Source organism: Streptomyces sp. GbtcB7, from assembly GCF_019091445.1.
GTDB lineage: Bacteria > Actinomycetota > Actinomycetes > Streptomycetales > Streptomycetaceae > Streptomyces > Streptomyces mirabilis.
This window is the reverse complement of sequence record NZ_JAGXJM010000050.1, coordinates 1-57,074: the sequence shown is the minus strand read 5'-3', so window position 1 is coordinate 57,074 and position 57,074 is coordinate 1. Positions and strand designations below refer to the sequence as shown.

At 68.5% G+C, this 57,074-nt stretch carries 48 protein-coding genes and 10 pseudogenes (1 of these 58 running past the window's edge); 27 read left to right on the top strand and 31 right to left on the bottom strand.

What is annotated here, in order from left to right; genetic code table 11:
* Together KVT44_RS48375 and KVT44_RS59160 are read right to left on the bottom strand one after the other, a co-directional pair.
* Positions 1-197, bottom strand: the 5' end (the start) of a protein-coding gene (locus tag KVT44_RS48375) for an SDR family oxidoreductase (protein ID WP_217574767.1). The gene continues 628 nt to the left of window position 1, outside the view; only the first 197 of its 825 coding nucleotides appear in the window; it begins with the start codon at positions 195-197; its stop codon lies off the left edge, out of view.
* Between the two features lie 46 nt (positions 198-243).
* A pseudogene (locus KVT44_RS59160) lies at positions 244-393 on the bottom strand (LysR family transcriptional regulator); the annotation flags it as partial.
* Positions 394-875: 482 nt separating this feature from the next.
* On the opposite strand from KVT44_RS59160, the gene KVT44_RS48365 reads away from it, so the two are divergent.
* Both KVT44_RS48365 and KVT44_RS48360 read left to right on the top strand, forming a co-directional pair.
* The gene (locus KVT44_RS48365; protein ID WP_217574742.1) at positions 876-1,265 is read left to right on the top strand and encodes a hypothetical protein; all 390 of its coding nucleotides are present in this window, start codon (positions 876-878) and stop codon (positions 1,263-1,265) included.
* Between the two features lie 298 nt (positions 1,266-1,563).
* Positions 1,564-1,968: an SsgA family sporulation/cell division regulator gene (locus KVT44_RS48360; protein ID WP_308314327.1), complete on the top strand. Its 405-nt coding sequence runs from the start codon at positions 1,564-1,566 to the stop codon at positions 1,966-1,968.
* Between the two features lie 141 nt (positions 1,969-2,109).
* On the opposite strand, the gene KVT44_RS48355 is transcribed toward KVT44_RS48360, so the two are convergent.
* Positions 2,110-2,814 carry a TetR/AcrR family transcriptional regulator gene (locus KVT44_RS48355; protein ID WP_217574738.1) on the bottom strand — a complete coding sequence of 235 codons (705 nt, stop codon included), beginning with the start codon at positions 2,812-2,814 and terminating at the stop codon, positions 2,110-2,112.
* Positions 2,815-3,019: 205 nt separating this feature from the next.
* Between KVT44_RS48355 and KVT44_RS48350 the strand changes: the two genes are divergently transcribed.
* Positions 3,020-3,625 (top strand): dihydrofolate reductase family protein, encoded by a 606-nt coding sequence (locus tag KVT44_RS48350; protein ID WP_190174568.1) that lies wholly within the window; start codon positions 3,020-3,022, stop codon positions 3,623-3,625.
* Positions 3,626-3,812: 187 nt separating this feature from the next.
* Here the strand turns inward: KVT44_RS48350 and KVT44_RS48345 are convergent, their stop codons facing one another.
* Both KVT44_RS48345 and KVT44_RS48340 read right to left on the bottom strand, forming a co-directional pair.
* On the bottom strand, positions 3,813-4,661 hold the full coding sequence (locus tag KVT44_RS48345; protein ID WP_217574736.1) for a GNAT family N-acetyltransferase: 849 nt from the start codon (positions 4,659-4,661) through the stop codon (positions 3,813-3,815).
* Between the two features lie 410 nt (positions 4,662-5,071).
* Positions 5,072-5,743 (bottom strand): type III effector protein, encoded by a 672-nt coding sequence (locus KVT44_RS48340; RefSeq protein ID WP_217574734.1) that lies wholly within the window; start codon positions 5,741-5,743, stop codon positions 5,072-5,074.
* Between the two features lie 125 nt (positions 5,744-5,868).
* Between KVT44_RS48340 and KVT44_RS48335 the strand changes: the two genes are divergently transcribed.
* Together KVT44_RS48335 and KVT44_RS48330 are read left to right on the top strand one after the other, a co-directional pair.
* Complete coding sequence (locus KVT44_RS48335) at positions 5,869-6,303, top strand: Hsp20/alpha crystallin family protein (protein WP_190174564.1); 435 nt, start codon at positions 5,869-5,871, stop codon at positions 6,301-6,303.
* A 92-nt stretch (positions 6,304-6,395) separates the two neighbouring features.
* Positions 6,396-6,791 (top strand): DUF2267 domain-containing protein, encoded by a 396-nt coding sequence (locus KVT44_RS48330; RefSeq protein WP_217574733.1) that lies wholly within the window; start codon positions 6,396-6,398, stop codon positions 6,789-6,791.
* A gap of 465 nt (positions 6,792-7,256) precedes the next feature.
* Here KVT44_RS48330 and KVT44_RS48325 read toward each other — a convergent pair whose 3' ends face one another.
* Positions 7,257-7,916, bottom strand: coding sequence for a response regulator transcription factor (locus tag KVT44_RS48325; protein WP_217574732.1), 660 nt, complete (start codon positions 7,914-7,916; stop codon positions 7,257-7,259).
* Positions 7,916-9,115: a histidine kinase gene (locus KVT44_RS48320; RefSeq protein ID WP_308314326.1), complete on the bottom strand. Its 1,200-nt coding sequence runs from the start codon at positions 9,113-9,115 to the stop codon at positions 7,916-7,918. The genes KVT44_RS48325 and KVT44_RS48320 overlap by 1 nt, the downstream gene beginning before the upstream one ends.
* A 194-nt stretch (positions 9,116-9,309) precedes the next feature.
* Between KVT44_RS48320 and KVT44_RS48315 the strand changes: the two genes are divergently transcribed.
* The gene (locus KVT44_RS48315; RefSeq protein ID WP_217574731.1) at positions 9,310-9,906 is read left to right on the top strand and encodes a DUF308 domain-containing protein; all 597 of its coding nucleotides are present in this window, start codon (positions 9,310-9,312) and stop codon (positions 9,904-9,906) included.
* Here the strand turns inward: KVT44_RS48315 and KVT44_RS48310 are convergent.
* Complete coding sequence (locus KVT44_RS48310; protein WP_254650893.1) at positions 9,832-10,500, bottom strand: hypothetical protein; 669 nt, start codon at positions 10,498-10,500, stop codon at positions 9,832-9,834. The two genes, KVT44_RS48315 and KVT44_RS48310, sit on opposite strands and share 75 nt — an antisense overlap.
* Here KVT44_RS48310 and KVT44_RS48305 point away from each other — a divergent pair.
* The 3 genes and pseudogenes from KVT44_RS48305 (at position 10,490) to KVT44_RS48295 (ending at position 12,696) form a co-directional block, all read left to right on the top strand.
* Positions 10,490-10,783 carry a cupin domain-containing protein gene (locus KVT44_RS48305; RefSeq protein WP_254650892.1) on the top strand — a complete coding sequence of 98 codons (294 nt, stop codon included), beginning with the start codon at positions 10,490-10,492 and terminating at the stop codon, positions 10,781-10,783. The two genes, KVT44_RS48310 and KVT44_RS48305, sit on opposite strands and share 11 nt — an antisense overlap.
* A 437-nt stretch (positions 10,784-11,220) precedes the next feature.
* Positions 11,221-11,366: pseudogene (locus KVT44_RS48300) on the top strand (transposase); the annotation flags it as partial.
* Positions 11,367-11,457: 91 nt separating this feature from the next.
* Positions 11,458-12,696 (top strand): SpoIIE family protein phosphatase, encoded by a 1,239-nt coding sequence (locus tag KVT44_RS48295; RefSeq protein ID WP_190174558.1) that lies wholly within the window; start codon positions 11,458-11,460, stop codon positions 12,694-12,696.
* Positions 12,697-13,606: 910 nt separating this feature from the next.
* Here KVT44_RS48295 and KVT44_RS48285 read toward each other — a convergent pair.
* Positions 13,607-14,548 (bottom strand): phosphotransferase family protein, encoded by a 942-nt coding sequence (locus KVT44_RS48285; protein ID WP_217574728.1) that lies wholly within the window; start codon positions 14,546-14,548, stop codon positions 13,607-13,609.
* A gap of 855 nt (positions 14,549-15,403) precedes the next feature.
* Here KVT44_RS48285 and KVT44_RS59155 point away from each other — a divergent pair.
* Both KVT44_RS59155 and KVT44_RS48270 read left to right on the top strand, forming a co-directional pair.
* A pseudogene (locus tag KVT44_RS59155) lies at positions 15,404-15,487 on the top strand (IS5/IS1182 family transposase); the annotation flags it as partial.
* Positions 15,488-16,155: 668 nt separating this feature from the next.
* On the top strand, positions 16,156-16,779 hold the full coding sequence (locus tag KVT44_RS48270; protein WP_217574727.1) for a HEAT repeat domain-containing protein: 624 nt from the start codon (positions 16,156-16,158) through the stop codon (positions 16,777-16,779).
* 165 nt (positions 16,780-16,944) lie between these two features.
* Here KVT44_RS48270 and KVT44_RS48265 read toward each other — a convergent pair whose 3' ends face one another.
* Positions 16,945-17,298, bottom strand: coding sequence for a helix-turn-helix domain-containing protein (locus tag KVT44_RS48265; RefSeq protein ID WP_217574725.1), 354 nt, complete (start codon positions 17,296-17,298; stop codon positions 16,945-16,947).
* Between the two features lie 827 nt (positions 17,299-18,125).
* Positions 18,126-19,475 (bottom strand): hypothetical protein, encoded by a 1,350-nt coding sequence (locus KVT44_RS59150; RefSeq protein WP_254650891.1) that lies wholly within the window; start codon positions 19,473-19,475, stop codon positions 18,126-18,128.
* 351 nt (positions 19,476-19,826) lie between these two features.
* Between KVT44_RS59150 and KVT44_RS48255 the strand changes: the two genes are divergently transcribed.
* From KVT44_RS48255 to KVT44_RS48235, 5 genes and pseudogenes are all read left to right on the top strand, one after another.
* A complete protein-coding gene (locus tag KVT44_RS48255; protein WP_217574761.1) occupies positions 19,827-21,563 on the top strand; it encodes an immunity 49 family protein in 1,737 nt (578 codons plus the stop codon).
* Between the two features lie 233 nt (positions 21,564-21,796).
* A pseudogene (locus KVT44_RS48250) lies at positions 21,797-21,940 on the top strand (IS5/IS1182 family transposase); the annotation flags it as partial.
* Positions 21,941-22,095: 155 nt separating this feature from the next.
* Positions 22,096-22,620, top strand: coding sequence for a PadR family transcriptional regulator (locus KVT44_RS48245; protein ID WP_217574723.1), 525 nt, complete (start codon positions 22,096-22,098; stop codon positions 22,618-22,620).
* Positions 22,617-23,309, top strand: coding sequence for an ABC transporter ATP-binding protein (locus tag KVT44_RS48240; protein WP_217574721.1), 693 nt, complete (start codon positions 22,617-22,619; stop codon positions 23,307-23,309). Before KVT44_RS48245 ends, KVT44_RS48240 begins: the two co-directional genes overlap by 4 nt.
* The gene (locus KVT44_RS48235; RefSeq protein ID WP_217574719.1) at positions 23,306-25,651 is read left to right on the top strand and encodes an ABC transporter permease; all 2,346 of its coding nucleotides are present in this window, start codon (positions 23,306-23,308) and stop codon (positions 25,649-25,651) included. Before KVT44_RS48240 ends, KVT44_RS48235 begins: the two co-directional genes overlap by 4 nt.
* A gap of 698 nt (positions 25,652-26,349) precedes the next feature.
* On the opposite strand, the gene KVT44_RS48230 is transcribed toward KVT44_RS48235, so the two are convergent.
* The gene (locus KVT44_RS48230) at positions 26,350-27,219 is read right to left on the bottom strand and encodes a MerR family transcriptional regulator (protein ID WP_217574759.1); all 870 of its coding nucleotides are present in this window, start codon (positions 27,217-27,219) and stop codon (positions 26,350-26,352) included.
* A gap of 130 nt (positions 27,220-27,349) precedes the next feature.
* Here KVT44_RS48230 and KVT44_RS48225 point away from each other — a divergent pair, with 130 nt between their 5' ends.
* From KVT44_RS48225 to KVT44_RS48210, 4 genes and pseudogenes are all read left to right on the top strand, one after another.
* The gene (locus tag KVT44_RS48225; protein ID WP_217574718.1) at positions 27,350-27,721 is read left to right on the top strand and encodes a nuclear transport factor 2 family protein; all 372 of its coding nucleotides are present in this window, start codon (positions 27,350-27,352) and stop codon (positions 27,719-27,721) included.
* A 124-nt stretch (positions 27,722-27,845) separates the two neighbouring features.
* Positions 27,846-28,796 carry an alpha/beta hydrolase fold domain-containing protein gene (locus KVT44_RS48220; RefSeq protein WP_217574717.1) on the top strand — a complete coding sequence of 317 codons (951 nt, stop codon included), beginning with the start codon at positions 27,846-27,848 and terminating at the stop codon, positions 28,794-28,796.
* A gap of 177 nt (positions 28,797-28,973) precedes the next feature.
* Positions 28,974-29,390, top strand: coding sequence for a nuclear transport factor 2 family protein (locus KVT44_RS48215; protein WP_217574716.1), 417 nt, complete (start codon positions 28,974-28,976; stop codon positions 29,388-29,390).
* Between the two features lie 95 nt (positions 29,391-29,485).
* A pseudogene (locus KVT44_RS48210) lies at positions 29,486-29,878 on the top strand (inositol monophosphatase family protein); the annotation flags it as partial.
* 26 nt (positions 29,879-29,904) lie between these two features.
* Here the strand turns inward: KVT44_RS48210 and KVT44_RS48205 are convergent.
* Complete coding sequence (locus KVT44_RS48205; RefSeq protein ID WP_217574715.1) at positions 29,905-31,026, bottom strand: IS630 family transposase; 1,122 nt, start codon at positions 31,024-31,026, stop codon at positions 29,905-29,907.
* Between the two features lie 88 nt (positions 31,027-31,114).
* Positions 31,115-31,987, bottom strand: a pseudogene (locus tag KVT44_RS48200) (DUF1152 domain-containing protein); the annotation flags it as partial.
* A gap of 4 nt (positions 31,988-31,991) precedes the next feature.
* Between KVT44_RS48200 and KVT44_RS48195 the strand changes: the two are divergent.
* Positions 31,992-32,360, top strand: a complete 369-nt coding sequence (locus KVT44_RS48195; RefSeq protein WP_308314331.1) for a DUF5959 family protein — start codon at positions 31,992-31,994, stop codon at positions 32,358-32,360.
* 13 nt (positions 32,361-32,373) lie between these two features.
* Here KVT44_RS48195 and KVT44_RS48190 read toward each other — a convergent pair.
* The 6 genes and pseudogenes from KVT44_RS48190 to KVT44_RS48165 all read right to left on the bottom strand — a co-directional run.
* Positions 32,374-32,796, bottom strand: a pseudogene (locus KVT44_RS48190) (transposase); the annotation flags it as partial.
* Between the two features lie 21 nt (positions 32,797-32,817).
* Positions 32,818-34,057: pseudogene (locus KVT44_RS48185) on the bottom strand (IS110 family transposase).
* A 327-nt stretch (positions 34,058-34,384) separates the two neighbouring features.
* Positions 34,385-34,797: pseudogene (locus KVT44_RS48180) on the bottom strand (transposase); the annotation flags it as partial.
* A 1,232-nt stretch (positions 34,798-36,029) separates the two neighbouring features.
* Entirely contained in the window at positions 36,030-37,736 is a 1,707-nt protein-coding gene (locus KVT44_RS48175) for an MFS transporter (protein ID WP_217574712.1), read from the bottom strand.
* 457 nt (positions 37,737-38,193) lie between these two features.
* Positions 38,194-38,397: a hypothetical protein gene (locus KVT44_RS48170; RefSeq protein ID WP_217574710.1), complete on the bottom strand. Its 204-nt coding sequence runs from the start codon at positions 38,395-38,397 to the stop codon at positions 38,194-38,196.
* Between the two features lie 203 nt (positions 38,398-38,600).
* A complete protein-coding gene (locus KVT44_RS48165) occupies positions 38,601-38,783 on the bottom strand; it encodes a hypothetical protein (protein ID WP_217574708.1) in 183 nt (60 codons plus the stop codon).
* A gap of 103 nt (positions 38,784-38,886) precedes the next feature.
* Here KVT44_RS48165 and KVT44_RS48160 point away from each other — a divergent pair.
* A pseudogene (locus KVT44_RS48160) lies at positions 38,887-39,980 on the top strand (IS3 family transposase); the annotation flags it as partial.
* Between the two features lie 189 nt (positions 39,981-40,169).
* Positions 40,170-40,634 carry a DUF6234 family protein gene (locus KVT44_RS48155; protein WP_308314330.1) on the top strand — a complete coding sequence of 155 codons (465 nt, stop codon included), beginning with the start codon at positions 40,170-40,172 and terminating at the stop codon, positions 40,632-40,634.
* Positions 40,635-40,723: 89 nt separating this feature from the next.
* Here the strand turns inward: KVT44_RS48155 and KVT44_RS48150 are convergent, their stop codons facing one another.
* From KVT44_RS48150 to KVT44_RS48130, 6 genes are all read right to left on the bottom strand, one after another.
* Complete coding sequence (locus KVT44_RS48150) at positions 40,724-41,281, bottom strand: XRE family transcriptional regulator (RefSeq protein ID WP_190174699.1); 558 nt, start codon at positions 41,279-41,281, stop codon at positions 40,724-40,726.
* Between the two features lie 6 nt (positions 41,282-41,287).
* Positions 41,288-43,546, bottom strand: coding sequence for a helix-turn-helix transcriptional regulator (locus KVT44_RS48145; protein WP_217574705.1), 2,259 nt, complete (start codon positions 43,544-43,546; stop codon positions 41,288-41,290).
* A 571-nt stretch (positions 43,547-44,117) separates the two neighbouring features.
* Complete coding sequence (locus KVT44_RS48140; RefSeq protein ID WP_190174701.1) at positions 44,118-44,660, bottom strand: GNAT family N-acetyltransferase; 543 nt, start codon at positions 44,658-44,660, stop codon at positions 44,118-44,120.
* A 48-nt stretch (positions 44,661-44,708) separates the two neighbouring features.
* Entirely contained in the window at positions 44,709-44,888 is a 180-nt protein-coding gene (locus tag KVT44_RS59145; RefSeq protein WP_254650889.1) for a hypothetical protein, read from the bottom strand.
* 42 nt (positions 44,889-44,930) lie between these two features.
* Entirely contained in the window at positions 44,931-45,146 is a 216-nt protein-coding gene (locus KVT44_RS59140) for a hypothetical protein (RefSeq protein WP_254650888.1), read from the bottom strand.
* Between the two features lie 925 nt (positions 45,147-46,071).
* The gene (locus tag KVT44_RS48130) at positions 46,072-46,449 is read right to left on the bottom strand and encodes a MerR family transcriptional regulator (RefSeq protein ID WP_217574703.1); all 378 of its coding nucleotides are present in this window, start codon (positions 46,447-46,449) and stop codon (positions 46,072-46,074) included.
* A gap of 117 nt (positions 46,450-46,566) precedes the next feature.
* On the opposite strand from KVT44_RS48130, the gene KVT44_RS48125 reads away from it, so the two are divergent.
* Positions 46,567-47,640, top strand: a complete 1,074-nt coding sequence (locus KVT44_RS48125) for an alkene reductase (protein WP_217574701.1) — start codon at positions 46,567-46,569, stop codon at positions 47,638-47,640.
* A 1,066-nt stretch (positions 47,641-48,706) separates the two neighbouring features.
* Here KVT44_RS48125 and KVT44_RS48120 read toward each other — a convergent pair.
* Genes KVT44_RS48120 through KVT44_RS48110 form a run of 3 tightly spaced genes read right to left on the bottom strand, consistent with a single transcriptional unit; the run spans position 48,707 to position 52,673 of the window.
* Positions 48,707-50,569, bottom strand: coding sequence for a GMC family oxidoreductase (locus KVT44_RS48120; protein ID WP_217574699.1), 1,863 nt, complete (start codon positions 50,567-50,569; stop codon positions 48,707-48,709).
* The gene (locus tag KVT44_RS48115; protein ID WP_308314325.1) at positions 50,566-51,960 is read right to left on the bottom strand and encodes a hypothetical protein; all 1,395 of its coding nucleotides are present in this window, start codon (positions 51,958-51,960) and stop codon (positions 50,566-50,568) included. Before KVT44_RS48115 ends, KVT44_RS48120 begins: the two co-directional genes overlap by 4 nt.
* Entirely contained in the window at positions 51,957-52,673 is a 717-nt protein-coding gene (locus KVT44_RS48110) for a FadR/GntR family transcriptional regulator (protein WP_217574697.1), read from the bottom strand. The genes KVT44_RS48115 and KVT44_RS48110 overlap by 4 nt, the downstream gene beginning before the upstream one ends.
* A gap of 103 nt (positions 52,674-52,776) precedes the next feature.
* Between KVT44_RS48110 and KVT44_RS48105 the strand changes: the two genes are divergently transcribed.
* On the top strand, positions 52,777-52,971 hold the full coding sequence (locus KVT44_RS48105; RefSeq protein ID WP_217574695.1) for a hypothetical protein: 195 nt from the start codon (positions 52,777-52,779) through the stop codon (positions 52,969-52,971).
* 423 nt (positions 52,972-53,394) lie between these two features.
* On the opposite strand, the gene KVT44_RS48100 is transcribed toward KVT44_RS48105, so the two are convergent.
* Positions 53,395-54,285: a transposase gene (locus KVT44_RS48100; protein WP_308314324.1), complete on the bottom strand. Its 891-nt coding sequence runs from the start codon at positions 54,283-54,285 to the stop codon at positions 53,395-53,397.
* 387 nt (positions 54,286-54,672) lie between these two features.
* Here KVT44_RS48100 and tnpA point away from each other — a divergent pair, with 387 nt between their 5' ends.
* Both tnpA and KVT44_RS48090 read left to right on the top strand, forming a co-directional pair.
* Positions 54,673-55,101 carry an IS200/IS605 family transposase gene (gene tnpA / locus KVT44_RS48095; protein ID WP_217574692.1) on the top strand — a complete coding sequence of 143 codons (429 nt, stop codon included), beginning with the start codon at positions 54,673-54,675 and terminating at the stop codon, positions 55,099-55,101.
* 508 nt (positions 55,102-55,609) lie between these two features.
* Positions 55,610-56,815 carry an epoxide hydrolase gene (locus KVT44_RS48090; protein WP_308314323.1) on the top strand — a complete coding sequence of 402 codons (1,206 nt, stop codon included), beginning with the start codon at positions 55,610-55,612 and terminating at the stop codon, positions 56,813-56,815.
* Positions 56,816-56,921: 106 nt separating this feature from the next.
* Here the strand turns inward: KVT44_RS48090 and KVT44_RS48085 are convergent.
* On the bottom strand, positions 56,922-57,074 hold a 153-nt coding region (locus tag KVT44_RS48085; RefSeq protein WP_302832205.1), incomplete at its 5' end, for a VOC family protein.

Here is a 57,074-nt window from a genome sequence, read left to right as displayed (position 1 = left end):
CCGAGCGTCTCAATCGCGGTCCGGTCGCGCCTCATCATGTCGTCGAGGTCGGAGAAGTCGCCGCCGTAGGCCATGTGCAGGACGCCGTCGGCGGCTGCGGCGCCGCTGTACAGACTGTCGAGGTCGTCCAGGGAGCCGCGGTGTGGTGTGGCCCCCAGTGACTCCAGCCGGGCAGCGGCGGCATCCGAGCGCGCCAGACCGGTGACCGAGTGGCCGGCCGAGACGAGCTCAGCGACGGTCCGGGTCGTAGGGTGCGAACATGAGCGCGGCGTCGGCCTCGCCGGTGCGCAGCAGCCGTGTGTGCTCGCGCCAGCCGCACAGGCGCACCGCGACGGGTTCGGCGTCGGGTTCGGTGGCCGCCGCGGTGAGCAGGTCCTCCAGCAGGCCCCCGTCGGCACTGCGGCAACAGCGGCGGGAGAGCGGGCGGTTACCGGTCGACCGGTGAGCGGCTGGGTCTGGGCTTCGCTCCGTCACGAGCACCGCACCAATCGCCGTAGTGTCGGGCCCTGGCGCACCGCGTGGTTCACGCCGAGCGCCGCTCATGCCTCGGCGGATACGCCCGTCGCCGCCGCGATCAGAGCGGTCGCCGCCGCGCGGGCGCCCCGGGTCCCGGATGCCCGTTCCTGCAGGTCAGGCCAGGCGCCCGCCGCCTCGCCCGCCGTCGCCCTGCTCGTGCCAGTCGCCCCCTCCGACGCGCTGTGATGAGCCTCACCGCAAACATGAGGGCCCCCTCGAGTACGCTGGGCAACGCCGAACATGAGGGACCCCTCCGGATGATCCTCACAGTTCGACACCCGGCCGATCCGGATTCCCCGGATCACGGACAGGACGGCCGCCCGGTCAACGGAATCGCGGCACATCACAAGGAGATGACCATGAACAAGTGGATCAAGCGCGTCTCGACCGCCGTCGCTTCTACGGCGCTGGCAGGCGGAGCCCTTCTCGGAGTCAGCGGCACGGCGTCAGCGGCGACGACCTCGACGCCCGGGGAGCACACGCAGTCCGCGATCACCGCCTTCGCCACCAGCGGCAACCACACGGACGAATACCAGAGCGCTCACCACGCGGCACAGGACGACAGCTGGGGCACACCCCGCGGCTGGTACACGAACGACGACCGCCAGGGCCACTACGGGGAAGAGCGCTGGAACGGCAGCCACGTGTACGTCTGGGACGGGTACCGCTGGGACGAGGCGACGACGTACCGCGTCAGCGCCGAGCGCTGGTACCTCGACCAGGTCGCGTGGTACGCGGACCAGCGCTGATGCGGCCGCAGGCCAGCACGGTCGGTTTGACCGGCCGCAACGACGCGGCTTTGGGGTGCGCCGTTGCGACTCGTCAAACCGACCGCTCGCCGAGCCGACATCGAGCGCGAGCCGGTGAAATCGCCCCCCGGGCGAACAAGGACAACACGCGGGAACCGCGTGGGCTGCTCCCGTCCACCGGCGCTTCCGGTCGCGCCGGCGGTACCGCCACCCCCGCGCCTCGAAGCACACGGGGAGCCATCGCAGTGCCGGGCGGGCGGGGACGTGGAAGTGAGGGACAGTGAGATCGGTCAGAACCGTGGCACACGAGCTGCCCGTGCGGCTCGTCTTGTCGCACGACCTGTCGGTGTCGATACCTGCAGCACTGCAGTATGACGCGGATGATCCCTATGCCGTGCGTGCCGTCTTCCACCCCCTGGACCAGAGCGGAACGGTCGAGTGGTTCCTCAGTCGCGACATGCTCGCTCAGGCTCTGAGCGAGCACACCGGGCACGGGGACGTGCGCATGTGGCCGACCAGTGACTCGGGACGCGATGCGGTGCGCATGGTTCTCAGTTCACCTGCGGGATCGGCCCTGCTCGAGTTCCCCGCGCAGGGCATGGAATCCTTCCTGCGCGAAACGTGGTCCACGGTGCCGCCGGGAACCGAATCCAGCCGGTTCGACCTGGACGCCGAACTGGCACAGCTGCTGACGGAAAACTGAACGCCATCCCCCTGGATGGTGACGCCCCCGTGGGACTGAGGGCCCGGATGCCGACGGCGGCACCAGGCCCGCCACATGTCCCGCTGTATGCCGCGTTGCACGACGTCGTAGGCCCTGTTGCCCGACGTCGTCAGCCGCGGCTCATGCCTCCTCGCGGCACTCGCGGCACTCCTCTTCGGGGCACTCGAGAGTGGTGAGGGTCTGCGCGAACTGCTGAGGGGTCAGCGGGGGTTCGGGCAGCTCGTGGGCGCACTCGGCGCGGAAGGCGTCGAGCAGCAGGTGCAGGTGGCGGCGCCAGGCGTTGGGAGCGACGGCACGGGTGGCCTGGATGATCCCGACCTGGGACCAGATCACAAAAGCGATGTCCTCCGGAGTGACGTCGTCACGCAAGACGCCCTGCTCCTGGGCGTTCCGGAAGATCTGAGCGACCCGTTCCTCCGTGCGCTCGAACATTCCCCTGCCGAGCGCGTGGACGGGCAGGCGGGCCGAGACCAGGTCGTTGAAGGCCCGGTCACAGGCCTGCAGTTCACAGAGCTTTTCCAGGTAGGAGCAGAACCCCTCCCAGGCGTCGTCCATGGCCGCGGCCTCTTCGGCCGCAGCGAGCAGATCCGTGAACTTCGCGGTGAAGAGCTCCTCGACAAGGTCGAGCCGGCGCGGGAAGTGCCGGTAGACCGTGCCGATCGCGACACCCGCCTCGCGGGCAACACCCTCCAGAGAAGCGTCCAGCCCCTGCTCGGCGAAAGCCGTGCGGGCAGCGGCCACGATCGCGTCCCTGTTGCGCTGCGCGTCGCGGCGCAGCGGTTTGGCCGGCGCCTGGGGCGCGGACAGGACGTGCTGGTGACTCATACATCAAGACTAACATGAGGGGCCCCTCGAATTAGGCTGTGATCGTGCTCACGGTGCGGACGGAACGTGGTCCAGAAGCACGCACGCAGGGCGCGCCGAAGACGACGCGACTCCGGCACAGGCCGCTAGTGTCCTGCGCCGCGGAAGTTCCGCCGATGAGTTTTCGGCGGTTGTGCCGTCTACCCGTCGACGAAGGGAGCGCACCATGCGCGAGATCATCGTTTGCACGTTCCTGACGCTGGACGGCGTCATGCAGGCGCCGGGCGGTCCGGACGAGGACGCTGAGAGCGGCTTCGAGCACGGCGGCTGGCAGAAACCGGTGGCCGACGACGAGGTCGGCACGGCCATCGCCGGTTGGTACGAGCACTCCGACGCGATGCTGCTCGGCCGCAAGACGTACGAGATCTTCGCGTCGTACTGGCCGACCGCCGATCCCGACAACCCGTTCACCCATCGGATGAACAGCATGCACAAGTACGTGGCGTCCCGGACCCTGACGTCCGTCGAGTGGCAGAACTCCACGCTGCTGGAGGGCGGCATCGTCGATGCCGTACGCAAGCTGAAGGCGTCCGACGGCGGCAACATCAACGTCGTCGGCAGCGGCGACCTCGCCCAGACCCTCATGCAGCACGGCCTCGTCGACGAGTACCGGCTGACCATCCATCCGGTGATCATCGGCACCGGCAAGCGGCTGTTCGCCGACGGAGCGATCCCCACTGCGCTGGAGCCCGTCAGCGTCTCAACGACGAAGGGCGGCACCATCGTCGGCGTCTACCGGCCGAACGGTAAGCCCAGCTACGACAGCTACTAGCGGTCAACGCTCCCGGGTTTCTGAACCTCGAATCCACAGTTCATGCGGATTGTCCCGCCTCATCCGATCTTGCCGCCGAGCGGTGCCCTGACCTGCGAAGGAAGAGCGTCCAGAGTTGCAGCCGGTGCGGCAGCCCGCTGCCCCAGCAGCCAACGGGCCTGTGCCTGAAGCGGAGACTGTCCCGAGCCTACGACCGTGCGGGTTGGTTGGCGATCAGAAGGGTGATATCGGCAGTGCGGAAGCCCAGACGGGCGTAGATACGGGCGATGACGTCCTCCGCGTAGGCGAGGAAGACGGTATGCACCCCGTGGTCGCGGGCGTGGGTGGCCAGGGCCGCCGTGACAGCGGCGGCAAGACCCTGGCGGCGAGCGGTGGGCAGGGTGCCGACACCGCCGATCTCGGTCGTGCCGTTCGCCGGGTGGTAGTGGCCGGCGGCGAGCGGGGTGCCGTCCGGGGCGAGGGCAGCGATGAGTGTCTTGTGCCCGGCGCGGATGGCGGGGCGGATCGTTGCGACCGTGCCGTCCGCGGTCAGTTCCTCGGCCGCCGCCGACAGTTCCGCGCGGCCCGCCGAGCCCACCGCGGTGCCCGCCTCGGCGAAAGCCAGGCGGGGAAGGGCGAGGGCTGCGGGCAGCGCCGGGTCCTCGGCCGACAGCGCGCGGATCGTGACGCCGTCCGGCAGAGGCTGCGGGAGCACCGGGCGGTGCGGGTCGAGGGCCATCAGCGGGCGCTCTTCCACCGGGAGCCCGACGGCCTCGATACGGGCGCGCAGCATCGGCGCTGCCTCAGCGAGCCACTCGAAGGCTTCCGGCACGCCGAGTTCGCGCTGCCGGGCACGCACCCGGGCGATGTCGGCGGCGGTGACGACCGCGGAGCCCTCTGCCGTGGGCTGAGCGTGACTCGGACCGCCGTAGTACGGGGTTCCTGGCTCCTTTCGTACAAACAGCCGCAACGGACCGAACGTTTCGGCGTCGGCGAACAGCAGCGGCACAGTGGCGTAGTACTGCTCGATACGGGCACGCAGCGATAGGTCCCTCATGCGGCGCATCCCACCACGGAGCGGCGGCGTGCCGCATCCGAAAATTGCCGTCCGGAACCGACACAACCTCCCCCAACGCGTCCGCATAGAGATACGGCAGCAGTGCCAGAGAAACGAGGTGCCGCACCCGGGCCTATCGCCAGAGGCAATCGCGCTCAGAAAGCGTCACGCCGTGACGCCTTCATGTGACGCTATGGGGCTCAGAAACCGGCACTGCCCATCCCCCGTTGTGGTCCGGACCGCTCCACCGCCAGGTCGGTTCGGGGCGGCCTGCATCTCCACCAGGCTGTCACTGATCGAGTCCAGCTCCTCGTTCTCACCGCGTGACAACGCCGACGTACGACAGCCGCGCAATGCTCAGGGTCTGCCGCAGACCGAGTGGGAAGATCCCGACGTCGCGGCGATCACATTCAGTTCCGGCGCTGGTCGCCGCTGAGTCGGCGGAGCCGGTCGGTGTGGCGGGCGATGCCATCGACGCGCGCCGCGAGGTCGGGGTGGTCCGCCAGATATGAGTGCGTGACCGTCAGGGGGCCGACGAGGGCGGCCGCGTCGTTGTCGGCGAGGGCGGCGGTGAGCTCGACGAGAGGGGTACGGGCGGCGGCTGGGAGGTCGGTGAGCGCGGTGATCTGGCCGGCGAGCCGGCGAAGGTCCGCGGCGTTGGCCCGGGCCCAGGCGGTGACGGTGCGGTCGGCGGCGCGGCGGTCGCGGGTGGCCCGTACCCGCTGCTCGCCCGTGGACCCGGGGTTTCCGGGGCGTACGCGCAGGTAGCGGCGTTCGGCGGCCTGGCGGCTGGAGACGCCGAGAGGGTGGGCGAGGTCGGCCCAGCTGGCGCCCGCCTCCCGGGCCTCTTCGATCAGGCCCGGTTCCCACTCGGCGAGCTGATCGCGCGCTTCGCGGAGCAGCAGGAGCGCGGCGAGTGCCTGCTCCGAGCCGGTCTGGACGGGTCCGGGGCGCTCCCCGTCCCGCGATGTCCGGGCGGTGCGCAGGGCCTCGTGGATCGTGTTCAGCGCCGTGGCGGCGGCGAGGAAGGACGTGGGGGTGAGACCGAGGGCGCGGGGGCTTGCCTGATCGTCAACGGTCATGGAGTCTCCAACACGCAGCGTCGTCATCTCGACGACTAACTCTGCTTGTCATCCTTTGGATGACATGTTACAACGAGGGCAAATGAACGCATTGGCGACAACCTGGACACTGGAGGTGTTTCACGATGTTGATGCGCACCGACCCGTTCCGTGAGCTTGACCGGCTCACCCAGCAGCTCCTGAACACGACCGGCACCTGGTCGCGGCCGTCGGCGATGCCGATGGACGCCTACCGTGAGGGCGAGGAGTATGTGATCGCCCTCGACCTGCCCGGCGTCTCCGCGGACGCGATCGACATCGACGTCGAGCGGAACATGCTGACCGTCAGAGCCGAGCGGCGGCCCGTCACCAAGGCAGACGACGTGCAGATGGAGCTCTCCGAGCGGCCTCTGGGCGTCTTCTCCCGCCAGCTCATGCTGGCCGACACCCTGGACACCGAGCACATCAAGGCGGACTACGACGCGGGTGTGCTGACCCTGCGTATCCCGATCGCCGAGCGCGCCAAGCCCCGCAAGATCGCCATCGGCGGCGGCTCCGCGCACAAGGAGATCAGCGGCTGAGTCCCCTCCCAGCCGCGCCGGAGACGGGGAGACGGCCTCCCTTCCGGCCGCCCCCGTCCTCCGCTCGCCGCCGCACACGCAAGGGAGCAGCGATGGCCATGCGATGGGAGGCGTTCCTGGACCAGGTCAAGGAACGCGGCAAATACGAGAGCACCGAGGAAGCCGAGCGGGCGGCCCGCACGGTGCTGGCACTGCTGGGCGCGCACCTGGTGGGCGAGGTACGGGCGGAACTGGCGGCCCGGCTGCCGGAGGAAATGGCACTGATCCTGCTCAATCCGCTCCAGGCCCACGAGCCGCTCTCGCCCGAGCGGTTCGTACGGGCTACCGCGGCATGGATCGAGGGAGCCGCTGAACAGACCGCGACGTGGGACGTGGGCGCTGTGCTCAGCGTGGCTGCGGACGCCGCGGGCGAAGAGCTCACCGGCCGCGTCCTGCTCCAGCTCCCGGCGGGCTACGACCTGCTGTTCGGCCACCCCCAGCGCGTCTAGCTGAGCCGGATGAGGATGTCGTCAACCGTTTCGCTCGGCCGCCCTGTTGCGTATGGCGCTGCTGGCATCTCCCCGAACGAGTGAGTTCGGCGGTTCGCAAGCGCTTGGTGGGGCGTCTTGCCTAGACGAATGAGTCCGATGTCGGGGCCGGTGCGCGAGAGAAGAGAGGACGCTCAAGATCATGTTGTGACGCAAGACCTGGGCACCCTCTTGACCGCGCTGTACGTGAAGATCGACGACGAGACCGGAGGGACCCGGTGGATGGGACGGCCGCCGCTGCTGACCGACTCCGAGCTCGTCTGGCTTGCCCTGGCGGCAAGCCCTGCTCCGCAGGTACAGGTCCGGGCACGCCGCTCGCGCAGCGCGACGGCGAGGTCTTCCAGGTACGTGCCCACGCCGTCCCGCCCGCCGGACTGCTCGGCATCGCCACGGCGGCCACCTGTTTCGGGGTTCTGCTCGGCAGGCTCAGGGGTAGAGGCCGGCCCGGAAGGCGAACGAGACGAGTTGCGCTCGATCACGTGCGCCGACCTTCGTCATGGCCCGCACCGCATGCGTCTTCACGGTGAACGGCGACACGGACATCTGGGCCGCGATCTCGTCGTTGCCGAGACCGCTCGCGACGAGAACGACCACGTCCCGCTCCCTGGGTGTCAGAGCGTCGAAGCGTCGCAGCAGTTCCTGGTCGATCACCGGGGGCGGACTGTCGGTCATGTGACCGATGAGCGCGGCCGTCGCGGCGGCCGACAGCGCACCGCCACCGCCAACGACCTCGGTGATTCCGGCGACGAGTTCAGCGGGGCTCACGGTCTTGCTCAGGAATCCGTTGGCGCCCGCGCGAAGGGCGGCGAGAACGATGTCGTCCTGGTCAAAAGTGGTCAGCACGATCACCCGCATCTTTTCGGGTGGGTGCTGTTTGCGGATCCGGCGGGTGGCTTCGACACCGTCGATGCCGGGCATCCGGATGTCCATCAGGACCAGGTCGACGGGGTGGTCCCGGAGGAAGGGGACGACCTGGAGTCCATCGGAGAGATCACCCGCAACAACGAGACTTGGGTCGAGCCGGAGCATCGCTTTGATGCCGGCCCTTATCTCGTCCTGGTCGTCGACGATCAGAATCCGCGTCATCAGAGCACGGCTCCCAGGGGGCTGAACTCCGCATGGACCCGGAATCGCCCGTCGTCACTGTCGATCGTCAGCCGCCCGCTGGAGGACTCGACGCGTTCGCGCATCCCCACGAGTCCGAGTCCGCTGCCCGAGCCGGAGCCGCGCAGTGAGTGACCGACGCGGTTCTCCACGGTGACGCAAATCCTGCCGTCGCGCTCGCGCACATCCACCGTTGCCGCCCCCTCTCCATGCCGGTAGGCATTCGTGAGTGCTTCCTGAACGACCCGGTAGACCGTCACGCCGACGCTGGGCTCCACGAAACCGGCGGGGATGTCGATGGAGGGATGGACGTCGAGGCCGATGCTCTCGAAAGAGGCGATAAGGCCTTCCAGGCCGCTGAGCGCCGGGGTCGGCCGGAGCGCCTCGTCGTTGGAGATGTCGTCTCCGAGGCGGAGGAGCGCGAGGATCCGTTGCGTTTCGACGACGACGGTGCGGGCGCTGGACCTGGCTGAGACGAGGGCCTGCCGGGAGGACTCGGCGTCTTCGGGCAGCCCGATCTCCGCGGCACCGAGATGCAGGCTCAGCATCGCGACCTGGTGGCCGATGACGTCGTGGAGGTCCCGGGCAATGCGGAGTCGTTCCTCGGTCACCCGTCGGGTGGCTTCGATCTCGCGGGTGGCGATGGCGCTTTCGGCCCGTTCCTCCAGGGTGCGCCAGTGCTCTCGATGGATGCGCAGCGCGGCCCCTGTCGCACCTCCTGCTATGGCTGAGAAGAGTGCGGCGGCTCCCACGATCGCGCCGCCACGGAATCCTCCCAGCGTCATGAACGCCCCCAGGAAGAACGCCGCCACGATGCCGGTTCCGGCCAGCGGCTGCTGCCCCCTGAGGGTGACCGAGAACAGCACGAGCACCGCCATCATCCACACCGACAGGGGGTCGTGGCCCACCGCTGTGACGGCGAAGGACGCCGCGCTCGTCACGACCAGTCCTGCCCACGGTCTCCGCCATGAGAGGGCGACACCGCCACCGGCGAGGAGCACGGAGACGGCCGTCGGCCAACCCGACCCTCGCAGGATCACTGCCACGATCTGGCCGGTGAACACCAGCGCGGCCACCGAATAGGCGACGAGGTGCAGCGCCTCGGGGCGGCGGACCCACAGGGGTGCCACGGGCCCGTCCTGATTGTTCTGCGCCTTGACCATGGCCTGATTCTCGTCCACGTGTGCTGCGACCGTGTACTTCGAATGAAGTAGACGGCGAGCCCGGTCCGGGCGATGAGAACGGCAGAACTCATTCGATTCGAAGTGGATGGCAGAACTACTTCGTTCGAAGTACACGGCCCCTCCCGAGGCCGCTGAGACTCCTCATCGAGGCGACCGTCTCACACCATCACGATCACAAAACGGGACACCCGATGACTCAGACCACCGTGACTTCGAGCACGACCACGACCTCGACGACGCTCTCCGGGCTCCGATCGCTCTACCTGATCCGAGTCGCCTTCTCCCTGATCTGGGTGGCACTCGTCGTCACGACCTCCGCCTCGCTCGTGTCGACGGACAAGCCCACAGTGATCGCGGCCGTGCTGCTCGTCATCTACCTCCTGTGGGACGTCATCGCCACGCTCCTCGAGCGTCGCATGGCTGGCACCGGCTCCACGGACCGCCTCGGTACCACCAACATGGCTCTCGGCCTCGCCGCCACCGCCGGGATGATCATCGCCGTCTTCTCCACCATCGGGACGGCCCTGCTCGTGTTCGGCATCTGGGCCCTCCTTTCCGGAGCGATCCAGCTCGTCGTGGCGATCCGGCGCCGACGCACCGTCGGTGCCCAGTGGCCCATGGTCATCAGCGGCGGACTGTCCGTCCTCGCCGGTGCCTCCTTCGCTGCCATGTCCGCCTCGGCGACGAGCAGCCTCTCCACCGTCGCCGGATACTCAGCCTTCGGTGCCTTGTGGTTCCTTGTCTCCGTCATCGCCCTGAGCATCCGCAGCCGACGCGAAAAGCGTTGACCACCGCCCTCGGAGCCACCGCCTCTCCCGGAGGCGCGGCGACTTCCGCAAACTCGGCGTCGAGCAGATCGACCTGCTGATCCTGCGACCCGCGCCGGACCGCTTCGAGAAGACCATCGCCGCGTACAAGGCTCTCAAGGCGCTGCTTGCCAACGGGGAACAGTGGCCGTACGCAATCAGGGATCGGGTGACCGGGGCACTGGTCCTGCGGTTGTGCCAGATCGCCGCGGTCATCGCGAGGATGCGCTGGGCGACCCGGATGGCGACGCCCTCGAAGGTCCGGCCGCCGTGTTGTTCCAGGTCGAGCCGGCCTTTGAGGGAGTCATTGACAGATTCGATGAGCTGGCGGGCCTTCTTGAGCATGGGTTCGCCATAGCGGGCCTTCTCCCGCTTGCGGGACGGCCGCAGTAGCTCGATGCCCTGCCCGGCGAGGTCCTGCTCGAACACCTTGCCCGCGAAGCCCTTGTCCGAGATGAGCAGGATGCCCTCGCGTTCGGCGACCAAGCTGGCGTCGGTCTCCAGCATCGAGGCCAGGACTTCGCGTTCGCCGATCTTCGGGTTGGCCAGCGCCCACACGATGGGCATGCCGGTCAAGACGTTCACCTCGGTGATCATCGACTTCCCGCCCAACGCAAGCGCGCTGCCGCATCGGCACGGCCAGGCGTTCGTCTACGCCTACGTCCTCGAAGGCACCGTGCGCAGCAAGCTCGACGGCAAGCCCGCGACCACCTACCACCAGGGCGAGAACTGGATCGAGCAGCCGGGCGCCCACCACGTCCTCACCGAGAACACTAGCCGGACCAAGCCCGCCAAGCTCCTGGTCGTCTTCGTCTCCAACACCGGAGACAAGCTCAAGGTCGACGACCCGAAGTCATAGCCCGGGGCGCGCAGCGGGCGGCAACACTCTTCACGGACCCTGCCCCTGCCAGAACACACAGCGCCCGCCACCAAGACGCGTGCCCGCAATGCACGGCGCACGCCGCACGCCGCACGAAGGAATCGAACGATAAGGGTGGGCCCGGGGCACGGTGTCCGCGCGCTACAGCTGCGGTGCCGTGCCAAACTTGGCGTCGGCGTCGGTGGGCTTGGGCCCGTCCGTCTGCTGGAAGTCGGCGAGCTTCCCCGGGAGCCGGCGCCTGCCCAGTGGTGCTGTGTTATTGGGGCGGGCTGCTGGCGGGGCACGGGCCGTGGGGCGGCCCGCTCGGGTGCCCCGCATGCGATGGCGGTGAACGAGACGGTCATCGCGATCACGCGCACGCCCGCCACGGCGACCCGCGCGCCGTGCCGCCCATCTCCCCCGCCGGTCTGCCCAGCCGCATCGACCAGGCCCTGTACGCCGTCATCATGGAGGCCTATGTGCGCGGCGTGTCCACCTGCGCGGTCTACGACCTGGTCAAGGCCCTCGGCACGACAGCGGGATCTCCAAGAGCGAGGTCTCCCGGATCTGCGGCGAGCTCGACGAGCCCCTGTGCACCTTCCGGAGCCGGGCGCTGGATCGCGCGTAGATTGGAAGTACAGGCAGTCGCGCTCGCATGCTACGGAGAGCGCGTGATGACAGCGGACATTGATTTCACGGCGTTCTTCGACGCCACACCAAGCCCGTACCTAATGCTGGACACGGACCTGGTGATCCGCTACGTCAACACGGCATACCTGCAGACCACCGGCCTGACCAGAGACCAGCTGATCGGGAAGTACTTCTTCGACGCCCTGCCGGAAAACCCTGCCCCTTCCGACGACACACAACAGAACCTGAAGGCGTCACTGCGCCGGGTACTGGACACCGGGAAACCGGACACCTTGGTGCTGCAGCGGTACGACATCCCTGCCCTCCACCAGCCCGGCTGGTTCGAGGAGCGATGGTGGTCCGAGATCCACACCCCGATTCCCGGGCCTGACGGCGAGGTGAAGTGGATCGTCCAACGGGCCGAGGACGTCACCGCCTTCGTCCACTCGCGCCGGGCACGCCAGCTCACCGAGGAGTTCACCGAGCGGGAGAAGGGCATGGCAGCCGAGCTGTACGCGCGGGCCCACGATCTGCACCGGCTGAACCAGGAACTGCGCCAGGCCCACGCCCGCGAACGGCAGGTCGCCGTCGCCCTGCAGGAAGCCATGCTCTCCGCCCCCGACCTCGACCACCACACCGGCAACATCGCCGTGCGCTACCTGCCGGCGACCACATCACTGAACGTGTGCGGCGACTGGTACGACGTCGTCGACCTGCCACCCGACCGCTACGCCGCAGCAGTCGGAGACGTCGTCGGCCACGGCCTGCACGCCGCCGCCGTCATGGGCATGCTCCGCAGCGCCCTGAGCGCAACCATCCGCGCCCTTCCCAGCCCCGCCCAGGCCCTGGAAGTCCTCGGCCTGTACGCCCGCTCCCTGGACGGCGCGACGGCCGCAACCGCGGTCAAGGTACTCATCGACACCCGCAGCAGACTGATCATCTACAGCAGCGCCGGACACCCACCCCCCGTCCTGCTCCACTCCGACGGGACCTGCGAACTGCTGAACCAAGCGACCGATCCGCCGCTCGGCGCCCGCCCGCACCACGTCCCCCGCCCCCAGGCCGGCCTGTCCTACACCCGAGGAGACACCCTCGTGATGTACACAGACGGCCTCATCGAGCGCCGCGACGAGGACATCGACGCCAGCCTGGCACGGCTGACCACAGCCCTGGCCAAGGACAGCACCCTCGCCCCTGATCAGCTGGCCGACGCACTGTTGGCCCGCCTCGACGTCGCTGGGGGTGCCGCCGACGACATCGCCCTCATCGTCATCCGCCTATAACCGGGGTGCAGTGGCGTGATCTGCCCTTCGTCGGCCATCCAACGGCCCGGATCCCGCCGCCAAAGATCGGGGGGACCCTGACCAGCGTCCAGGCGGTGCAGCGCCGCGTCGGCCCGGCCGGCGCGGACCCGGCGCCCCGCTGCCTGGTCTGGTGACTCTCTCTCGCGAGTTGACGGTGGCTGGAGGCCGCTTTGCTCCTGGTCATCTGGGCGAGCTGGCTCAGGTCGTGCCGTTCGAGCTGGTCGACGAGGTACTTCCTGCTGGCGGTGTGCTGCCTGGATCAAGCCCACGACCTTGCGGCAAGCCGCAGGCCCGCCCGGTACCCCTCAGGCACCCGGCGGGCCCGGCTCCGGGAACCCGCAGTGCGCGCTGCGCTCCGCGGGCTGGTACGGCGATGACCGCGCAGCTGAACCGCGATCCGCACGGGGGGGACCTCCCTCGCTCTCGGGGCTGTGGCCAGCCCTCACGGCGGCGGATCCGGGACCAGCTGGTGGGTGCCGGCCGTGGCGCCGGACCCGCCGCCCGTGGGGGATGTACGGACGTCCCCCACGGGGCGGGCGAGGGCGTCCGAACGGCTTTCACCGTAGACACGACCGCCCCCACCTCGGCACCCCGACCAGGCACATCACTTTCCGGCCCAACCCCCGACCACGGCCTGCCAGACCCCGACCACAGCAGGTCAACACCCCTGCCAGACCGCTCACGCCCAGGACCAAGAAATTTCTGCGCACCGTCCGGCTGGTGGTGTGTTACCCGACGTTGAAAATGCCGACGAAGGCGGCGTTCACGATCCCCATGAACTCTGACGGCGACGCCCCACCGTTGGGTGCTCAGGTGCGGCGGTCGTCGGCAAGGTGTCGTTTTTTCGGCGAGGTGCCGGTGGTTCAGAACCTGTATGCAGCACCCAAGATCAGGCCGTCATCCGCCGGATGTCGCCGGTGATGCCCTCCAACGGCGCCGTGTTGCCGATGGAGGCGAACCAGTCCCACAGCTCCAGAGCGTGGTAGAGGCGGTAGAGGCCGACCCGCTCGCTCCAGTCGGCGGGCAGCGTGCCGTAGCCGTCGCAGAGCGCTTCGCGCTTGTCCTGGTCGTCGTGGACGGAGTAGTAGTCGGTCTTGGCCACGTCCATCAGTGGATCCGCGGCGATCGCGTTCTCCACGTCGATGAAGCCGCTGACCTGCCATCCGCCGTCTTCCTCGGCGACCAGGACGTTGCCCTCGTGGAAGTCGTTGTGGCACAGCACGGCATGCCGGCACGCACCGAACAGGTCAGCCTGCCGAGCGACCTTCGCTTCGATGGCCGTCGCGAGCGCCGCATCGCCCCCGTGATCGGCGTACTGACTGAGCTTCTTGTGGAACTGCCGTGTCATATAGGCGGTGTTCGTCGGCTCGGGATCCAGAACCCGCGTGGTGAGGTATCCGTAGGCGCCCTGCGGGATCTGGTGGACTGCAGCCATGCAGCCCCCGATCTGGCGGTAGATCTCCCGCAGCGATGCCCTGTCGAGGGCGTGGCTGACGGCGGACAACGGCTGGCCCCTGAGCATCGTCATCACCGTGTAGCAACGCCCGAGCGCGTTGTCGGCGTCCCCATGGTGCAGCACGGCAGGCACCGGCCCGACACCGTGCTGCTGAAGCAGCTGGTAGACGTAGATCTCCTTCTCCTGTTTCCAGCGCCACTGATCGTCATAGACCTTGATTACGACCGGCTCGGCCGCCCCGACGAACCGGATCTCGAAGATCGTGCTCAGCTCCCCGCCAGTACGCAGAACGATCTCCCCGACGGACGCAGCGGGAAGGACGGGATGCAGGAGTTCCTCGGCCATCGCCGACGGCAGCGCTGTGGCAGCAGACACGCTGAAACCGTAGATGCGCCGGGGCGGACGTCGCCAGCGAAATATGGGCGGTGCGGAGAGCGTCGACGGAGAACGCCTGGCATGCCTTCTTCAGCAGCAGGTTGTCAGTCGCCGACCACCTCGCTCACTGCGACCCGGGCCGCGTCCGCCTCTACCGTGAGCACCGGCGTCTCCATGCGCCGCACGGCCCTCCCGGACTCGGCCAAGAGATCAGCGGGAGGGCCTTCGCATGCCCTCCTCATCGGCAAGGTGTCGCCGCCAACGAACACCCCGACCCCACCGGCATGCGTCCGTATCCGTCGGCACACAGCATGCCTTCAAACCACCGCCCACATAGGCATCTTGAGTGCCGTTGAACATGGTGGTGGGGGTTGCACTGCTAACAGGCCGGGGGTGTAGCGGGGGCAGCTGTCTGCCCAGACACCCGGCAGGCAACCGACTCCCTAGTAAATGAGGGCAGCAGGCTGCAGCTCACGGGCCTTGAATGGGCCCGATCCCGGTGACAACGTCCCCTCCGGCCTGCGGACTTGCGCCGCTAACCCTGCGCCCCACCACAGTGCTCACCAAGAAATCTCCCGCCCCACTGCTGTCCCACCGCCAGCCCGCAACACAAGGGACGCAGGCCGCTCACGCTCCACTCCGTCAACAGAAGCGGCCGCCCCGACTCAGGAGCCCCCTCATGACCGCGCACCGCATCACCGACGCCCTCAGCCGCCTCACCGCGGTAGGCCTGACAGCAATCGGCAATGCCCCGCCGCCGCGCCGCCGAGTTGGCCTCGACCTACCGAAGCGAGTTCCTGTAGCTCGCAAGCCCGGCAAGCCCGGCACCGGTCTGCCGTGGGCAAACTCGCCCTGACCTTGGAGATCGTCAAGCGCACCGACGACACGACAGGGTTCGTGGTGCTCCCCAGACGCTGGGTGGCCGAGCGCACGTTCGCATGATTGATGAACTCCCGCCGTCTCGCCCGGACGAGACGTTGCCAGCCAGCAGCGAGGCGGCGATCCGGTGGTCGATGGTCACGCGGATAAGCCGGCGTCTGGCACGGCCACGGGCCGCCGGCCGGCACTGAACATCCCCGACGCCTCCAGGAGGAGCCACCCGCGTTCTGCCAGGCGCCTGGCCCTGGAACGCACCCTCGACCTTCGCCGGCGTCGTCCCAAGGCCCAGCTCCACCGCGATCTCCCTGGCCTTCATCGGTCCATTGCTCGCGGACCGCCGCTCCTCCAACACGCCCAGAATCCGCCGGTAGTCGGGCGCGAGCACGGTCACTGGCAGCCCGTCCCGCCAGGGCGGCACCACCGACCCCGACACCGGTGAGGGCACCGTTTCCTGCTCCGCCTCGGTCACGGCAGTCGTCTCGGAGGCGGACAAGGCCAGGGCCTCGACCAGTTCCTCCCGCGCGATCACCCGCCGATCCAGCTCGATCTCCGCGGCCTCCAACACCTCAGCCAACCGCTCGGCTTTCACCCCGACGCTGTGGAGGAGGGAGCGCTGGACGGATGGGGGCCGGGTGGGAGGTGGAGCAGCAGAGGACAGCCAGTTGGTCGCCGTCTTCCACATCGTCTAGCGTTTGGCGCGCAGGCGAGGACCCTCACGAGGATGGACGATGGCGCTGACCTTGGAAAAGGCGCTCATTCAGCTCAGCGACAGAGCATCGGCGAAACGTCGTTCGGCCGCGAAGCGACTCGGCAAACTGGCGGACGAAACGGCGGGTCCGGCGCTGCTGCACGCGCTCCAACGCGAAATCGGCGACCGCCGCACTTGGGAAACCCAGTACGAGATGATCATGGCCCTCGGGGCATGCGGTTACCGGCCCGCCATCGGGTTCCTGGCTGAACTAGCCCAGGAACCCACGGACGCCACCGCGCTGTACCTGGCCCTGGGTGACTCAATCGTACGGCTGCGAAGCCCTCAAGACGGTTTCGCAGCCCCACTGGAATGGTGTCTGGATCGTGGAGATCCATCGCTTGTCGACGGTGCCCTTCGCGCCGTCGCCGCATTGCGCGCGGTCCTGGACGCCGGGACCGTCGACCGCATCCTGGACTTCCTCGATCCGCTGGATCCGTATGACGGACTACGTTACTGGGCCGCGGTCGCGGCCACAGAATGGCCCGGTGACCGAGTCCGTGTGTTTCTGGAGTCCTGTGCGGCAGGCCCCAGGACGGATGTAGCCGACGCCGCGGCCACGTCCCTGGAAAGCCGGCATCAGGGCCTGAAGGAGCAACCCTGAATCACCGTCGTCTCCGATACCTCATGAGTCAGGTTGTGTCCTCCCACCAGGCAAGAGGCTCTCCCTGCTCGTCAAATACGTTTCCATATTCCCACTCCACTGCATCCTCGGGAAGCGCGGCCAAAAGTGACTCGATCGCCGGAAATCCGACCCTGACCGGAAACGTCAGAACCACGAGCGACTCGAGCTCACCATCGACCCGTCCACCAATCTCCGTCGGCGAGGTGCAGGTGCCTGCGCACTGACATCGCGACCGTGCTGGCGGGCGCGGTAGGCATCCAGCCACAGCCTGTCGACCTCGTCGATGTCCATCGTGCACCCGTGTGCGAAGGCGCGGGCTACTTCCCGTTTCGGTATGACCCTGCCGGAGGCGGCGCGCTGCAGCGTCGCGGCGCTGTAGGTCTGCGTCCGTTCCGAGAGCGTGACGTACGAGATGTTGGCTATCTTCCGTCCGTCGCGCAGGGCTTTGGCAAGTGCGCCCAGCGGACTCACCGAATCCGGGATCACCCACGGCGTCACACCTCGCTCCGTGTGACCCTCATGGGGACTGTGCATGGTGGTGCTCCTGCCTGGTCTTGGCTCGCCTTGCGCTGTAGCCGTACTTGGTGCTCCAACCGACAATGACTTGGCGGCAGTTGGCGCTCCCGCTAAATCGCACAGCATCCTGCCATCTGCGTGTGATCCGGCGGAGGGCCTTGCAAGAAAATTCACTTACGTCCCGCCCGAAAAAGCGAGTCAATCGCGGCATGAGACATTATGAATCAACGTCTGACCAGTGCCTTTAGGGACCGACGGAAGCGGTCGCAGGCTCTCAAACGCCTTTTAATTTCATTTCGTCCCACGGCTGCTTGCACCGGTGCCGCTCACGCTGACATTATCCAACATCGCCGCCGCTCACCGCGTCGGCGCCCCTGTCTGCTTGGCTCCAACCGCCGTTGACCAGGGAACTCCAGTCGGACGCGTTGGCGCGCGGAACGACTACCGAAAGGGTCGGCCCGATGAAACAGGTCGGCCCTTTCGCGTATTCACATATCTCAGTCACGTTTCTTGACAATCCCCGATCGGCTCGTATGCAATCGCGCACGGTTCCGATCGTTCCCCAAAGGTCCGGGATTAGGTACTGACCAAATTGGGACTGCGGCTCTGCAGCGAATGGGCAGGGCCTCCTTGGGTGCCCTCAGCAACACCGCCGCTGCTGAGGCTGCGGTGCTCGAACGGAGTACATCCGGAACCGGCAACCAACTGTGCGCTCTCTCATGCAGCGCAGTCCGTGCCGAACCGCGACAGGTGGCGCAAGGCCACCTGCGCGAGGCTCACCTCGCCCGCCTCGTCGCTGCTACCGCTGGTCACGTGAGCGGCGGTTGACTTCCTGTGCTTCTGGCGGCGGCTCGCACGGCGCGCTCGACTTCGAACCGGTTGAGGCCTTGGGAACGCGCGTGCTGAGTTACCGCGGCCTGGGCTGCCTGCGCTGCTTCGAACCAGATGCGCCGCTGCTGGCTGCGCTCTTCGTGATCGCTCAGCTGCTGAAGTGCCTGCTGCTCACGGTCTGAAGCCCTCTGAAGCGTGATGAGATCTTCGGGGATTCGTGCCCTTTCCCCTGTGCTCTGGTCAGGGCTGTTCGGTTGTCGCGACTGACCGTGGGTGGCCAGCTCAGTGGGCTGGGCGGGCAGCAGGTTCGGCAATGCAGCGGGAGGCTGAGTCCCGGACGGTGCAGAGGTGGTGGAAGATGCGATCGCAAGGTCGGGACGGCAGGTAGGACGGTTGTGGCTGGCCCTGGACGGAATCTGTACGTCTTCCGGGACGTCGGGGAGCTGGGTGTCGTCGCTGAGCAGGTCGTTGTAGCGGTTCTGGTCTGTGTGCGTGACCCAGAAGCGGTGCAGCTTGGTGGCGGTGCGGAACTGGATCGGCACGATGGCGCCGGCTGCGGTCTTGCGGACCAGGTCGTCGAAGAGCACGTCCTTGGGGACGGGCGTGGTGTGGTGCTTGCCGCAGCGGCGCACGCCTTGAGGGCAGGGATAATCGGCGTGGAGGTCGCAGCGCCAGAAGTCGAGCTTGCGGAAGCCTGAGATGACGCGCAGGTCGCCGGTCTTGGCGATGACGTGGGCGGGGAGGTTATTGCTGCGGGTCCAGTGCGTGTCGTGGCGTTGGGCGTAGTCGGCGCGGTCGGTGTGCCAGGCCGGGGTGATGCCGTTCTTCTCTGCCTTGGCTGCGCGGGAGCGGGCGCTGCGGGGTCCGTCGGTGCCGGCGGAGGAGAGCTGGACTTCCCAGCCGACGCGGAGTCCGTCGGCTCCTTCGATGAGAGTGTCGGTCTGGATCCAGCTGCGGCCCACCCGGGTGCGAACCTCGCTGTCGCCGTGGAAGCCGCCTTCCTCCGCAGCGCGCAGGATGCGTGCCTGGTAGGCCTTGTGCTCGTCGCTGACAGGGACGATGTGGCGGTCTTCATCCTCCCGCCGTTCATGGACTGCTTCGCGGCGCCCGTTGCGCATGCGCAGGTACATCGGCGCGACAACACCGGCTTCCCGGCACACCCCTCCGCACTGCAGGTCCCGCTCAGCGACGGGAACAGCCCGGGCCGCGTACATCCGGTCCATGCCGTACACCATGCCCCACAGACCCTCGTGTTCCTCGTGTCCGAGATCATCCAGGGTCAGATCCAGATGGATGCGCAGCTTTGTGTGCCAGACGATGTTGGCCACCCACTACCACCGTTTCATCGCTAAATGCGGGTCAGATCCACGGTAGGACGCGGCACTGACAACAGGCAGGGAGTAGACGCACCAGCCCGAAAGGAACCAGCCACGGACCATCCAGCGGCGCGTCCAGAGCCGCCACGACAGGTCGCCGACCTCTCCGTTCTTCCCGATCCGCCCTAGGTCCCGCGAGCCCCCGGCGCGGCGCGGCAGTCGCACCGCCACCCGCCACGAACCTCTCGGCGCGGCCCGGCTAGAGCCCCGTACCCGGCAGCAGCTGGCCTGTCAGATCCCATGCCTAGGCTGTCCGCAGAGATTCGATCAAGGAGCAGGGCAGTGCGAATAGAGCGTCACCAGGTGGGCGGGTCCGTCGTGTCGGCAGCACGCGAAGACTTCACGAACCGCATCGGGGGTCAGGTGCGGTCCATGTCGCGGGCCAGCCGGATGGCCACCTACGAGTGGCAGTCGATCGCCGACGAGTTCCTCGACTACCTGGGCGCCCTCTCCGTCGAGACACCTGACCTCGACACCTCGGAGGCCAAGGCCGCCCTCAAGGACGCCTCCGAGGCCGCGGTCGGCGCGGTCGCCTACGCGGCGTACCACCCGCACCGCAGCTTCCAAGTCTTCCTGGAGTACGTGAACTTCGGCATGAGCTACGACCCGGGTGAGGATGCCCCCGAGGAGAGCGTCACGCCCGGGGAGTGGATCGACGCGCTCTGCCTGTCGGTCCTCAGGGACAAAGCCAAGTGGCACGGCGAGGCCTTCCACTTCGCCCGGAAGAAGTTCGCCGCGCAGGCGCAGGGAACGCCCGCCGGCGAGCTCGCCACAGGACTGATGGCCGTGGTCCTGGACGACACCGGTGACGACGAAGAGTACCCGCCGAGCGCGCAGGCCAAGCTCGCCGCCATTGACGCGGCCCTGGACCGCATCCGTACCCGCGCCAGGGAGACGGGCGAGCCCCTCCTGGACCGGCCGGACAGCGTAGCGCTGCACACGCTGCGCGCCCTGGCCGCCGAAGACCGGGAGGCCTTCGATGCCGCGCTGGCCGACCTCCTGGTCAGACACACCACCCTGCACGGCCCCACAGCCTCCCCGAGCACCCTTCTCCCGCTTGTCCCCATGGCCCTCGCCGCGCTCGCATACCGGACCCTGGGCTGGGCGCCTGCCGTCCACACCGACTACCTTCCGCACGCACTGATCACCGGCTTCGAGAGCCGAGGCCCGCGGGTCGCGGGGTTCGGCCGGAACCGGCGGCCGGACGCGGTGGCCGCGCTCGCCGCAGGCCCACTGGTGGTGGAGCGGCCGGCCCTCGACTGGACGGTGGGCCCGCAGATCGAGGCCACCTACGAGGAACACGCTCGGGAGGCGTTCACCCCCGTCGACGGCAAACCCCTCGCTGTCTGGCAGCTCGGCAGCGTCATGAGCGACGAGGAGCGCCTCTTCAAGTGGCGCGCGGGGAACCCCGGCGGCGTCACGGACGCCCAGTTCGCGAACCTTCGGCTGGCCTCCCAGATGGGGGCGGCCCTTTTCCGCATCGCACTGGCAGAGCCGGGCACCGCGGTTGAGGTGACCATCGACGGCCGCAAACTGCGCTACCCGGCCCAGCGGGACGAGGAAGCCGGAGCCGGCAACTGGCAGACGGCCACTGCCTTCGCCCTCATCACCGGCGCACGCGAAGACCTCGCCCCGCTGGTCCTCACCGGCCCTGCCTTCGCCCGCCCGGACGGGTCCGCCTTCACCGCGTACCGCGAAGCCCTCCACGCCTACCTGAAGGGCACCGATCCCGAACCGGCCGCGCAGCGGGCCTTGCAGCAGGCAGAGAGCGCCAAGGACTGGGGCTTCGCCATGCCGCCGGCCGTGCTGCTGTCGCAGCTCGTGGAAGGCGACGAGGAGAGCTTCAACCTGGCCCTGGCCGACGCGCTCGAAGCCCACCGCAACTACTACCAGGTCGCCGACCGCGCCGACGATCCGGATGCTTCCGTCAACCTCGACGTCCTCGCCCTGGCCTGCCACGCTCGCCGCCGCGGCTGGGACATCCGCGTCGAATCCCCCTACCTTCCGCAGGGTCTCCTGCGCGCCGCTGAACCCTTCTAGGTCCTGTCGTCAAATTCCCGTCGTCCGCCCGGAGGGCGGGCCCTGCGGCGTCAGGTGCGTGCTCTCGGCGTGCCGGGCACAGGCCCTCGTACTGGATGTACTTGGGTCTGTGCCCGGTGCGGCGAAGGGGGTCCCTCCCTGTTCGAGCGAAGCCGAGAACTTGGGGGCGCGTGCATGGCGTCGCGGGGCAGACGGGAATGTGACGACAGGGCCTAGAGGACCGGGTTCTGCTGTCTGCAGCCGACCGCATCATCGACCACCTCGGGCCGTCGCTCGCACTTCGGCCCCGCAGACGGTTCCGGAGAGACACGGTGCTGATCGTGGACGGCACCCTGGTCCCCACCCGCGACCACCAGGTGGCCGAGCAGTCGAAGAACTCGGCTCACCCCCGCCTGGGCGGGGGTGACTGTCTGTTTCCGAACCGTGACGATCGGAATTCCCGGCTCCCTCACCTGCACTGTCGTACACCCCGCCACGACCTGCACACTCGGTGTATACACGCCGCGTATACACGGTGTGTAGAGTGCGGGTCATGTCCATCGGTCACACCCTTTTGGGGCTCCTGGAGTCCGGCCCGCGACACGGTTACGACCTGAAGCGGGCCTTCGACGAGACGTCCGGTCACGACCGGCCGCTGCACTACGGCCAGGTCTACTCGACGATGTCCCGGCTGCTGAAGAACGGCCTCGTCGAGGTCGACGGCATCGAGGCCGGCGGCGGCCCGGAGCGCAAGCGCTACGCGATCACCGACGCCGGCATCACCGACGTAGCGCAGTGGCTCGCGACCCCGCAGAAGCCGGAGGAGTACCTCCAGTCGGCCCTCTACACCAAAGTCGTCCTCGCGCTGCTCACCCACCGGGACGCCGCCGACATCCTGGACGCCCAACGCTCCGAGCATCTGCGCAGCATGCGCATCCTGACCGACCGCAAGCGCAAGGGCGATCTGGCGGACCAGCTGATCTGCGACCACGCCCTCTTTCACCTGGAGGCGGACCTGCGCTGGCTGGAGCTCACCGCCGCCCGACTCGACAAACTCCGTGAGGCTGTAGCCCGATGACGACTTCTCCCCCTGGTTCCCTGCTCACCGCGCAGGACCTGCGCAAGACCTACGGGCACACCCACGCCCTCGACGGCGCCGAGTTCTCCATCCACCCCGGCGAAGTCGTCGCCGTCATGGGCCCCTCCGGCTCCGGCAAGTCGACGCTGCTGCACTGCCTCGCGGGCATCCTGCCGCCCGACTCCGGGTCGATCACCTACAACGGGCGCGAGGTGACGACGATGAGCAACGCCCAGCGCAGCGCGTTACGCCGCTCCGAGTTCGGCTTCGTATTCCAGTTCGGGCAGCTCGTGCCGGAACTGACCTGCGTGGAGAACGTCGCCCTGCCGCTCAGGCTGAACGGCACCTCCCGCAAGAAAGCCGAGCGGGCGGCGCTCGGCTGGATGGAACGCCTGGAGGTCGACGACCTGAAGGGCAAGCGGCCCGGCGAGGTCTCCGGCGGCCAGGGCCAGCGCGTCGCCGTGGCACGCGCGCTGGTCACCGGACCGCGCCTGCTGTTCGCCGACGAACCGACCGGCGCGCTCGACTCCTACAACGGCGAGCGCGTGATGGACCTGCTCACCGACGCGGCCCGCTCCACCAACGCCGCCGTCGCCCTCGTCACCCACGAGACACGCGTGGCCGCCTACTCCGACCGCGAGATCGTCGTCCGCGACGGCAAGTCGCGCGACATGGAGGGCGCCATATGAGTCCGCGCCAGTGGTCCAGAGACCTGGCCATGGGAGCCCGCTTCGCCGTCACCGGCGGCCGCGAGGGCTGGGTCCGAATGACGCTGACCGCGGTCGGCGTCGGCCTCGGCGTGGCCCTGCTCCTGCTGTGCACTGCCCTGCCCAACGTCTTCGCCGCCCGCACCCGGGTGGAGGACGCCCGCTACGCCAACGTGTACTCCCAGAAAGTCCCGTCCAAGGCCGACAACACCTTCCTGATCGCCCAAGCCGACACCACCTGGCACGACGACGACATCCTCGGCCGGTTCGTCGAACCCGAGGGCAAACGGGCGCCGCTGCCCCCGGGAGTCGACGCTTTCCCGGGCAAGGGCGAGATGGTGGTCTCCCCCGCGCTCAAGAACCTGCTCGCCTCGGACGACGCCACGCTGCTGCGGGAACGCTTGCCCTACAAGATCACCGGCACGATCGGCGAGAGCGGACTCATCGGCTCCCACGAACTGGCCTACTACGCGGGCGCCTCGGGGCTGAAACTCACGGGCTTCTCCCCGGTGCACCGGCTGACCGAGTATGGCAAACCGGACGCGACACCCGAGAAGACCGACCCGGTGCTGCTGCTCATGGTCCTGGTCGTGTTCGTGGTGCTGCTGACCCCGGTCGCCGTGTTCATCGCCGCCGCCGTTCGCTTCGGCGGCGAGCGCCGCGACCGCCGACTGGCCGCGCTGCGCCTGGTCGGCTCGGACAGCCACATGACCCGGCGGATCGCGGCGGGCGAAGCACTCGCCGGGGCCCTGCTCGGCCTGGTCATCGGCACCGGCTTCTTCCTCCTCGGCCGTCAGACGCTGGGCTCCACCGAGGTGCTGGGCGTGAGCGTCTGGCCCAGCTACCTCGATCCCTCCCCCGTGCTCGCCGCGCTGGTCGCGGTGGCGATCCCGGCCGCCGCCGTACTCGTCACGCTGCTCGCGATGCGCGGCGTGGTGGTGGAACCGCTTGGCGTCGTGCGCACGGCCAAGCAGCGCCGCCGCCGGCTGTGGTGGCGGCTGCTGCCACCGCTGGCCGGCCTCGCGATGCTCTACCCGATGATCGGCAAGGGCCGCAAGAACGGCGACTTCAACCAGTACCTCGTCATCAGCGGCGTGCTGCTGCTGCTGATCGGCATCACCGCGCTGCTCCCCTGGGTCGTGGAGGCGGTCGTCGTCCGCCTCGGCAAGGGCGCGCTGTCCTGGCAGCTCGCGGTACGGCGGCTGCAGCTGAGCAGCGGAACCGCTGCACGCATGGTCAACGGCATCGCCGTCGCCGTGGCCGGAGCCATCGCCCTGCAGATGCTGTTCACGGGAACGCAGAGCCAGTACACCAAGGCCACCGGCAAGGACCCCGGCCGGGTCCAGATGCAGGTCGACTTCAGCGACCGCAAGCCGCTGTCCGGTGTCGAGCGCGAATTCACCGGCACCAAGGGGGTACGGGCCGCAGTTGCCCCGGCCATCTCGCAGTACGGGGACGCACGTCGCAACCCGAAGAACAGCAACGGCCTCACCGTGGGTAACTGCACCGCCCTGCGCGAACTCGCTACGCTTCCCTCCTGCAAGGACGGCGACGTGTTCATCACGCGAACGAGGAGCCACTACACCTCCCCCAGCAACGCCGACGAAATCGCCGTGGTGAAGCCCGGTCGGCAGCTCTACATCGACCCGTCGTACGACGGCGCCGAACGCGGCCTCGAGGTGCCCTGGACCGTTCCGGCGAACGTGCGAGTGGTGGACGCGCGCAAGGACTCACTGCAGGACGCCAACGGTCTGCTGGTCACCCCCGCCGCCCTGCCCGCCAAGGCCGCGCCCGCAGTGTTCTCGGACGGTGTCTACCTGCGTCTGGACCCGTCGGTGCCGGACTCACGGGAGTACATACGCAACGTCGTCGCCCGGATCGACCCCCTCGCACGCACCTACAGCTGGTCGGCGACCCAGGAGGACGCCAAATACGCCTCCATCCGCACCGGCCTGTTCGTAGGCTCCGCGTTCGTGCTGGCACTGATCGGCGCGAGTCTGCTGGTCTCCCAGCTGGAGCAGCTGCGCGAGCGCAGGAAGCTGCTCTCCGCACTGGTCGCCTTCGGCACCCGGCGCCGCACGCTGAGCCTGTCGGTGCTGTGGCAGACGGCCCTCCCGGTCGGGCTCGGCCTCGTACTGGCCACAACGGTGGGTATCACCCTCGGCTCGGTGCTGCTGAAGATGACCCGTACACCAGTGGCCATGGACTGGGCGAGTGTCCTGACCATGACCGGCGTGGGCGCGGCCGTGGTCGGCGTGGTCACGCTGCTCAGCCTGCCGCCGCTGCTGCGGATGATGCGCCCGGAAGGCCTGCGCACGGAATAACCCCTGGTCCCCCAGCCCGAGCACGCGTACACGCAGGGCGGCGACGCCTACACACCCGTGAGCGCGGAGGTCGTCGTGGAGGTCATGGCCGGCACCACCCGGCATGCGGTGCTCACCGTGGTCCGCCTGCGCTGACCCGACCACAGGCTTCTGCTCGACTGCACCTCTTCTCCCCGGCTGTCGCGAGGAGAAGAGGTGTCGGCAATCGCGAACGGAGGGGTCGGCGATCGTCCGGACCTTCGGTCGGTGGCGAGGAAGCCCAACTCTGTCTTCAGACAATGACGTTGGGCTCCCTCGTCGCATGCGCACAGCCGATCCCTTGAATTCTCGCTGACCGTCGCGTCGCTCCTGGCGGACGCAGTAATGGCACCGTGCAGCGCACAGTCGGCATGGTCGCTAGTGCTCTGACCGGGAAGGTTCGCCGGGTTGGCTGTTCCAGCGGTTGGATGTGCGGTGACTTCTCCGAACTAACGGAGAACATCAATTCTTAGGCGCCATCAACGTCGACGTCGAAGCGGGACTGGCCAAGCTCGACACTGGCGGGTGGCGGCCACTACGACCGGCAGCCCTCGGGGATCTGGGTCTGTGACGCTTCCCTGTCCGCGGGTACGGCGCGCCTGCCGGTGGCCCCACCGGAGTTTCGATATCGCCGGTGTCGGCGCGTTCAGCGCCGCAGGTTCCGAATGCCACCTGCGCCTCTACCCATCGCCGCCTTCGTGCGTGCGCGCTGCGGGTTCGTCGGGCGACGGTCCGGTGTGGAAGATCGGCCAGCAGATCTCGGTGCGCCACTCGGTCGCCTCTGCGCTCTCGTGGCGCCCGACGGGGTAGTACTCGCGGATCGGGCCGTCCACGGCGAGGGCATGTTCAGCGACGTACGTGCCGAGGCCTCCGTAAGCCAGGTCGATATTCGCATGCGGGCCGCGGTGCACAATCGTCGCCAACTCGACCGCCGGGATGACCAGCGCGTCGACCCGACCCATGGGGCGCAGCGGTCCGGCGCACGGCACGAAGATCGTCGCCGGTCCGTGCCCGTGGGTGAACAGGTCGGTACTGAAGATCCCGCCAGCCGGCGCGTCGGCGGCCAGGCCCTGGGCGTCGAGCGTCGCGTAGATCTCACCGAGCGCACCCTGGTACCAGGTCAACGCCTCGGCAACGTCCACCGTCTCGGTGATCGCAGCCGCCGGCGTGGCCGGAACGCTCCGGCGCCCGATCTCGGCCCGGGTGCCGCCCCGCGGGCGGGTAAGCAGGTCACGCAGCGAGGCGACCGCAGACTGGCTGCGCGCCAACTCCTGCTCCATCTGGCTCAGGTGCGCGGCCAGCAGCGCGTTGCGGGTGTCGAGGTCGGGGGCGGCCAGCACCTTGGCGATCTGCTCGACCGGCATGTCCAGGGCGCGGAAGCGGCGGATGATCTGCGCGGTCGGGATCTGCGCGGTGGTGTAGTACCGGTGGCCGGTGTGCCGGTCCACTTCGTCCGGTTCCAGCAGGCCCACCTGGTGGTAGTAGCGCAGCGTCTTCACGCTCAGGTGCGTGGCCCTTGCGAAGTCCCCGATCGGCAGTGTCGCGTCCATGCCCGCCACTGTGCCACCTCCCCCAAGGGGAGATGCACGGGCGCGCGCGGGCCTTGCACCTCTCGTCGGGGCACGCCCGAGCCTGCTTGCAGGCGGTCGACCGGGCCGCCTGCCGAAGGGAGCCGAAACGATGACCACGCCCACGAGCACCGCCCTGCCGCCCGTCGTCGCCGAGTACCTGGCGGCGGTCAACGCCTTCGACCTGGACCGGATGGTCGCCACCTTCGCCGAGGACGCCTACGTCAACGACGCGCGCCGTGAGATCAGCGGCATCACAGCCATCCGGGCCTGGGCCGAGAAGGAGATGATCGGCGACCACGTCACGATGCAGCCGATCGAGGTCGTCGCGCACTACGGCCAGACCATCGTGCGCTCACGCTATGACGGCACCTACGACAAGACCAGCCTGCCGGCCGAACTGGTGATGTCGGACTACTTCAGCGTGCGCGACGGCAAGATCGTCGGCCTCGCCGTGATCCGCAACCAGCCCTCCCCGTACTGACAGACACCGCTGTGTCCGGCCCGCCCGAGGCCCGCGGCGCACGCAACCAGCCCGCCGACCCGCGTGCGCCGCCACTTCGTTGCGCACTCATCCGTCCACCTCCGGAAAGCGGGTACCACTTCCCATGAACTACACCCTCGACCCCGAACTCGTCCCCCTCCTGGCCGCCCGCACCGAGCAGGCCGCCGGCGTAGCCGCCCGCGAGCGCGGGGACTGGAGGTCGATTCGCGAAGCCGGCAACCTCGGCCAGGCTGCCATGGCGGCCCTGGTCCCCCCGGTCACCGGGATCAAGACCGCCACCTACTTCGCCACGGCGCCCGACGGCGCCCGGATTGAACTGCGCTGGTACACCACTGGCGAGACCACGGCGCCCGGCCCGGCCGTGCTCTACGCCCACGGCGGCGGCATGATCCTGGGCGACCTGGACGCCTACGACACCCTGCTCTCCTGGTACGTCGCGCACAGTCGGGTGCCGTTCCTGTCCGTCGGCTACCGCCTGGCCCCCGAGGCGAGTGGCACCATGCTCGCCGAGGACGTCTTCGCCGGCCTGACCTGGCTCACCGACCACGCGCACGAACTGGCCGTGGACACCGGACGCATCGCGGTGATGGGCGACAGCGGCGGCGGCGCACCCGCCGCGGCCACCGCCATCCTGGCCCGCGACCGGCACACTCCCCTGGCTCGGCAGATCCTGGTCTATCCCATGCTCGACGACCGCAACCAGAGCCCCGACCCGACCCGCGAACCCTTCCTGACCTGGACCTACGACGACAACTACACCGCCTGGAAGGCGGTGCTCGGCGACACGTTCGACACCGCGGATGTCTCCCCGATCGCCGCACCGGCCCGCCTGAGCGACTTCACCGGGCTGGCTCCTGCCTACATCGACACCGGTGACCTCGACATCTTCCGCGACGAGGACATCGCCTACGCCGCGCGCCTGGCCGCCGCGGGCGTCCCCGTTGAACTGCACGTCCATCCCGGGGTCCCGCACGGATGGGACCGCCTCGCCCCCCAGTCCGGGGCCGCCCGGCGGGCCTTCGCCGACCGCATCCGCACCCTGGCGGCCCTCTGAGCGGCCGGTTTCGCGGGGGAAACCCGCGATGTCCAGCGCTGACGGCAGGCCCTTGGCAGGGGATCTCCCCTCAGGGGAGATCCCGTCGCGGGGCTGGCTCTTGCACCTCCCCTGACGGCACGCCGCAGGGTTGTCCGTAGCGGCCGATCAGGGTCGCGAGATGAAGGGAGCAAAGTCATGACGACGACCGAGCAGGACAAGGAAGCCATCATCGCCATCGTCCGCGAGATGGCGGCGTCGATGACCGGTGCGCAGAGCACCCGGCACTGGGCGTCCGACGTGCTGTGGTTCGACATCCCCCCGTTCGCGTCCAGGGGCGTCGCCCCGGCGCGCAAGCTGTTCGACGACACCTTCGCCAACTTCGAGTCCTGCAACGTCGAGATCCTCGAACTGGACGCGAAGGTCAACGGGGACATGGGCATCGTCTGCACGGTGCAGAGCACGAACATCGTGCTCAAGAACGGCTCCACCAAGCACGTCATGGCCCGGCAGACCGACTGCTTGGAGCGGCGTGAGAACGGCTGGGAACTGATCCACCAGCACGCCTCCGTCCCGGCCGGCGGCGAGTGGGACGGCAAGATCACCACCGTGTAGGGCCTGATCTGCGACGCGACCGGCCTCCCTGCCGACCGGATCTCCTCGGCAGGGAGGCGCCCGCGACGGCAGACCCTCCCAGCCTCGTCGCGGGGCGCGACGGGGTGAATACGCGACTGGCGCCTACGTCCACAACCCAGCTCGTGGATGCCAACCTGGATCCGCCGTTTCCAAGCGGGCCCGGGTTCCGAGCCGCGGACCTGTTGGGCCACGCAAAGTTCGTCGAGCGGTTCCGGCCGCGGGTCGTGTCCACGACGCTGGCGTTGGCCTGGGTCGCCGCCGGCAAGCGCGCCGCGTACGTAACCGATGGTGATGACCTCTCCGGAAGTGTGCATTTCGCCGCCGGAATCGCTGTGTGCCGGGCTGCCGGCTGCGTGGTCACCGGGATCGACGGCCCCCCGATCGGGCAGGCGGGCCGCGGACTTGTGGTGGCCACCGATGCCGAGACCCACGGGCTCCTGATGTCGATGATCCGCAACCGAAGGTAGGACCGCGTAGGGTTCGCCGGGTTGGGTCAGGCTACGGCTTGGAGGGGGCGTCCGCCCCAGCGGAGTCCCTTCTCGCTACGGATGCGGGCGCGTTCCCGGCGTTGGGCGGCCAGGACCTCTGGGTGGCGGGCGTTGGCGTTGCGCCAGCGCAGGTAGGCATGCAGCGCGCGGGTCTGGACCGGGTGGTTCGGGTGGTTGGAGTTCGCGAGGGTGAACTGCCGCAGCGGTCCGAAGTGCGCCTCTATCGGGTTCGCCCAGGAGGCGTTGGTCGGGGTGAAACAGAGGTGGACGTTGCTGTTCTTCGCCCAGGGGAGGATCCTCTTGCCGTTGTGGGCGGAGAGGTTGTCGAGGATCACGTAGACCGGGGCGCCGTCCGGGCGGGCGGCCCTGATCGACTTGAGCGCGGCCAGGGTGTTCGCGGTGCCCTTGCGGCGGCGGTTGACGCCCCACAGGGTGTCGTCGCCGATCGAGTAACAACCGTGGAAGTACGTGACGCCGTGGGTCCGCTTGTAGGTCGCCGGGAGCCGGTCGGCCCGACCCTGCCGGGCCCAGCAGCTGCCCGCGGTGGGGCGGATTCCGAGCGGCCCGAACTCATCGAACGCGAACGTGCGGTCGGGGAAGCGGTCCAGGGCGTGCTCGATCCGGTCGAGCTTGGCGTCGTAGTCGGGGTCGATGGACTCCTTCCATGTCTTGGTGCGCTGGAAAGTGACGCCACGTCGGGCGAGCAGGCAGCGCAGGGCCTCGCGTCCGATCCGGATCACCCGGCCGTGCACCTTGCGGAGGTAGGCGAGCAGTTTGCGGATGGACCAGCGGGTAAACGGCTGCCCGAGCTTGGCAGGGCGGGTGGTGGCCGTCTGGACGACGAACTCCTCATCGTCAGGACTGAGCAGGCGGGGACGGCCTCCCGCCCACCGAGGGTCCAGGCAGGCCAGGGCGATCTCGTTGAACCGGTGGATCACATCCCGCACCGTGTCCTCGTCCGCCTGCACCAGCCGGGCGATCACCGGCACCCGGTTCCCGCCAGCTGAGGCCAGCAGCATCATCGCCCGCCGGTACCGCACCGAGCTGGTACTGCCCCGACGCACGATCCTCTGTAACTGATGTCCTTCGTGATCCGTGAGCCTTCGGACCCTGACCGGCTCTGCCATCGCATCCCTTCCGAGCTGAACGTCTTGCGACATCCAACCCGTCAAGAGGCCGCCAGCGCCAACCCGGTGAACCTATGTGGTCAGAGCACTAGTGCGGGAAGCGGCGGGGTGGGCGAGTGACTATGGATTCGCGGAACTCGGCAATCCGCGAGTGGACTTGGCGCGTCAGGTGGGTGTCCTCGATCCGATCCAGGTAGAGGCAGCGGGCTGCCAGGCCCGGGAGGTCGAAGGCGAAGTACAGGGACATCAGCGGGTTCACGAACAACTCGCTGCCCCGGGTGCGGTCAGTGAACCGGACATCACCGAACGAGCCGCGCACGGCCGCCGCGATGGAACCGTTCACGATGCTGGGGTACTCCGGCGTGTGGTGCTGAGCGTGCGTCACCGCGTCAAGGTAGAGAGCGCCCTCACGGGTGGCCCGCGGTATCGAGAACGCACCGAGGTACGCACCGTCGCGCTCCAGCGCGGCGATATTCTCCAATACCTGTACATGGTTTACGCCGTGGTAGGCGTCTACACCGAAGCCGACCGACACGACGAGCCGCGTCCGTACGCCGTCCAGCGCGGCCAGCGCCGCCACGCTCGTCAGGTCCTCCTCTGGAGTGCCGAGCCCGGCTTCATCGCCGCGCATCAGAATGTCCGTACCACCGTCGACCAGGACCACAGCGTCGACGCAGTGCAGCTCGATCAGTGCTTGGTAGGCGGCGCGCAGCGGGCGCACCCCGGTCTGGGGGAAGGCGTACACGGTGAACGGGTAGCCGTGCTGGCGCAGCCACTGCGCGAGGGTCCGCTCCGGGAAGTAGCTCTGGTGCAAAGCGGAGTCGGGAGTCACGGCGGCCAGGTCGGGGGCGACCCAGTCATCGATCGGGAGACCGGCGAGTGCGCTGAAGGAGAGGTTCGCGAGATATACCTGCTTGCCCTGATGCAGGAGGGAGAGAGCCAACGGCAGGCCGGAGTAGATGGGAGTGCTCCCGTGGGACGGCTGCCTTGACGTCGACATCGTGGTGGCCAGCGAGTTCGCGAAGGGCCACCTCGCAGAGGTGTGCCTGCTGCCCGAGGACCTGGACGATTGGGCAAAGGCGCTCGAACTGCTCGCCGTGGGCCAGCCGGTTCGCTGGATGGACGACGGTCGAAACCCGGAGATCCGGATCACGCCGGAGGGACCGTACATCTCCCGCGGCGAGGTCCTCAACGCGATCGAGGTGGTGGTCAGGGACACCGCTGTGTCCCTGACCTCGGTTGGCGTATTGGTGCGCCTGCCCGACGACTGGGTCGATGCCCAGCGTCTGCGACTCGCCCAGGTCCGCACCGCTTGGCCCTTCGGGCAGGGTTGAGGACAGGAGGCTCTCAGTTGCGGGTGGCGGCCTCACGGGCGATGAGGCGCCTCCAGCAGATGAGCACGCAGCCGCGCGTGAGGAACGCTTCGTGGATGTCATCGCGGATCTCCCAGCGGATGCCCAGGCGGCGGAACCAATGCAGGTGGGCGAACGCGCGTTCCACGACCCAGCGTTGGCTGCCGAGGCTGGAGCCATGCGCGGTGCCCCGGCGGGCGATCACCGGCTTCACCCCGAGGGCCCACACGAGGCGGCGGTACTTGTCGTGGTCGTAGCCGCGGTCGCCGAGCACGACATCGGGGCGGCGCCGGGGCCGGCCGCGCTTGCCCCGCACGGGCGGCACGACTTCGAGCAGTGGGACGAGCTGGGTGACGTCGTTGCGGTTGCCGCCGGTCAGCAGGACCACGAGCGGGGTGCCGTGTCTGTCGGTGATCAGACATCCGATGGGGTTAGGCGGTCAAGCTGCGGCAGCGAGGATGGACTCGGGGCGGGTGGGGAAGGCGATGGTTTCGTCGTAGTGGACGCGTTGGTCGAGGCAGTGGTGCAGGCACCCGATCATGCGATTGAAGAGATTGCGCAGAGCTGAGATGTGGCGTTCGCCGTGGGTGCGTCTGCGGTCGTAGTGGGCTCTGGCGCCCGTTGAGGCCGTCAGGGAAGCGAACGCCCAGACGTAGCCGGCAGCCGCGAGACGCTGGTTCTTGATCCGGCGGGCTTTGACAGAGATGCTCTTGCCGGATGCCCGGGTCACCGGTGCGGCTCCGGCATAGGACTTGAGGGCCCTGGCATCGGCGAAGCGGGATCGGTCGTCTCCGATCTCGGCGAGCACACGTGCGCCGGTGAGGGAGCCGAGCCCTGGAAAGCTGGTGATGATTTCCGCGTCCGGGTGTGCCTCGAAAGCCTTCACGGAGGCTTCGGCAAGCTCATCTGCGCTGGTGCAGGCAGCGTCTAACTTCCGCATCAGTGTCAGGGCCTGGTGGCCCATCGCGTCCTCGACCAGCGGGAGCTGGCGAATCTGCGGGGCCCGTAGGGTCGCGTGCAGGCGTGTGACCTCAGCCTCGATTCCGCGTTGGCGTCCGGCCTTCTTCAGCACGGCCTGCAGCTGGGTTCTGGTCAGTCGGGCTGCTCGGGCCGGGGTGGGTGCGGCTGCCAGCAGTGCGCGGGCCACGGGTGAGCAGAGTCCGCCGAGGATTGGCTGGACGGCGGCGAGGTAGCCGGGGAAGTATTCGCGCAGGTGGGACGAGTTTGTTGGCAGCCTGGGTGCGGTCCCAGACTGCGTCTTGTTGCGCGCGAGCCAAAACAGCGATGGCCTGGGCGAGCTCGGTGTCCGCGGGCATTGTCCGGTGTACTGCGGCGTCGGTGCGCAAGATGTTGGCGAGGACCATTGCATCGAGGTGGTCCGACTTCTTGCGGGCGATGGTGTGGCGTTCGCGGTATCGGGACGCTGCCATCGGGTTGATCGCGTAGACGGGGCGGCCGGTGGCTCGCAGGCAGGCCACCAGCAGTCGTCGGGTGGTTTCAATGGCCGCTGGTATGCGGGTCTCGGGAGTGTCCCCATGTTCGGCCAGGAGGTCGAGCAGTTGTTGGAGGCCGGTGGCGTCGTCGCTGATCCTGGCTCGGGCCACCAGCGTGCCCTCGGTATCGATAAGGGCGATGTCGTGATGGTCGCTGGCCCAGTCGATGCCGCAGAAGATTTTCATTGGTTGTCTCGTGCCCTTCCCGTCAGTTGCACCTCTCACTTGCTGGTCACAGCGGTGGAGGCACGCGACTCCCTAATGGAAGAGCTCCGCCGGCCCAGCATCCGATTAGCCGTTCGTGACCCCAGCTACCCCCGAGGTCCTCAGTCTTTTCAGGAGCTCGAAGACTCCTGGTGAGCTGGGAGGTGTTCCTCGCGAGGGGCTCAGACCACGAACATCCTCGCCTCAATCGCATACGTGCCGCCGCCACGACACGGGGCTGGTGAACCCGTCTGATCAAAGGGCTCCGAACCCGGTGGTGCTTCAGGCTTCACCAGCCCCGTAACTCACCATTAGGTGATGCTTGCTGCCCGTCCTGCCCCGGTCAACGGGGCTTCGTCCCGTCTTGGAGCCCCTTTTAACGCGCGGATGTGGGATCCGTCGACCGCCGCCCGGGAGAAGTCCAGGGCGTTCGCGTGGCGGAGCTTGGCGAGGAGGACCTTGTGCAGCCGGGACCACACACCGGCCCCGGTCCACTCGGCCAAGCGGCGCCAGCACGTCATGCCCGATCCGAAGCCGAGCTCCTGCGGCAGGTGTTCCCGAGCGATCCCGGTATGCAACACGAACAGAATGCCCTGGAACACCAACCGGTCCGGATGTCTCTTCCGCCCGGGATGGTGAGTCCGACGCTCGACCTTCGGCAGCAGCGGTTCGATCACCGCCCACAGCTCGTCATCGACGTTCCACGGCTTCGACCGAGCCACCCCACACCCCCGGATCAACAGTCCCGGAGTGATCCAACCACCTCGAAGATCATTTCGTTGGGAGTTCTAAGTCCGCAGGTTCCACGACCGGCTCCCGCGCCGCGGGGCCGTCACTTGAGGATGGGCAGCAGCATCGGCCGGTCCAGCACCATCGGGTTGATCGCAGATCCTGAGGGGATCAGCAGCGGCGGTGCCGCGTCGGCACGATCGAGCGTCATGGATCAAGTGTGGCCGCCGCCATTGACATTGAGGCAGATTTTTCGCGCCAGGGCTGGCCTGCTTGGACTTGCTTCAGCAAGCGATGACTACGAGGCCCATCCGGGCAGTCCCCACGGGCACATGCGTCCTGTTTGGCGACGCGGACACGAGCGGTGGCCCACTGATTGGCACCGTGCTCAACGTCTTGCCTGCAGGTGGCACGGTCCCCGACAGAAGCGGCTCCGGGCTCGTTGAGGCCGCAGCCCCAGCAGACGACTCGATCGGCATCTGCTGGGCAGGGCAGGCGGTGCGGATCCCGCAGCGGGAGCAAGCGTGCTCCGTGTCGCGGTCCAGGACGTCCGTACTGGTGATCCGGGTCTGTGTGCGGCAGAAGCCGCAGCCCACGTTCATGGGCCGGGTCCAGTCGACGTGTCCTCGGTCGACGGTGAGGGTGTAGTCCGCGGAATCCGGCTCCCCGATCAGCCCGCACGCCGTGCACGCGAAGTACGGCGTGCGTTCCTCTCGGGGGATCTCGGTCACCGGGAATCTCCTCCAGGGCAGCTACGCGTCACAGGTTCTGTCACCGCTTGGTGGTGTAGCTGCCCGACCTCGCGCGAATCGTCCACGCCTGACTGCGACTTGGGCAACCCTATCGGCCCGGGCTGACTGTGGTGGGGGCTCCGGGGCGCCTGAGGCCGGGCCTGCCGACGTGGGGCCGCCGGCGGAACAGGCCGCGAGCCCGCCGGGTTCCTGCCCGTCGACCTATATACGGACCTGGCCCGGCTGGGTCTGTGTCGCCTTCGTCCGTGTACTCGCGGATGATCGTCGGATGGCAGCTTGCCACCCACATGCGCACCGAACTCCCGCTGGATGCCCCGTAGATGGCGCTGTGGCGGCGCGGCATCAAGAAGGGCTCAGGCCTGATTCATCACGGCGACAGGGGCAGTCAACCCGGGGTGCGGGGCTTCGCTGCCCCGATACACGCGACCGCGGAGACGGCCGCCCCGTCCACTGACGGCCGGCTCCGCGTCCGGTCACTCCTCGGCGGCGGCGAGGGCGGCCAGTTCGCGGTCGACCGCTAGCTGGTGCGCCTCGGCGTCCTCACGCGCCTTCTTCGGGCTCCAGCGACCTGCCATCACGAAGACGAAGGGCAGGAAGAGCACCTGGCCGCCGACGCAGATCCACCACCAGTTGCGCCACTCGCCGGGCCCGTCCTTCGACGCCTTCTGGACCTCGGGGCCGTACTCCTGCAGCAGCTTCAGCTGCGGCGCCGCCTTCTGCACGACACCCAGGTTCTCCGCACCGACCTCCTTGACGGCGCGGGCGCCCAGCGCGGGCGGCACCGTGGTCGGGGTGTACTTGTTCAGCTCGGCGAAGAGCTGAGGGTGCGCGTTGACGATGGCCAGCGCGGGCGCAGCCTGCACCGAGGCGGCCTTGACCTCGGTGCCGTGCTCCACGAGCGGGGTCACGGAAGTCACCAGCACCGGGATGAAGGCCGCGGAGACGGCGACCACGATGCGCACCGTCCAGCCCCACACCGCCAGGCCCGCCGCGGTTGCCGCCGGGTTGTGCTTCTCCACGGTCTCGGTGAAGCTCGCCATCCAGGGCGCGTAGGCGATGCCGCTGAAGACGCCGATGCCGATGAACAGCCAGGCGAAGGTGTAGTAGTCGGTGGTCAGGTGGGTGGCGCGGGTGGCGAAGATCGCGGTCACCACGACGGAGCCGACCGCGCCGACGATCATGAAGGGCTTGCGCACCTTCAGCCGGTCCGAGAGCAGGCCAACCAGGACCAGGGCGATGGCGTTCGCCCCCCAGTACCAGTTGGCCAGCGCGTTGGTGCGCTGCTCGCTGTAGCCGAAGGTGGTCGCGAAGTAGACGACGAAGTTGCCGACCGCCGCGTAGTACAGCAGCAGGAACACGGCGATGGCGAAGGCCGAGCCCAGAACGTCCAGGCGCATCATCTGCCGCCACTCGCCGCGGCGCACCGCCTCGGTGTCCAGTCCCTTGGCGCGCGCCTCGACCAGTGCCCGGTCCCGCAGCGACACCATGGTCTGGTCGCGCAGCGCCGGGGACAGCTCGCGCAGCGCGAAGATCGCGACGACGAAGACGACGAACCCGGCGATCGCCGAATAACGCAGCTCGTCCTGCCAGGTGGCGCTGTCGAGGGTGTTGCTGGTGACGGTGGTGACCACCAGAGAGCCGATGACCGGGCCCATCGTCCAGTACCCCATCGCGGTGGCCCGGCCGAGCTGCGGGGAGAAGTCCCTGATCAGCGCAGGGGTGGCGACCAGCACGATGCCTTCGATGAAGCTGACGAGCGCGAAGAGCACCAGATAGGTGGTCTTGTTCGCCGCGTTCGGCAGCCCGAAGAAGACCAGCAGCGCGGCGATCAGCAGCCCGTAGACCACCAGATTCGCCCGGCCCCAGCGATCCGCAAGACCGGCCACGAGCGAGGCGAAGGCCCCGATCGCGTTGCCGATCACCGAGACCCAGACGAAGTAGCGGTACGTCATGTCGAAGTGCGTGATGATCGACGTCGCCACCGCGTACTGGATGTACAGCATGTAGTACAGGACGACGGTGGTGACGACCACAATCGCGAGATAGGCCATGCGGCGACCTGTGGGCGGGTAGTCCGGCAGGTCACGGCGGTACAGCCAGGCCAGCGGGCTGCGGGCGTCCACGGCGGGCACATCGGGCGCGGGTCTGTCGGCGTCGAACGCCGTCGGAGTGGCGGACATACGGCTCCTCCTGGGGATACGGAAACCGGGTGTTTGTGTCGGGGCGACGGGGGCGCGCTGCGGCCGGCTCCGAGAGCGTGGCCAGAGGCTAGTACCGACTAGTCGGTATGCCTAGGGGTCTGCGCAAGGTTATTCACCCCGTTCATCACCCGGCCGCCGACGGACCCCAGCGAAGCCGTCCAGAGCGACGAGCAGATCCGCAGCCGTTCTCATTCGTTGGTACCCACACCTGACGTGAGGAGCGGACAAGAGCCCCCTTCGCTCCCTTGCTCACCGATGTGCGAGCGAGCCCCCGGACCAGTCGGCCTGTGACTGAGCGCCCGACTTGGCGAGTTGAGCAATCTCGGCCGTACAACTGTCTGTATTGGTTTCGGGCGGAATCAGCCCCCACGTCCGAAGCTACTTCGGATTTCCGGCCCAGCCTCCAGATATGACCGACGAAGCCCATCAGGTGTGGCTAGAAGGCCAGCCGCCGCAGGTGCAGCGCCAGTTCGAGCCCGTCCCCGAAGCAGTCCGGGCGGAGCGGGCCCGGCGACGCCAACTCCGCACCGCCGTGACCGAGCACCCGATGACCGAGGCAGAGGCGGAGGCGTTGACCGAGTTCCTCGAGGATTGGCGACGAGACGGCCTCGGTCAGCCCGTCGAACTTCCCTGCGGGCATGCCGGGCGCGGCGACTGCGAAGCGGGCTGCACAGTCCCGTAGGCCCGACGAAGCGGCGTGCTTAACTCACCACATCGATTGCAAACCCGCCTCGTCGGTTGCTCAGTCACACCGCCCGGGTGTGACTGAGCGCGCTACCTGGCGGGTTTCGCCATGTAGAGCGCTCAGATGCAGCGACGGACCGATCCAGCTACGGCGCTCAGCTAACCGGTCCGGTTCTTACCTCGGGTTTCACGGGGTCCAGGTGGAGGTGAACCGATTGCGTCGGACCTCTGGCAGGTGAGGGCGTCGGGCAGTTGGCTCTTGTCCTCATTGATGCCGACCGCGCCGGTGCTCTGGTTGTAGGTGAAGTACACCGAGCCGGTGAGGTCCTGCGCGGTGGACACGCGCCGGGGTCTGCTGCAGGTTTGGGTGACAGGTTGACCTGCTCCACCTCTCAGGTTCCAGTTCTGCTGGCTAACTGACGGCCTTCACGAAAGGCTGCCGGACATGCCCCGCGCTTACCCCGCTGAGTTCCGCGCCCGCGCCATTGCGTTGGTGCGGGCAGGAAAAGAACAGAAGCAGACCGCCGTTGACCTCGGCATCCATCCGGTCACGTTGTCGAAGTGGTTGCGCCAGGACGACATCGACAACGGCCGGCGCCCTGGCAGGGGCTCGGAGGAGTCCGCAGAGCTGCGTGCAGCGCGGCGACGAATCCGCGAGCTGGAAACCGAGCTCGAGATCGTCCGCAAGGCCGCCAAGTTCCTCGGCGAGGACAAGCCGGCCCCAAAAGGCTCTACCCGGTGATCGACCGTCTCGTCGATGCCGGGGCACCGGTCGACCGATGCTGCCGGATCCTCGAGGTCGCCCGGCAGAACTACTACAAACACAAGCGCACCCCGACCACACCGCGGCAGCTGCGACGGGAGTGGCTGACCGGGTTGATCCGGGAGGTCCACGTCGCCTCACGCGGCACCTACGGCTACCGCCGCGTCCACGCCGAGCTCACCCTGGGCATGGGCATCCAGGTGTGCTCGAGGACCGTGTCGGTGCTGATGACACAGGCCGGGATCTACGGACTGCCCGGACCGGTGCGGATCAAGCGCCTGCGGGGTGTCGTCACCGCCGATGACCTGGTCAACCGGAAGTTCCATCGGCTGCGTCCCAACGAGCTGTGGGTCACCGACATCACGCAACACCGCACCACAGAAGGGTGGGTGTACTGCGCGGCGGTCCTGGACGCGTTCAGTCGCAAGATCGTGGGCTGGTCGATCGCCTCCAGACAGGACTCCACCCTCGTGGTCAACGCGTTAGACATGGCCCTCCGTAACCGGCGCCCCGAACCAGGCGGGATAGTGCACGCCGATCACGGCGCCCAGTTCACCTCCTGGGTCTTCGGGGAAAGGATCCGCTCCGCCGGGCTCCTGCCATCGTTCGGCACGGTCGGAGACGGCCTGGACAACGCGATGATGGAGTCGTTCTGGTCCTCGATGCAGATCGAGCTGTTGAACCGCAAACGGTGGAAGACCCGGGTCGAGTTGGCGAACGCGATCTTCGAGTACATCGAGGTCTTCCACAACCGACAGCGGCGCCACTCAGCACTGGGCTACCGCACCTCGATCGAGTACGAACTACTCTCCGAACAAGACACCATCTCCGCCGCCAGTTAGCCACCGCAGCTGGAACCCAAACCGTGGGGCAGATCAAGATGTCACCCGATCGTGCAGCAGACCCGAGCGGAACCGGCCAGCCACCACTCCAGAGATGACTACACGGGCTGAGTGCGCGTACTCATGCGCACCCTGCGACCGGCCCGGCAAGGTGTGGCCATGACGGACGCACTCCCCGAACCTCCACCTCGGCGCAGATGGCCCTGGTCAAGCAGGACCTCTCTCGCCTCGGACGTTGCCGCTGGGCTTGTGTTGTTCATAGTCGAGGCTGTTGTATTTGGGGGGAAGAGTTTCGGCTATGGCATGCAGATATGGGCTGCGCAGGGGGCGCAAGCGGAGATGGACGCGTCGCGACTCGCGAGTATCGCCTGGACGGAACAGGTCCTCTTCGCCACGCTCCTCCTTGCCGGGCTCGCAACGCTGACCCGCGCACCGTGGACAGTGCTGTCGCAGCTCCTCGCTGCCGGAACGCTGGCTCTGCTGCTCGTGCTCTCGCAGCACGACTACGACCGCACCCACCCACGCCCTGCGCCTACCCCGCGCGTCGGGTACTCGCCCTGCTATAGCGGCAGCGGGACCTGTCACTGAGTCGCACAGCCCCGCCAACTCGGATGCTCACTCGCCAACCGAAGCGCTCAGTCACATCACACCGAGGCTCGCGGGTTGTACGGCGACAACTACAGGTCAAATTCGATGTGTTCCACGTCGGTGAAGCGCACTTCTTCAAGGCTTCCGGCGCGGCGCCCGCCGTCCTGGAAGTACACCTCCTTGAGCGCCTCGGCGGCGATCTCCTGCAGGCGCTGGTCGCCGGCTCCCTGCTCCTGGGCCTCGAAGAGGCGGGCGGCGTACTGCGGCGGGAAGGCCACGGTGAGGTGGCGGATCCGGTCCTGGTCCGTCGACCCGATCGGCGCGGTGTAGCCGAGGCGGGCCCGGGTGTCGATGACGATGCCGCCGGTGGTCGCCGCTTTCTCCCGGGCTTTGGCCCGGATCTGCGGCTGCCACCGCTTCGTCACCTCGCGCTCCAGGCGGGCGGCGAGACCAGGGCGGGGCTTCTTGATCTGGTCCTTCACGTACCGCTCGACGGTGCGCTGGGACACCCGCAGCATCTGAGCAACGGCCTTCGTCCCCTTGAGCTGCTTGACCAGATACCGCATCTGCGCGCCGGCCGACTTCGGGATCGGGCGCGTGAACGCCTTCTGCACCGCCTTGTCCAGGCCGTCCCCGAACATGCTCATCTCTGCCTACTCCCCGTTGTCGGCATCGGTGACGGTGCCGTCCTTGATGTACCGGGCGAGGTTGAGCTCGGGGGCGTTGAACTGCTCGCGGACGCCTTCGCCCCACAGCACGCTCTGGGTGCCCTCCCACTTGACCAAGCCCGGGTTCACCCCGAGCCTGAAGCCGCCCGGCAGCGGCTTGCCGTCCCGGTACGGCAGGAAGTCCAGGGGGCTCTCGCCGTCGGCCGCGTACACGACGCAATCGGAGAGGACCGCCACCGGGTACTGCCCGGTGAACGCAGCGTGCTTGACGATCTTCCGGTGGAAGTTGATCCGCGTGCGGGAGATGACCGCCGCGCGGATGTCCGGCCGCCACGTGGGCCGAGACAGCGCCCGCCACGGCTCGCCCGGTCGCCAGCCCTCACCCCGGGGCCGCTCGCGCAGCTTGCCCAGGCCGCCCTTGACCGTCGCCTTGACCGCGGACACCACGATCGCCAGCTCCGGGTCACGGCTGCGGTAACCGTCCATCGCCGCCAGGAAGTCGGCCGGCGACAGGTCCGCGTGCACGCCGAGGTCGGCCATCGTGGCGAGGTAGGCGTCGCGCAGCCGATTGTACCAGGCGTCCAGGTAGCGGCCGTTGTCGTACCGCACCCACGCCTCGATCGGGCGCACCTCGTAGCCCAGCTCCACCGCGTACGCCACGGTGGGCGTCGCGTACCAGGCCGGCCCCGTCGGGCGCTCGCCCTTCGGCGTGAACGGGCTCGGCAGCAGGCTGCCGTCCAGCTCCACCCACTCCTTGCCGACCTTCACACGGGACAGGTCGACGTGGGACAGGTCGACCAGCCACGAGCCGGGCAGCTTCGGGTCGAACACCGGGTTCTTGACCTGCGTCGGCTCACCGAGGCCGACGACCAGGCCGTTGGCTCCGGCGGCGAAGGCCATGTTCACGTCGATGCCCACCAGGTGCCGCTTGGTGCATTCGGCGTCGGTGAGAGGGCGCGCCCAGTCGTACGCCTCCTCGAACAGCTTCTCGCCGGGGCCGCGGACGTGGAAGCGAGCCAGGTCCTTGAGCAGCGGGTGCCCGTCCGGGGCCTCGCACGGCGCGCAGTCCACCGGATGCTCGCCCAGCGAGCCCGGCGTCTTGGCGTCCGCTTTCCGGAACGCGCCGGTGGCTTCATCGCGCACGGCGTGGGTCGGCGGGTGCAACGCGGTCATCAGCTCCAGGCCGGTCACGGCGGTGGAACCGCGCGGCGTCATCACGCGGGACGCGAACACACCCAGGAGCCGGGCGAGTTCCGCCGGCGGGAGCTGCCCGGCCTCGCCCCAGTGGCGGGTGTCAAGCGCGTGCCACGACGGGATGCACAGCTGCACACAGGCCCGCTCCGAGCCCTGCGCCGGGCGGTAGATCCGCGCCCACGGCCCGAACCCGCGCTTCGTCAGCTTCCACTCCGCGCGGACCAGCTGCTTGATGACCTTGTGGCCCTCCGGGATCCGCCCGGCGAGCCGCTCTTCCTCGGTGAGGGCGACCGGCAGGCCGTAGCGCTCCAGCGCGGACTCGGTGAGCACGAGCAGCGGGTCGGCGTCCTTGCCCGGCCCGGACAGCTTCGGCTGTCCCAGCTTCGCCTCCTTCAGCGTCCAGTCGACCAGTGCCGGGATGGACTTGGCGGGCACGTCCAGGACCAGACCGTCGACGCAGTACGCGACGACGTTGCCGTCTTCGACGTCGACGACGGCCAGCGGCCCGTTCTCGAAGCGCGGGTCGGCGCCTGCCGGAGTGTTCGCCGGGGCCGCCTTCTTCGCGCCCGGGCGCCGCGATGTCGCCGACGGCCTGACGGCGCGCACCGGAGGGGACGCGGCAGCCGCAGCCGTGGTCTTGGCGGGGCGGGGCCGGGTGTTCTCTTCAGCCGGCAGGGCCGCAGCCCCGGGCGCCGGATTTGCGGACACAGTCCGCGCCTCCGCCGGGGCGGGGACGTCGGTGGACGTCTCGCGCACCGCCGTGTCCTGCACGGGCGCGGTGGCGTTGGGTGCGGCGGGGAAGCGTGCGGCCAGGCCGTCCAAGAGGCGGGCGTAGGCGGCTCGCTTCGGAGGCCGGGGTTCGCTGCGGCCGGTCTCCCAGTTACCGACGGACTCACGCCGGGCATCCAGCGCCTTGGCGATCTGCCCCTGGCTGAGGCCTGCGGCTTCCCGTAGACGCTTGCGCTCCGCCGGGGGCGGCAGGGGGTCCTGGGCGACCTGTTCCAACAGCGCGTCGACCGCGCCGAAAAGCGCGTCTTCCTCATTGGGCACAGCGCTCACCTCCGCACCCCACCCTACTTCAATCACTCATGGATTTATCCTCGATTTAACGCAGATCGCTCATTTTATCGAGGCGGACAGCGGGCGGCTGCCGGGGCAGATGGGTGCGCATATGGTCCGCCGACAGCTCCGGTCTGCACTGTCCCACCGACCAGGCCCCGACAGTGCTTGCAGATCGGTGCGCGGTCTCAGCGTGAATACAGAGCTACTTGGCCACGACAGAGAGGAACCGCAAGCCCTGCGCTTGGCAGGCCGTAGCTCTCACAAAGCGCAACCCGACGCCCGCTCCCCGGCGCTTCCAATCTGGATTGATGGGTGCGTCGCGTCCGCGGTTGAGCTGCGCCATGAGCTCACGGTTATCCGCTTCGCGCCAGGTCGGGCGACAGCCGACCTGGCGGGTCCCTCTCGTCGCGAGTGCCTCCCGTCTGCGGAGAGGAAACGTTCCCCACCGTTTCGGTGTCTCATGAGACATCGTGAGGTCTGCCTGACATGCAAGATCCCGTGTTCATCGGGGCGAACACGGGATCTTTTGTCGCGATGGTGTTGAGACAGATGCTTGGCGTCAGAGCGGGGCCAGGATCATCAGGATTTCGTCGCGATCATCGCCGGGGGCGAGGCGAAGAGCGCCCGGCCAACGACCGATCTCCTTCCAGCCCAAGCGGCCGTAGAAGTCCTCCAGCCCAACGCCGCCGCGTGCAGCCAAGTGGAGTTGTTCCAGCCCCATCTCGTCGCGGGCGATGTCACGAACGTGATTCATGAGAGCAGCCCCGATGCCGCGGCCCCGCAGGCCCGTCCGTGTCTGGACATGGTGGAGCGTCCCCCAGTGGGAGATGACCTCAAAGGGATCACGCCGAACATTCAGCCACCCGGCGAGGTTGCCGTTGATCGATGCGACCACGAGGCGGCTCGTCTCAGGGACAAGACCCTCGATGAGGGAGTCGACCGCAGGGGCGGCCTGGCTCGCGTCGATGGGCGGGAAGGGGAATCCTGCTGCTCCGCCGGCGTTGGTGACCTCAATCCAGCATCCAATGAGTGCTTGCCTGAGTTCCGGCGTGACGTCACCTGGGGCTGTGACCTGTCGCAGGTCGAGGGGTCCACTATTCATGCAGGAGATCCTTGCACCCAGCACTGACAGTTCTGGGTGGGTCCGGGATCAGCATGGGCCGATCGTTTCGGTTCGGGAGGCGCGTCGTTCGTCGAGCGCGATGACGGCGCCGCGTCCGGCCAGTTCCTCACGGAGGCCCGCGTTGTCATGGTGCAGGGCGGCGATCACGGTGGCTGCTGCGTCAAGGCGGCCCTGGAGCTGGGTCCGCTCACGTTTCAGTTCTTTCAACTGGCGTCGGACTTCGCCGAGTTCGGTGTCTCGACGGGCTTCTCATGGGGTGCGTGCGCCGGTCGCGGCCGTCCGCTCGTTCCACTCGGTGAGGATGTCGGGGGCCCGGTTCATTGTGGCCCTGCTGACGCCGGCTTCTCTGTAGAGGTTTTCCTTGATCAGGCGTCCGTCGGTGCGGGTGGGCTTGCCTGCCAGGAGCCGTTCCATGGCGGCTCGCAGGGCTTTCTCGGCTTGGCCGGAGACGCGGGTGCCGGTCATTTCTCGGCCCTCCGGATCACAGATCGGACGTCGTCGAGGTGGTGGTTGAGCTGATCTCGGCGGCATCGGGGGAGCTTCGGTGTCTCCAGCAGGGTCAGCAGGCTGGTCTCCTCGCTTCGCCAGATCTTCAGGTGCTCGGGGGTGATCACGCTGTTGGGGCAGCGGCCGGGCTGGCAGCGGTCGATCAGGGGTCCGGTGTGGCCGGGCGGGATGACGGCTTCCTCGATGCACTTCGCCCCGTCGGGCCGGTTGTGGACGCGGTCTGCACGGGCCCGTACTGGACGACGGTCGGCGCCGTGGCGACAGTCGGCGCCGTCAATGGCGGGGGGTTACCTGCACTGGCCGAGCCACCGGTGGGAGTCGGCTGTACCAAGTGTCTGGTGGCGCAGCGCAGTCCACACCGTTCGCGCAGGCGTTGACACGGCCCGCTGAGCCGTCACGGCCGTGGTAACCCCAGGCGATCAGGCCACGAAAAGAACAGCAGCGGTCCCATACAAAGATGGGGCGATACGCCGGAGCACTGTCCTGCTGAGCAACCTCATCCCCGATCCACCAGCGCCCCCTCGTACTTGCGGTGTGTTGAAGCTACCGCGCCCTGAGAGGTGTTGAAGGCGGTTTGCCCCTTCTCGCGACCGAGGCGCAGTTTCTTCCGAAAGCACGGCTGGCTCAAGCGCCGGATGCTCGATCGAACGCTACCCCGCCAGACGGGAACCGGCCCCGGCCGACGGACGAGTGTCATCGCTCTCCGGTCCGACTCCAACACCACCCCGAACTCGGACTCAGAAAGCACCCACAAACGCCAACACCCACACACCGCCAACGAGCCCCGCCCCTATACAGACTCGACCCCAGACAGTCCCGGCAACCACCGGGGGCCGCGCGCTTCCCGAAGGAGCCGGTGCCGACCTACGAACCCCTCCCCCAGTCAGCCGACCGCAGCCTTCCCCAGCTGTTCCCGGTGCGCCCGGGCCCTGGCCATCAGCCCGTCGAGCGTGTCCCTGGTCCGCACGAGGTCGGCGATGTGCGTGGAGAGCCGCTCGCGCTCCAGTGCCATCCGCTCCAGCGCAGAGTCGGAGTTTTCCTCGCTGGGCGCGTCGACGCAGGGCAGCAGCTCGGTGATGGTGCGGCTGGACAGGCCGGCGGCGTACAACCGCTGGATGAACGCGACCCGCTCGACCTCGCCCTCCGTGTAGTGCCGCTGCCCGCTCGGACTACGGGTACTGGTGAGCAGCCCCTGCTCCTCGTAGTAGCGCACGGACCGGACACTGACTCCGGCACGTGATGCGAGCTCCCCGATCCGCACAAAGTCCTCCCGGCTGAGTTCTGCGTCACAGACCCTTGCCTCTGACGTCAGTGTGAGGTTTTAGCGTAGCCGCCGTGCCCGAGGTGCGGGCACGGCGGAACGCGAAGGAGTCCCGACATGACGACCCTCTTCACCAGCTACCGGCTCGGCGGCCTCACGCTGCCCAACCGGATGGTCATGGCCCCGATGACCCGGGTCCGGGCCGCCGCCGGTGGCCTGGCGACGTCGTCGATGGCGACCTACTACGCCCAGCGGGCCACAGCCGGGCTGATCGTGAGCGAGGGCGTGCAGCCGAGCGCGATCGGGCAGTCCAACCCGGGTACACCGGGACTGCACACCGACGAGCAGGTCGAGGCATGGCGCCCCGTGACCGCCGCCGTCCACGCCAACGGCGGCCGCATCTTCGCCCAGCTCATGCACGGCGGCCGGGTCTCACATTCCGACACCACCGGCCTGCAGCCGGTCGGGCCCTCAGCCGTCCCCGCCGTCGGCGACGTGTTCACCCCGACCGGACTCCAGCCCGCCCCGACGCCGCGCGCGCTGGACACCGCCGAAGTGCCGGAACATGCGCGGTCGTACGCCGAAGCCGCGCACCGCGCCGTCGACGCGGGCTTCGACGGCGTGGAACTCCACGGCGCCAACGGCTACCTGATCTCGCAGTTCCTCTCGTCCAACGCCAACCTGCGCACCGACCGCTACGGAGGCCCGGTCGCCAACCGGATCAGGTTCGCCGTCGAGGCCGTCGCCGCCACCGTCGAGGCCGTCGGCGGGGACAGGACCGGCATCCGCTTCTCACCGGGCGGGACCTTCTGGGGAGTTCAGGAGAGCGACGTCCGCGAGCTCTACACCGCGCTGCTGACCGAACTGGCCCCCCTCGGGCTGGCCTATGTGCACCTCGAAGCCACCGCCGACGAAGAAATGCTCGTCGCCCTGCGGCGAGCGTGGCCGGGCACCCTCGTCATGAACCCCGTCCTTCCGATGGGACCGAAGCAGACCAGCCGGGACGACGCCGACCACTGGCTCGGCCTGGGCGCCGATCTCATCAGCTTCGGCCGCGCATTCCTCGCCAACCCCGACCTGGTCGAGCGGCTGCGGGGCGGACTTCCGATCGCCCCCGTCGACGAGGCCACGTATTACCAGGGCGGTGACGCGGGCTACCTGACCTACTCGGCCCACCAGTACGCGGGTTGATTCCGAGCTGCGGCGAACGAGCGAAACCAGCGCGGGCGGTGGTGCTCAGCCTCGCTCACGAGCACTCCCGCCAGCTGCCCCAGCCCTGCACTCACGAGAGTGGAACACGTCAGGCAGTACCGGCACCCCGACGCCAGAGGCGCCACCCGCAACAACGACACCTGCCCTCGGACAACCTGGCGGACCAGACCAGCTGATTCCTTTCCAACGGTCCGGTGCTGTCCGGTGGACTCGCTGGGTTTGTTCGAGCGCGGGGCCTGATGCCTCATGTCACCCGCTGACAGGCCCGTTCATAGAGCGGCGGGTGGCCCCGTGCTCGTGGTGGTGGCGGTCGCACAGGCCCGGGCGGACGCCTTCAGATCAACAGGCGAGCAACGCCTCGTCTCAGACCGCGCGGCGCCCGGGGTCCTCTCGACCGCCACCACCGTCAACAACCATCGCCCTGAGCACTCGCTGGTGTTGGTGGTGCGAGCCACCACACGGTGACCTCTCAAGGCTCGCGAGCTACTGACGCCAACCGACGGAGCCGGGTCTTGGGTGCGACCGCGCACCCGACCGCTTCCCGGGTGGTGCAGGCCGCAAGGAATCCGGTCATGGACCTCGAGGACGCGGGCTGCCAGGCGCGGTTCCTCATCCGGGATCGGGACGGAAGTTGCCTCACCTGTTCGACACCGTCCTCGCAGATGCGGGGACCGAGGTCGTGCTCAGCGGCGTCCGGATGCCGCGGATGAACTCGATCATGGAGAGGTGGGTACGGGCCTGCCGCCGCGAGCTGCTGGACCGGACCCTGAATCTGGAACCAGCGCCATCTGCTCCACGCCCTGCGGCAGTTCGGAAGGTTCTACAACGGCCATCGGCCCCATCAGGGCATCGCGAACGCCGCCGCACTGCGCCCGCTGCCCGCACCCCTCGCCGATCCGGCGAAGATCACCCGCCTCGACATACGTCGGCACGAACGGCTCGGCGGCATCCTGCACGCGTACCCATATACGGGGTGACCAGCGTGGATGGGGTTTACGGCAAGCGCAGGCCGGAGCGGCGGCGCACCGCGGACGGCGACAGCTGTTCACGACGCCTTCGTCACGAAGCGTTCGGCGACGGCCAGGGCGGCCGCCATGATGCTCAGTTGCGGATTCACCTCCGGACAACTGGGCAGCACGGAGCCGTCTGAGATCAGCACGCCGTCGACGCCGCGCAGGCGCCCGTCCGGGTCGGCGGGTGACCGCTCGGGGTCGGCACCGGCAGCCGCCGTACCCGTGGGGTGAAACGCGGACACATGCAGATGCCGCGCGGTCACCGTGTCCAGCAGCGCCTCGAGCTGAGCCGGGGTGCGGGCTCGCGGCACCTGCGGTACACCGGTCAGCACCTCCTCGGCGCCCGCCGCGAACAGCAGGCGGCCCATGGCCCGTTGGGCCCGGAGCAGGCGGCCGGCGTCGCGCGGCGCCAGATCGTAGCGCAGCAATGTGCGGTCCCTGCCGAGGACACGCCCCGAGGGCCGGTCGGCGATCATGGCACCGAGTGTCGCCAGCTGATCCGTCCCTTCCAGTTCGCGGCGCAGCTCGCGTCCGATACCGGGCAGTACGAACGAACTCATGCCTGCCGGCGCCGCGGTGGCTTCGATCAGGATGCCGTCGTCGCGCAGGTGCTCCACGCCGACGCTCTGCAGGACGCCCTTCCAGCCGGTGACCGGGCGGCCGAAGCGTCCCGCGACGCTGATCGCCGGGTGCACGCTGAGGTTGCGGCCGAGCCGCGGGTGTCCCCCGAGGCCGGAGCGGCGCAGTAGCGGCGGGGTCTGCAGGGCCCCCGCGGCGACCACGACCAAGGGGCTGAGGATCTCCAGTTCGCTGCCGTCCGGGCGGCGAACCAGCACCCCGGCAGCTCGTGGACCGCCCGGCCGGTCGCGGTCGACGAGGATCCGCCGGACGCGAGCGCCGGTCACGATGCGAGCGCCGGACGCGCAGGCCTCGGGAAGCACGGACAGCTGGACGCTCTGTTTGGCACCGGTGGGGCAGCCGACGACACACTGGCAAGAGCCCCTGCAACCCGGGGCGTTGCGACGCAGGGGTGCCGCGGCCCAGCCGAGCGCCTTCGCTCCGGCCAGTGCGAGCAGCCCGTTGTTGCCCAGCACCTGCAGCGGCTGGGGTGCCACCTGCAGGGTGCGTTCCACCTCGTCGAGGTGGACGTCGAAGCCTTCGGCCGCCGCGAAGCCGTGATGGTCCAGCCAGCGGGTGAGGACGTGGTCCGGTGTGCGATAGCACGTTCCGGAGTTGACGACAGTGGTACCGCCGACCGCGCGGCCCACGGGCACGACCAGCGGGGGGCTGCCGAGGGCGATCGTCGCGCCGCCGTCCCGGTACAGGTCGGTGAAGCGGTCGAGCGGGGCCCGGCGCCCGAACGACGCACTGGTGTGGTGCTCCCCCTCCTCGAGGACGACGACACGCATCCCGACGCGGGCGAGTGTCCGGGCGGCCATGGCTCCGCCGGCGCCCGAGCCGACAACGACGGCGTCGGCGCTCGAACGCGTGGGCCAGTCGCGGGACGGCGTACAGTCGAGCGGCGGGTCGTCGGGGCCGGACGCCAGGGGCGCCGGGCGGTGCTGATGCAGCGTCCGTTCGGTACCGGCCGCCAGCAGCAGCGGTACTTTGACCGCGTCCAGGAGCGGCAGCAGGGCCCGGTGGGAACCGAGCGAGCCCATGACCTCCTCCCGTTGCGCCGCGCTCAGCGCGGACAGCCGCCTGCCCGTTCGGGCCACGGTGTAGGCGTCGATCGCCGCGGCCGCGGCGCGCACGGCCGTCCGTACCGGAGCGGGCATGGCGTCGAGCAGCATCTCGGCCCTGCGCGGCACGGCCCGAGTCCACGCGGAGGTGCCGTCGTCCGCGAGCAGGGCGGCGGCAAGTCCCGCCAAGGCGGTGGGACCTCGGGAGTTCATCGGTCGCCGACCTCCGCGTGCGCGGTGCCCGACAGCCGCCATACAGCCTCCCGCCGCCATGTGCCCCACCAGCGCTCCAGGCTGACCACCGCGTCCGCCCTCTCGCTGTTGCGGCAGACCGCGGTGGAGCCGTCGGGGTCGGTGTAGCCGAGCGTCAGTGTCTGTTGCGGCGGCTGGGTAACCGTCACCTGTATGCGGCTCAGGCCCGCCCTGCCCTCGACCCGCCACTCGGGCAGGCGGATGTCCGCGCGGAACCGGCCGATGCCCGCCCAGCCCACGGCAGAGCGTTCCGCGCGCCGAGGCCAGGTACGGCCGTTTCGGTGCAGGCGCAGGAAGACCAGGGGCGGCAGCCTGTCGAGTCCGCGTCGCATGGATACCGCGGCGATGATTTCCAGGACGTCGCCGCCACCCAGGTCGGCGTGGAGCCAGGCCCAGCGGCGGGCGTTGCCGTGGCCGTAGATGCGGGCGCCGGCTCCTGGAGCGTCGTCCAGCCGCAGCTCACCGGTGCCGTAGCGGATGGTTCCGCTGTAGCGGGCGCGGGCGGCGGGGAGCATGTGTGAGGCCGGCAGCCAGGGACGTCGCCAGGACCAGCGGGGGAAGGTGTGAAGCGGCGGACCTTCGGGGCTCTCGGTGAGTGCCCAGGTGAACGTCCCGGCGGAGCCGGTGAGCCGGCCGGGTCGGACGCGGATGCCCTCGGCGGTGAAGCCCTCCGGATGCGCCGTCCAAGGTACGGGGCCGAATCGTGTGTGTTCGGCGGGGCCGTCCTTGGGGAAGACGGCGATCCAGCCGTGCGCGTAGGCAGCGGAACCGTCAGAGGGCGCCACCAGTTCGTGGTGCAGCCAGATCCCGCTGTCGGTGGCCGGATCGGTCAGGGTCGTGTACCAGACCTCGGTCCGCCCCGGTGTGCCGTCCCAGCGCGACGTCAGATGCCTGTCGGCAGGGGACGCGGCCGCACGAGGGAACCGGAAGCTCGCGAGGAAGGGCAGCAGGCCGGTGGCGAGGGGGAAGCGCAGCGTGCCCTCGCCCACGCGGTCACCGTCCTCGTACAGGGTGTACGGCAGTACGGTCAGCGAGGCGAGCGGACGCTTGGGCGACACCGACTTCCAGCCGTCCAGAGTGAGGCGCCGACCTTCCATGGCGAAGGTGATCCGGTAGCGGATCCTGCGGCGCGACAGGGGCGCAATCTCCAGCTCGCCCTCGGCTTCGGCGTCGTCGGCCCGTCCCGCTATGCGTACCCGTCCGCTCACGTGCGCCCGCGTCATGCGGTGGGGCAGCAGCACAGCGTCGGCACGGGCCAGCAGGTCCAGCCGCACAGGGCGGTCGCCGTCCTCGTCGGCCAGGCGCACACGGCCCAGCATGGTCTCCTTGAACACCGTCCCGTGTGAGCTCACAGGGCACCTTCCCGGCGTCCGCGGGAGCGTGCCAGCCCCTCGAGCATGATGCGTTCCGTGGCCGACAGATAGTCGCCCGCGGCGGTGCGGGCCGCCTCCTGGTCGCCGGCGGCCACCGCCTCGACGACCGGTGCCAGACGGTCATGAGCGGCCCGGGGATCCTCGAAGGGCCCGACCAGTGCCCCGCGCACCGGCAGGTACGCGTTGAACAGGGTGTTGGTCAGCAGGACGTACACCCGGTTGCCCGTGGCACGGGCCAGTGCACGGTGCACCTCCACGTCCGCCAGCTGCACGGGCTCGCCCCCCGCCGCATCCCCGACGGCCGCCAGCAGCAGACGCAGTTCGGCGACCTGGGCCGCCGTGGCACGGGTCGCTGCGCGTGCCACGATCAACTCACCGATGCTGCGCCGGACTTCGAAGATCTCACCGATCCAGTCGGGGCTGTGGCGCACGAGCATCGGCAGGAGGTCCGCCCCGCCCAGGCGCAGGAAATCCCGTACCCGGGTACCCACTCCGTGGCGCGTCTCCAGCAGCCCGGCGTGCGCCAGTCGGCCGAAGGCGTGCTTGAGGGAGGTGCGGGTGACCCCGAATCCGTCGGCGAGTTCACGTTCGGGAGGCAGATAGCTCCCGGCGGGATGACGCCCGGCGAGGATGTCCTCGCGCAGCCGCTTCTCCAGCACGTCGACGATCGTCTCGCGTGGCAGTGCCTCCACTCCGGCCCCCAATGGTTCAGTGGTTCAGTGGCTCAGCCACTGAACCACTGTTGATGACACGGCGTCAATGAGAGCGGCCGGGACAGCGGCGGTGCTACGCGCTTTGACGTCGGTTCTTCGCGGTGCCGCCGCCGAACCGGGCGCGGCCCCGGTGACCGCCACGGCGGGCATTCGCAACTCCGCCGAGCAGACCGCCCGGCACGCGACGACGGAGATCCCGGACGCTGTGTGCTCGGTCCTCTCCATCGCAGCCGGCCGCGAGCGCCCCTGCAGCCCGAACTCCGCACGGCGCGGGTGAGGCCGCCCTCGTCGCGATGCGTTTCATGTGAGATGGATTCGTCCGGGGGGGCGGGCTCGGACGAATCGGCGCATCGTTTCCGGAAGAGGCGAACACCGAATGACCATGAAATGGCGGGCCGCCACACCTTTCCGCCGTGAACGGCCCGATCGGATCAGCCGGTGGACGACGGGCTCGTCGGCGAAACGGGACGCGTGTCCGCCGAATTGCCGCCGTCCGTCCCCGGCACCCGCCGCCGACCGGCAACCCGCCCGCTCCCGCACGGCGGTTGGGCCCGTGCCCCCGGTGTCCGAAGGCGCCGGCCACGGCCGGGCGGGCCCCTTGCGTGCACCTGTTCGACTGCCTCAGCGCCGAGCCTGCCGTGACCGACGGAGCCATGCCCCTATGTGACTCCTCCCCCCGGCTGAAGCCGGGGGCTTCTCGCTATGCCGGGTTGGCGTTGCGACGGACCAGCCCGGCCCGTAGAACGTTGGTGGCTCCCACTGTGTCGGCGTGCGCGTTGTGGCCGCAGGCGACGCAGTGGAACTTTTCCTGTGTGGGCCGGTTCTCCTTCGCCATGTGCCCGCATGCGGGGCAGGTGCGGGAGGTGTTGCGGGGGTCCACGGCGATCACTTCCCGTCCGGCGCTTTCAGCCCTGGCGTGCAGGATCGTCAGGAACACCCCCAACCGGCATCGCTGATCGACATGTTGAGCCCGGCCTTGACGGCAGCCCCCGTTGGACAAGAAGGCGCCCGGCCGGCCGGGGCCGGGCTTCGGCGCGGGGGCCTTGCTCATGCTGCGGATCCTGAGGTCTTCGTGCGCGATGAAGTCATGCGCGCGGACCAGACCGAGCGCGGTCTTGTGTGCGTGGTCGAGCCGCCGGCGACGCACCGTGCCGTGGAACTGAGCGACCTTCTCCACCGCGCGCTGATGGCTGGCGGTACGGTCCTTCGCCGTACGTCGCGGGAACCGGGACAGTGCCCGCTGCGCTGCCTGGCGCTTCTGGGTTGCCCGTCGGCCGTGGCGCGGGTTGGGCACGAACCCGCCATTGGAGTCGGCGAGGAAGTTCGCGCTGCCCAGGTCGATCCCGACCACGGAGCCGGTCGCGGGCAGCGGCTCCGGCTGGTCCTGCTCGGCACTCAGCACGACGAACCACTTACGGCCCTCACGCTTGACCGACACGGTCTTGACCCGGCCGGCCACGGCGCGGTGCCGGTTGACCCTGACGTGGCCGACGCCCTGGAAGCGGAGGCGGGTAACGGGGTCGTGCGGGGCGGAGTCCCACGGGCAGCCGTCCCCGTCCTTGGGAAAGTCCACCGTGTCGAACCAGGTCACCCCACGGAAACGCGGGTAGCCCGGGACTGTCGCCGGACTTGGCCCGGCGGAAAAACGCCTGCATCGCCTTGTCGAGACGGCGCAGCGTCGCCCGCTGCGAGGAGAACGACCAGCGGCCCTGACGCTCCGGGTCGAACGCCCTGATCCCCTTGAGCTGCGCGGACTGGTCCCCGTACCTGACGCTCGTCTTCGAGCTGTGGCGATAGGCGTCGCGGCGTTCCTGCAACGCCCCGTTGTAGAGGGAGCAGTGATCCCGCAGCATCTCAGACAGCGCCTGCTCCTGACGGAACGGTGGGCCGCATGAGGAACTTGTACGCACGGATCACCCCAACACCCGCCCCCTCCGGTCGAGTTCACCCAATCCTATTACATTTGCACATTTGGCGTATGTCATCACGCTGGGAACCGGATCCCGATATCCGTCGGGGAAACCACGTCATCTATAACCTCCATGCACACTTGGTGTTCGTCACCAAGTACCGGCGTGAAGTCTTCAACGGCGACATGCTGACACGCTGCGAGACGATCATGCGGGACGTATGCGAGAGGTTCGGCGCACAGCTGCGGGAGTTCAACGGCGAAGGCGATCACGTCCACCTGCTCGTCCACTACCCGCCGAAAATCGCCCTGTCCAAACTCGTCAACTCCCTCAAGGGCGTCAGCTCCCGCTACCTACGCGCGGAGTACAGCGGCCGGATCAACCGGATCGGCGCCGGGCCCGTGTTCTGGTCCCCGTCCTACTTCGCGGGCTCCTGCGGCGGCGCACCGCTGAGCATCGTCAAGGACTACATCGACAGCCAGAAGCGCCCAGCCTGACCGCCACCCCGCAGACCCAGAGAACTCCGGCGCTTCGCGCCTCCAGACCGAGGACCGCATTCCCGCCCGGCCTCAAGGCCCCGATTCCCTGCGAAGAACAAGGGATGGCATCCAAGATCCCAGGTGGGCGCATCGTCGGCGTCGGCATCGTCACTCGTTCGAGTTGCATGCTCACAGCGCGAAACATAACGTTACGGGCAGTAATAGGCCTGTCGCGTGGCATGAGCGCCTAGGTGCCGTGCGACTCCACGCTCGATTCGGTACACCTTTGGTGCAGCCTCGGTGTGCGCACGATTCATGTCCGCGCCGGCGAGTGGAAGTCTCATCGAGGAAGCGCTCCTTCTGCACACTCTGCGACTCCGGACGCAGGAATTCAGGGAGATCCGTCATGCCCGATTTTCTCCGTTCGTATTCCCGTCGGAATTTCATCTCCACATCGGCGACCGTCGCGACCGTGGCGGCGACAGGGGCTTTCGGTCTGCGAGCCTGGGGGGAATCCGGAAAGCCGGTGTCGGCAAGTGAGAGGCAAAGCATCCGCCCGTTCCGCGTGCATATTCCGGAGCAGGATCTGACTGATCTTCGTCGACGCATCAAGGCGACACGATGGCCCGACCGGGAAACCGTCCGCGATCAGTCCCAGGGTGTCCAGCTGGCCACGATGAAGGAACTCACCCACTACTGGGGAACGACGTACAACTGGCGGAACATCGAGGAGACACTCAACTCTCTGCCGATGTACATAACAGAGATCGACGGACTCGACATACAGTTCATCCACGTCCGCTCCCGCCACGCGGATGCCTTGCCGATCATCTTGACCCATGGCTGGCCCGGCTCCATTCTGGAGTTCTTGAAGGTCATCGGGCCGCTCAGCAACCCCACGGCCCACGGGGGCCGCGCCGAGGACGCCTTTCACCTCGTCATACCGTCGATGCCTGGCTACGGCTTCTCGGAACGGCCGACGACCACCGGGTGGAACCCCGACCGCATCGCTCGCGCCTGGGCCGTGCTGATGGAGCGTCTGGGGTACGAGCACTACGTTTCCCAGGGCGGGGACTGGGGTGCTGTGATTTCGGACAAGATGGCCGTACAGAAACCCCCCGGGCTGCTCGGAATCCACGTCAACTTCCCGGCCACCGTGCCGCCGGACATCGCGAAGAAGCTCGCCTGCGGTGACCCCGTACCCGCCGGTCTCAGCCCCGACGAGAAGGCCGCCTACAACCAGCTGGCCGCCTTCTACAAAACTGGATCCGGCTACTCGGCCATGATGGTCACCCGTCCGCAGACCGAGGGATACGGACTGACGGACTCGCCCGCCGGATTGGCCGCCTGGATGTACGACAAGTTCGCGGCCTGGACCTACAGCGGCGGCCACCCCGAGCGCGTACTCACCAAGGACGAGATGCTCAACGACATCACCCTGTACTGGGTGACGAACACCGCGGTCTCCTCGTCGCGTCTTTACTGGGAGAACAACGCCAACAACTTCAACGCCGTGTCCGTGTCCATCCCGGCCGCCATCACGGTGTTCCCCGGCGAGATCTACCAGGCCCCGCGCAGCTGGGCGTCACGCGCTTACCACGACCTCTTCTATTACCACAAGGCCCGTAGCGGCGGCCACTTCGCGGCCTGGGAGGTCCCGGGCATCTTCACAGACGAACTCCGGGCCGCATTCTCGTCACTGCGCAACTCCCAGAGAAAAGCAGGAAAGTAGGCTGTCGACAGAAGTCGCCTTTCGACGAGCGGTCGACGATCACTGAGGTCTTCTCGGCAACGTGATAGTTGCGGTGTGTGACGGGGTGCGGGTGCCCGCTCGCGGTTTAGCTCTGCGGTGCCAGGGTGCGCAGGACGCAGAACTCGTTGCCCTCGGGGTCTGCCATGACCACCCAGTTTCGCTCTGAGCCCTGGCCCACATCCGTCGTGGTGGCGCCGAGGCCGAGCAATCTGGTCACCTCGTCCTCGGTGCTGCCGTC

Coding starts and splice junctions, on each gene's coding strand:
- KVT44_RS48365 (WP_217574742.1), top strand. CDS start 876: ATGAACAAGTGGATCAAGCGCGTCTCGACCGCCGTCGCTTCTACGGCG.
- KVT44_RS48355 (WP_217574738.1), bottom strand. CDS start 2,814: ATGAGTCACCAGCACGTCCTGTCCGCGCCCCAGGCGCCGGCCAAACCG.
- KVT44_RS48350 (WP_190174568.1), top strand. CDS start 3,020: ATGCGCGAGATCATCGTTTGCACGTTCCTGACGCTGGACGGCGTCATG.
- KVT44_RS48345 (WP_217574736.1), bottom strand. CDS start 4,661: ATGAGGGACCTATCGCTGCGTGCCCGTATCGAGCAGTACTACGCCACT.
- KVT44_RS48340 (WP_217574734.1), bottom strand. CDS start 5,743: ATGACCGTTGACGATCAGGCAAGCCCCCGCGCCCTCGGTCTCACCCCC.
- KVT44_RS48335 (WP_190174564.1), top strand. CDS start 5,869: ATGTTGATGCGCACCGACCCGTTCCGTGAGCTTGACCGGCTCACCCAG.
- KVT44_RS48330 (WP_217574733.1), top strand. CDS start 6,396: ATGGCCATGCGATGGGAGGCGTTCCTGGACCAGGTCAAGGAACGCGGC.
- KVT44_RS48325 (WP_217574732.1), bottom strand. CDS start 7,916: ATGACGCGGATTCTGATCGTCGACGACCAGGACGAGATAAGGGCCGGC.
- KVT44_RS48315 (WP_217574731.1), top strand. CDS start 9,310: ATGACTCAGACCACCGTGACTTCGAGCACGACCACGACCTCGACGACG.
- KVT44_RS48305 (WP_254650892.1), top strand. CDS start 10,490: ATGCCGGTCAAGACGTTCACCTCGGTGATCATCGACTTCCCGCCCAAC.
- KVT44_RS48295 (WP_190174558.1), top strand. CDS start 11,458: ATGACAGCGGACATTGATTTCACGGCGTTCTTCGACGCCACACCAAGC.
- KVT44_RS48270 (WP_217574727.1), top strand. CDS start 16,156: ATGGCGCTGACCTTGGAAAAGGCGCTCATTCAGCTCAGCGACAGAGCA.
- KVT44_RS48245 (WP_217574723.1), top strand. CDS start 22,096: ATGTCCATCGGTCACACCCTTTTGGGGCTCCTGGAGTCCGGCCCGCGA.
- KVT44_RS48240 (WP_217574721.1), top strand. CDS start 22,617: ATGACGACTTCTCCCCCTGGTTCCCTGCTCACCGCGCAGGACCTGCGC.
- KVT44_RS48235 (WP_217574719.1), top strand. CDS start 23,306: ATGAGTCCGCGCCAGTGGTCCAGAGACCTGGCCATGGGAGCCCGCTTC.
- KVT44_RS48230 (WP_217574759.1), bottom strand. CDS start 27,219: ATGGACGCGACACTGCCGATCGGGGACTTCGCAAGGGCCACGCACCTG.
- KVT44_RS48225 (WP_217574718.1), top strand. CDS start 27,350: ATGACCACGCCCACGAGCACCGCCCTGCCGCCCGTCGTCGCCGAGTAC.
- KVT44_RS48220 (WP_217574717.1), top strand. CDS start 27,846: ATGAACTACACCCTCGACCCCGAACTCGTCCCCCTCCTGGCCGCCCGC.
- KVT44_RS48215 (WP_217574716.1), top strand. CDS start 28,974: ATGACGACGACCGAGCAGGACAAGGAAGCCATCATCGCCATCGTCCGC.
- KVT44_RS48205 (WP_217574715.1), bottom strand. CDS start 31,026: ATGGCAGAGCCGGTCAGGGTCCGAAGGCTCACGGATCACGAAGGACAT.
- KVT44_RS48175 (WP_217574712.1), bottom strand. CDS start 37,736: ATGTCCGCCACTCCGACGGCGTTCGACGCCGACAGACCCGCGCCCGAT.
- KVT44_RS48170 (WP_217574710.1), bottom strand. CDS start 38,397: ATGCCCGCAGGGAAGTTCGACGGGCTGACCGAGGCCGTCTCGTCGCCA.
- KVT44_RS48155 (WP_308314330.1), top strand. CDS start 40,170: ATGCGCACCCTGCGACCGGCCCGGCAAGGTGTGGCCATGACGGACGCA.
- KVT44_RS48150 (WP_190174699.1), bottom strand. CDS start 41,281: ATGAGCATGTTCGGGGACGGCCTGGACAAGGCGGTGCAGAAGGCGTTC.
- KVT44_RS48140 (WP_190174701.1), bottom strand. CDS start 44,660: ATGAATAGTGGACCCCTCGACCTGCGACAGGTCACAGCCCCAGGTGAC.
- KVT44_RS59140 (WP_254650888.1), bottom strand. CDS start 45,146: ATGACCGGCACCCGCGTCTCCGGCCAAGCCGAGAAAGCCCTGCGAGCC.
- KVT44_RS48125 (WP_217574701.1), top strand. CDS start 46,567: ATGACGACCCTCTTCACCAGCTACCGGCTCGGCGGCCTCACGCTGCCC.
- KVT44_RS48120 (WP_217574699.1), bottom strand. CDS start 50,569: ATGAACTCCCGAGGTCCCACCGCCTTGGCGGGACTTGCCGCCGCCCTG.
- tnpA (WP_217574692.1), top strand. CDS start 54,673: ATGTCATCACGCTGGGAACCGGATCCCGATATCCGTCGGGGAAACCAC.